This is a genomic window from Bacillus sp. FSL K6-1012, from assembly GCF_037964915.1.
GTDB lineage: Bacteria > Bacillota > Bacilli > Bacillales > Bacillaceae > Bacillus > Bacillus halotolerans.
The window spans coordinates 3,746,981-3,803,403 of sequence record NZ_CP150175.1 but is presented as its reverse complement, the minus strand read 5'-3'; the positions used below and the strand labels follow the sequence as shown (position 1 = coordinate 3,803,403).

Sequence of the window (56,423 nt, the reverse complement as noted above, 5' to 3'; positions counted from 1 at the left end):
AAAGGGCGATATTCTCACATCACGCGCCGGGGTGCCGGGCGCGAGCCTCAAAAAAGATCCGGCTGATATTTCTCTTTTAGAAGTATATCGAGCTGTTCAAAACCAAGAGGAACTATTTGCGGTTCATGAAAACCCGAACCCGAAGTGTCCGGTAGGCAAAAAAATTCAGTGCGCGCTGGATGAGACATTTGATAGTGTGCAAAAAGCGATGGAAAATGAGCTGGCAAGCAAGTCATTAAAAGATGTAATGAATCATCTCTTTTGATCAAAAGGGATGACTTCTCACCACTAACATGTAACTAAAATTGTTACAAATAAGGAGGAAATCAAAAATGAAAATAGGAATTATCGGTGCAAGCGGAAAAGCGGGAAGTCTGATTTTGAAAGAAGCGAAGGAAAGAGGTCACGAGGTAACTGCCATTGTCCGAAATGCATCTAAAGTGCAGGATCAGAATACAGCGATTTTGGAGAAAGATGTTTTTGAACTGACGGCAGAAGATCTCAAGCCTTTCGATGCACTCGTTAACGCTTTTGGAGCTGCGCCTGGCCAGGAACATCTTCATGTTGAAGCAGGCAGAACATTAATCAGCCTGCTAAAGGATGCAAAACATACAAGATTGTTTGTCGTCGGCGGAGCGGGAAGCCTGTTTGTTGATGAAGCCAAAACAACACGTTTAATGGATACACCGGAATTCCCGAAAGAATATCTTCCGACTGCATCAAATCAAGGAGAGAACCTGAAAGACCTGCAAAAGGCAGACTCTATTTCCTGGACGTTCCTCAGCCCGGCGGCGTTTTTTGATCCGGCAGGAAAGCGGACGGGATCTTACCAAAAAGGAAAAGACAATGTGATCGTAAACGCAAAAGGCGACAGTTATATCAGCTATGCCGATTATGCGATTGCTGTTTTGGATGAGCTTGAACATCCGTCACACAAAAATGAACGCTTCACAGTAGTAAGCGAAGCGGAATAACAAGAAAAAACCCGGAGGATGGGGACTGACCCCATAAGATGAGACAAATAAAAAACACCTTCAAGTTTGAAAACGGATCGTTGTTATCCGAAATAAGACTTGGAGGTGTTTTTTGTATGGGAACAAGAGTGAGTTATCCAATTGAAGTCAAACAGAAGGCTGTAGAAATGAGATTGGCAGGCGTGCCTATGAAAGAGATCATGCAGGAATTGAATATCAAGAATAAGACGCAGGTTCAGACATGGGCTAGATGGCATAAGGCTGGGGATACACATCGATTTGAACAGCCTGTTGGTAAGCAATACACTTACGGAAAAGGTCCGGAGTATTCTTCCGAATTAGAGAAACTGCAGGCAGAGAACCGTTATCTGAGACAACAAAATGAAGTTTTAAAAAAGTACAACGAATTGGAAAGGAAGTTGATAGCCAAACGTCAGTCGAACTTGTAGAAGGATTGCACGGCACAATGACCGTACAGAATATCTGTGTTCATTTAGGTATCTCACGAGCGTCTTATTATCGTTGGAAGAAGAACCTGATGAAAGATCATCCCAAGTGCCATTTGGAAAAACAAATCGGCACGTTGTGCCGAGAGCACAAGTATCGATATGGATATCGAAAAATTACAGCTATATTAAAAAAGGAAATGCGTATTAACCATAAAACGGTTCAGCGTATCATGCAGAAAAATCAGTGGCAGTGCCGGGTTAAGGTGAAAAAGCGCAAGAAGAATGGGCAGCCATATGCCGTGGTTGATAATATATTAGATCGGAACTTTCAGTCCGATCATCCTCTTGAAAAACTAGTAACGGATATCACATATTTGCCTTATGGACAGAAACAATTGTACCTTTCCAGTATATTGGATGTATACAATGGAGAAGTAATTGCTTTCACGATTGGAGATAAGCAGGACACAGACTTTGTCTTAAACACACTTGATCAGCTGCCAACACTGCCTCAGAACTGCGTGTTACATAGTGACCAAGGATCTGTGTATACATCTTATGAGTATCAGAAAGCTGTTAAAACAAAAGGCATTACCATGAGCATGTCCCGCAAAGGGACGCCCGCTGATAATGCCTCCATCGAATCGTTTCATTCCTCACTAAAGTCTGAAACGTTCTATCTTAACAGCATTAATCGAACCACGACCGCCATCGTAGAACGCACTGTCAAAGAATACATTTATTATTATAACAACATTCGTATTCAAACGAAACTAAACAGCCAATCACCGATAAGCTATCGGCAATTGGCTGTATAAAAGGTGTTTTGATCCCTGTCTCAAAAACGGGGGTCAGTCCCATGCTCCGGGTTTTTCTAATTAATAGGTGCTGTACGTATTATAATCGCTGAATATGCCGTCGGCAATTCCAAGCATTAGAAAGATGAAGAATGCGATGATCGCCAGAATCGATACAGCGATGCTCACGATTAAATAAATCCCTTGCATCTTTACAAATTTCGCATAGTTCTCCAGCATTAAATCCTCAGATTGCCCGCTATGCTTTTCAGCCATTAAGCCTGCTTCTTTTGCTGACCGCATCAAAAAGATGCCTGAAATGATTTGCAGTACGCCCGGCACTGCGCCGATAAGAAAAAAGAACGCGCCTGAAAGCGCAGTAAAAGCGCCCATAATAATAAATAAAATGCCTGTTGCTTTTCCCCATTTTGAAATACTGATGAGGGTTTTGTTGACCGTTTCCAGATTCATTGACACGGGTCCCCTTTACAAAAAAATACTCACTTTTCTTTTATACACTATTTGTGAGAAGTTTTGTATAAAGAAATAGAAATAATGAATTGATTTTGCCGCGGTGTGAATGGGGTTTGGCCTGACGATCCGGAGGTGCAAGCCGCTGTTGATAAATTCCGTGATCATATTAGTGATTTTTTATTACGGTTGCACGCTATATGAGAAAGGTCACGCGCGTTTTTACGGGGTGCGTGATGATAGATTATGACCATGCTGAAAAGCCCCGGCCATAAAGGCCGGGGGGATTGGCACATCTTATAAAATCGGCGACAGCAGCCGTGACACGGATTCCTTGATGCGGATCCATAATGACCGCTGCTGATATTCCTCGTAGGTGTATTTTCTGGATACGAGCAAATCTTCTTTAAATGTAGAAACCAGTTTTTTGGCAATGTTGATATCATAAATAAATGCATTAACCTCAAAATTCAGCCTGAAGCTTCGGACGTCAATATTCGCTGTACCGACCGATGCAATTTCGTCATCCACCACGATTGTTTTCGCATGGATAAAGCCATTATCGTATATATAGACGGTGGCTCCGGCCTTTAAAAGATCCCCGATATACGAAAGCGTGGCCCAGTATACAAAAGCATGATCAGGCTTGTTCGGTATCATAATGTTGACATCAATGCCTGACAGGCACGCGATTCTCAATGCATCCAGCAGGCTTGCGTCCGGAATAAAATAAGGTGTTTGTATCAAAATGTTCCGCTTGGCGTTTGAAATCATTTTGATGTAGCCATTTTTAATTTGTTCCCATTCGGAATCGGGCCCGCTCGTAACAATCTGCATCCCGACGTTTCCCTTTGGGCTGCAATCGGGAAAGTGGTTCGGGATATAGGTGAGCGTATGATGATGTGAAGCTTGGTTCCAGTCAAGGATGAATCGTGTCTGAATGGCGTGAACGGCCGTTCCCTGCAATCGAATATGGGTATCGCGCCAATAGCCGAACTTCGGATTGAGCCCGAGATATTCATCCCCGACATTAAACCCTCCGACATAACCGGTTATGCCGTCTATGATAACAAGCTTTCGGTGGTTGCGGTAATTCAGCCGAAGGTTAATCGGCCTGAGCTTTGAAGGGAAAAAGACCTCCACATGCCCGCCGGCCTCACGCAGTTCTTTAAAAAACTTTTTGCGCAGCGTTCTGGACCCGAGCTCATCATACAAAACCCTGACCTGAACACCTTCTTTCGCTTTTTGAATGAGGGCGTCCCGCAATTTTTTTCCTAATTCATCACCTTTGTAAATATAATATTGTAGATGGATATGATCCTTTGCCTTTGATATGTCATGTAAAAGCCGCTGAAACTTATCACGTCCGTCTGTTATGACATCAACTGAATTATCCTCTGTAAAGACAGCGTGATTATTCATGATGAGCATATATATTAAATCCTTATTATCAAAGGTTGCCCGGTTGTTGAACTGAAATTGCCTGTTTTCTAATTCTTCAAGCTGATGCTGCAGCAGCTTTTCGATTCCGATTTTCTTTCGATCCTCCCATTGAAACAAATGCTTGCGTCTGAGATTATGACCGAATAATAGGTATAAAATAAAGCCTAAAACGGGAATAAAGAAAAGAACAAGCAGCCAAGCCCATGATGCACTGGCATCGCGCCGTTCTTTGAATATGACAATGATGGCCAAAAGAATATTCAAAATGAAAAAAAGTGACAAAAGGATGGAAGAAATACTCACTTTGTAACCCCGCTAATTCATATTTATCAAGAAGATTGCCATTAGTATTCCATGAATAACAGCAATCTGATTCCCATTACAAATTATAACACTGACTTTTTAAAAGAATAAAGTGTGTTGATCCAGATTCTTCGCGAAAAACACGGGCAGATTTCTTTAAAACCAGCTTGCACCTGCGTTAAAATAAACTCATATGATAACGTTCGTGAAGCCTTGCAAATCAAATAAAGGGGGAGAATTACATGAACTTTTACAGAATTGAACAAATGCCGGGGTTCATTAAAACAGAAATGCAAAAAATTCAAAAGGCTGTACAGCCTTTAATGAAGAAAACTGTCATCTACCGTTTTCTTGCTGTTCCGCTTGCTGCATTCTCTCTCTTTAATTTGGCTGCTTTCCTTTTTCATGCTTCAGCAGACAGAGAGTCTCTGATCAGCGCCGGACTTTTTGCGCTTCTTGCTGCACTTGGATTAGCATTTTTTAAAGAAGCGGGCTATCAGCATAAACAAATTCAAAAGACCGTTCATATTTATATGCTGAACAGAATCAAAAAGAGCGAAATTCTTTCAGAAGAGCGCAAAAACACGTATACGCGCCAGATCAAGGAAGAACCGTTTGCGATGCGGAGCTTTGTTGAGTTTTTGACTGAAGAAGACAGACGCAAGAAAATGCTGTATTAAAAAAGAGCTGACATGGGTCAGCTCTTTTTATTCAAATACGGGCTCATCTTCATAATAATAGGAATCCGGGTCTTCATACGTATCCATATCCTCAAAAGCGGCGATGCCGACAAATACGAGGAAGAAAATAAGCAGTATGATTCCGATAAGGCCTGCGGCGATACTTGATGCAGCGTAGAATAATTGCATTTTAATAAATTTTCCGTAGTTCTCCAGCATGCTTTCACCCGCACTGCCGGTCAGATTTCCGCTCGCCTCTTTGGCTGATTTTGCCGACCGCATCAGAAATACGCCTGAAATAATGAGCAGAACGCCTGGAATAGCGCCTATGACTGTCATTAAAGCCGAGAGGGCAGCCAGCGCGCCCATGACAATCAAAAGAATTCCTGTTATTTTGCCCCACTTTGCAATGTCTGAAAGCGATTTGACGGCAGCAGCGCTCAGTTCTCGTTTTTCGCCCTCTGTGCTGTTGTTCTCCTGCTCGGTCACGCTGTTTTCTTCGTGATGATTTTCAATATGGTTTTCATCTTTATCAAGACTAATCATGATAGCTCTCTCCCTAATATTTTTAAGTCATATCGCTTGCCGTCCATTTCGGCAATGCCGGGGAATAACCCCCATTCCTTGAAACCGTGCTTTTCAAACAGCTTCAGGCTAGGCTTGTTATGTCCGAAAATGAAGGCCATAAGCGAGCGGATGCCAAGCTCCGGCGCGATGCGGAGCGCTTCCTGAAGCAAATGCGTTCCGGCGCCTTTGCCGCGGCATGATTCATGAATGTATATGCTGATCTCGGCTGTTTTATTATAAGCAGGCCTGCCGTAAAATCTTTCGAAGCTGATCCAGGCAGCCACGTCCCCGTTTTCATCCTCAGCAACATACAGCGGCCGTTCGTCTGTATGTCCCAAAAACCATGCCATCCGGTCTTCCGGAGTTACCGGTTCAGTATCGGCTGTTACCATTCGCGAGGCAATCGTAGAGTTATAAATCGCTACAACCGCTTCTATATCCTTTTTTTCAGCAAGACGTAATGTTAAGTTCATACGTATCTTGTTCTCCTCTCAAAAAAATTACATATTTTCTTATCAGCCTGCACAAACTATATCTAAAAAAGTTTTTTATATCGATGTATATATTTTCAGAAAAGTGTTCAGAATGTTGCTGAGGTGATGAAACAATGAGAGAGGAAGAAAAGAAAACTTCTCAAGTCAAAAAACTTCAGCAGTTTTTTCGTAAACGCTGGGTGTTCCCTGCAATTTACTTAGTCAGTGCGGCCGTCATTTTAACAGCTGTCCTTTGGTATCAATCTGTATCAAATGATGAGGTAAAGGATCAGTTAGCTGATAACGGCGGAAGCTCCGCGTATGACAACAACGACGATGCAGTTGAAGTAGGAAAGTCTATGGAAAATGTCGCAATGCCGGTTGTTGATTCTGAAAACGTTTCTGTTGTGAAAAAGTTCTATGAAACTGATGCCGCAAAAGAAGAAAAAGAAGCAGCACTCGTTACCTATAATAACACGTACAGCCTAAGCAAAGGAATTGACTTAGCTGAGAAAGACGGAAAAGATTTCGATGTTTCTGCTTCTCTAAGCGGTACGGTTGTGAAAGCTGAAAAAGATCCAGTGCTGGGATATGTTGTGGAAATCGAACATGCTGATGGGTTATCTACTGTGTATCAATCACTTTCTGAAGTAGGTGTTGAGCAAGGCGACAAGGTGAAGCAAAACCAGGTCATCGGAAAGTCTGGCAAGAACCTTTACAGCGAAGAAAGCGGCAACCACGTACACTTTGAAATCCGTAAAGACGGAGTTGCTATGAACCCGCTGAACTTTATGGACAAGCCGGTTTCTTCTATTGAAAAAGCGGCAGCTGCAGAAGAAAAAGCTGCAACTGAGGAAACAGAAGAATCCATTCAGCAATCATCAGAAAAAAAGGATGGTTCGACTGAAAAAGGAACTGACGAAAAATCCGAGGACAAAACGGATGATTCAACTGACAAATCAGGTTCCAAAGAAAGCAGCACAACAGAAGGCACTGAACAGTCCTAATGAAGAAAACGTCTATCGGTGTGATAGGCGTTTTTTTGTTACTTTTTGTTTCACTGTGCCGTCTATGTATTTACATGCACAAGATGCCGCTGGAAAGGAGGCTGTTTTTATGCATCGTCTATTACTCGCAGGCTGGATCTTCTTCATTTTACTCTCTGTCTGTACAGAAAGCTTCAGTGATATGGTGATGTCGCAGACAGTGGCATTTCACTTTCATCCGCATCCTGATCTATACCAATTTTTAGACATGGATTTTACTCAGCTGACCACGCCTGAAGCTGTAATTCAAAAAATCGGGCACGCGTTTTCTTTCTTCGTGCTGACATATTTGCTCTGGAAGCAATGGAGCTGTATAAAATGGGCCTCGGCCGGAGCATTCGTGTTTGCCGTTTTTACGGAAATCATTCAGCTTTTCTTCAGCAGAAACGGCTGTATCCGGGATGTGCTCATTGACAGTGTTGGGATTGCCCTGTTTCTTGGATTATTTGTTATCGCAAAGCGGAAAAAACATCAGGTGTATGAAAAATATTAAAGCCGGCGCTCTGCATTCAGAGGCCGGCTTTTTTGCTTAGAAATTTTGATCGGTTGGTTTTTTCGTAATCTTGTTGATAATCGCTTCATAGATTCGAACGATGAAATCAACGAACGGGCGAAGAAGATCTGAAAATCTAAAGAACAGGAACCCGATAATGATCGCGACAACAAGACTGCCCAACACATCTACAGGATAGTGATGTCCCACCCAAATTCGTGAAAAACCGGTCAAAAGCCCGAAGATGACGAGCGGCCAGCCGATTTTACGGTTTCTGAAAAGCATTGCAATCGAAATAGCTAGCGCTCCCGTTGTGTGGTCACTCGGAAAAGAAGCATCTGCATCGTGCGGAATCAGCGTATGCACTGTGTGAGCGACGAAAGGGCGTGGTTCAACATAAACTTGTGTAATCAAGAAATTAATCACAAGACCCGCAATTCCTGTAATTCCTGCGTAAAGCACGTTCTTTCTGCTTTGTGTGTTCCCGAACAGCCACATCACCAATAAGATAAGCGCATAGGCAACGATCGCGTATTCCGTTATGAAAACCATAATGGAATCGAGAACAGAATTGTGATGAGATAATCCATGGATAGCTTTAAATATTTCGTAATTCAAATAATCACCTTTTACATTTTTATATTAAGTAGACTCACCTTACTCAGAAAAAGTTTCAAATAAAAATAGAGATTGTCTGAAATCATGGTGCTTGAAGAGGATTCGAATGGGTACCGCCGTTTCTGGGGGTTTTTTCTGTTCGCAAAAAAAGAGATCCGGAGTGTCCGAATCTCTTAACGATATTACAGCGCTTCAGGTCCTTCTTCGCCGGTGCGGATATTAATCGTATTGCCGATTTCATAGACAAAGATTTTACCGTCACCCGGTGATCCCGTTTTCAGAACCCGCTTAGCGGTCTCAGTTACTTGATCAACAGGAACCTTGCTGACCACGATTTCGATTTTTAACCGTTCATATACATTGCTTTCTATTTTTACCCCTCGATAAAGCTCCGTATGTGCTTTTTGAAGCCCGCAGCCGTGAACATTGGAGAAGGTCAGAGAGGTGACTCCGATTTTTCCGAGTTCCTGCTTCAGCTTTTCAAAATTTGCCGGACGCGTTACAATTTCTACCTTGAACATTTGACCGCTCATAGCGTCACTCCTCACATAGAATCTTGATATGCTTTTTCCCCGTGCATTGTTAAATCAAGCCCGAGTGATTCTTCTTCTTCGGTTGCGCGTAGGGGAAGGAAGAGGCCTACAATTTTAATAATAACGAATGTGACAATAAATACAAAAACATAAGTTGCGGCGATCGCTACAATTTGTTTCCAGATTAAACTTGCATCCCCGTAGAATAAACCATCTGCACCAGCGGAGTTGACTGAAGTTGTTGCGAACAATCCTGTCGCGATGCCGCCCCATGTGCCGCCGATGCCGTGCAGGCCAAAGGCGTCAAGTGCGTCATCATATCCGAATTTCTGTTTCAGCGAGAAGACACCCCAGAAACAAACCGCTCCGCCAATGATGCCAATGATAATAGAAGAAAACGGTGTGACAAACCCGGCCGCCGGCGTAATGGCCACAAGTCCTGCGATCGCTCCTGATACCGCGCCGAGCATCGTCGGTTTTTTGTTGATGATCCATTCAACCAATATCCAGCCGGCAATCCCCGCTGCAGCTGCTGTGTTTGTATTAATAAAGGCGTACATGGCCACATCGTTTAATGTCAGGGCGCTGCCGACGTTAAAACCGAACCAGCCGAACCAAATCAGGGCGCCTCCCAAGAAGGTGTAAATGAGGTTATGCGGAGAAGACGCTGTGCCGTCTTTCCGTTTGCCGAGCACGATAGCCAGAACAAGGCCGGCCACCCCGGAAGAAATATGAACAACGTTTCCGCCCGCGAAATCAAGTGCGCCAAGCTGGCCGATCCAGCCTCCGCCCCATACCCAGTGAGCAACCGGCGTGTAAACCAATGAAACCCATAAAACCGAGAATAAAAGAAAAGCGCCGAATCGCATCCGCTCTGCGAAAGCCCCGGAAATGATGGCAGTTGTCAGAACCGCGAACGTCATTTGGAACATCATAAATAATGAATGGGGAATCGTGTCGCTGTAATCACCCGGATCAAATCCGACCCCCTTCAGACCTGCCCACTCCAGTCCGCCAATGATTGAATTGCCTGGTGCGAAGGCAAGTGTATATCCGAACAGCACCCAAACGATGGAAACGATGGCGATGGAAGAGAAACTGTGCATTGCTGTACTCAGCACATTTTTGCTTTTTACCATTCCTCCATAAAATAACGCTAACCCCGGGGTCATCAGCCACACGAGTAAAGCGCAAAAGAACATAAATACTGTATCGCCCATTTGCATGTCTCATTCCTCCGTATCTTTCAGAATAAAAGCAATTATTATATTTCTTCATTATAGAGAAAAAAGAATGATAAAACATTTTCATGTGAGATTTCCTAACATGTTTTTTAGTGTGTGTTATCGATGCGGGCGAAGAAAGAAAAAACGCTATTTGCCATACAAGACTTTATGTCTATAAAATAATTCTGTTTTTATGAGAAAAAAGGGAATTGACAATAAATAGAATTATATATAGTGTATTAAGTGTACTAGTTGATATAATACATTAAGGGGGATGCGATATGAATAAAGGCAGCAGGCTGCTGAGAGCGTTAAGAAAGTCCATTCCGGCGACATTCCGGTTGTTTTTGGCCTTTAATTTTGTTGTGTACGGCCTGGCGAAAGTGGTCATGGGGCAGTTTGGGGGAGCAACACCTGAAATTGCAGCTGCGGTGGGAAAGGGAAAGGGATTTACAATTGCGTGGACATTTTTTGGTTATTCTCATGTCTATGAAGTATTTATAGGCTTTGGAGAAATCATTGCTGCAGTTTTGCTGTTGATTCCAAGAACATCTGCGTTAGGTGCCGTTGTATTTATGCCGATTATTGTGAACATCGTCATGATTAACTATTGTTTTGATATTGGCGTGCAGGATCTCAGTACGATATTAATGATCATGTGTTTGATTCTGCTTTGGATTGACCGCCGCAAATTTATGGGCATGTTTAATCAGCAGCCGATTAACGGCAGGCGGGTGATGAAGCTATGACACCTTTTATGATCGCAGTGCTTGCCGGTATGTTTGTATGCACCACCTTTTATTTTTATATAAAAGAAAAATCGTGAGATAAGCGCTTCTCCTGAGAACTTCACAAGCGTCATGCAAGAATTCATGTGAAGTGAGAGTAAAATATGGGATGTGAGAAACACTAACCAGCATCAGGAGGAAACGCAAAATGAACACACTTACCATTGTTTTTCAAAACACAGCATTGGTTATCATTGATCTGCAAAAAGGAATTGTGCCAATAGACAAAAGCGGACAGGTTGTTCCGAATGCGAAAAAACTTGTTGACGAATTCCGAAAGCATAACGGCTTTATCAGCTTTGTGAATGTAGCCTTCCATGACGGAGTAGATGCGCTAAAGCCGGAAACGGATGAACAGGCGCAGGAAGGTTCAGGTGAAATGCCGGCGGACTGGGCGGAATTTGTTCCGGAAATCGGTGTGCAGGACGGAGATTACACAGTGACCAAACGCCAGTGGGGCGCGTTTTTCGGCACGGACTTAGATTTGCAGCTGAGACGCCGCGGCATTGATACCATTGTACTATGCGGCATTGCCACAAATATCGGAGTGGAAAGTACGGCTCGCGAGGCCTTTCAGCTTGGCTATCAGCAGATTTTTATTACTGACGCGATGTCCACGTTCAGTGAGGAAGAGCATGAAGCGACACTGCGCTTTATTTTTCCGAGAATCGGCAAATCGCGGACAACAGAAGAATTTTTATCACAAGTGAAATGAAAATATCAAAAAAGAGCCGTGCTGTCTTTTTAACAGCGGTAGCTTCAGGAACGATGCTGAATCCGCTGAACTCGTCTATGATTTCTCTGGCGCTTCACAGCATCCAGCATGAGTTTCACCTGTCGTTTACGACGGTTTCCTGGCTGATCTCCTCTTTCTATTTGGCGAGTGCTGTGGCCCAGCCTGTAACGGGAAAGCTTGGCGATTTGATTGGGCGGAAAAGGTTGTTTTTATATGGGCTTATTCTTGTGGCGGTTTCCGCCATCGGGGCGCCGCTTGCGCCAACCTTTATGACATTACTGGTCATGCGGCTGTTTCAATCGGTGGGGAGCAGTGCGATTTATCCGTCGGGAGTCGGGCTGATACGAAATCACATACATGAGCGCCAGGCTTCAGCCATGGCGGTGCTGTCCATATTTGCATCTGCAATGACGGCGCTGGGGCCGACAGTCGGCGGCTTTTTGATTGTCTGGGGCGGCTGGCCGGCGATTTTTATCGTCAATCTGCCGTTTATTATCCTCAGCTTCCTATTCGGGATGTATATGTTCCCGAAGGATCAGAAAAAAGGGGTGGGGATCAGAGCGGTTATCCGGCAGCTAGATGTTCCGGGAATCCTTTTGTTTGCCGGCGGGATCATTTTGCTCCTGTCCTTTTTGCTTTCATTCAGCACATCCCCGCATGCGTCAGAAGGTGTGATTGGTGTCATTCTGCTTGCCGCATTTATCTGGCGTGAGCTGAAAACGGAGAAGCCGTTTATTGATGTCCGTTTGTTTAAAACGCAGCGAAGCCTGTCAGCGGTATACGTTCAGTTTATTTTACTCAATGTATTCTTCTACTGTTTATTTTTCGGCCTGCCGAGTTATTTTCAGGATGAAATGCATCTTTCTGTCCAAACGAGCGGTCTGTTTATGCTGTTCATGTCAGGAATGAGCATCGCTGTATCGCCCATTACAGGCAAGTGGATTGACCGATCGGGAGTCATCAAGCCGATTTTGGCGGGGGCGCTTCTGATGACGGCTGGCGCTGTACTCTTAACGGTCTTTTTTATCAGCGTTCCGGTCATCGGGAAAGGCTTGATCCTGTCGCTTCTCGGCATCGGTTACGGACTTGGAAACGTGGCGCTTCAGGCGGCGATGCTGAAAACGAGCCCTTCAGACATGGTGGGAACCACCTCGGGCCTGTTCCAAACCTGCCGTTACCTCGGCTCAATTTTATCCTCCGTGATTCTGGGCCTTCTGTTCGGTAAAGAGATTACAGCGGCTCATTTTGATATCATGGGAATGATCCTTATTGCTGTAGGCGCATTGAGTCTCTTTATGGCTTTGAGATTCACCGCCTTAATGAAAACAAGAACATGAGAAAAGAGACAGATATGCGAGTCTGTCTCTTTTTCTTGTTTAGGATGCTCAAAAATGAATAAAAGGATTGTGTATCATAGCCAATGTATTTATCTGACTTTTCAGTTATATTACGTAACATATCATGTTAGAAAACAATACATATAACGGAAGATAGACAATGCTGAAAGGGGAGCCGGCTATGGAGTTAAAAGAGAGTCAGCAGCAATCAAACAGGCTGAGCAATGAGGATCTGCTGCCTTTAGGGCAGGAAAAACGCACTTGGAAAGCAATAAACTTTGCCTCGATTTGGATGGGGTGCATACATAATATACCGACCTACGCGACAGTGGGCGGATTAATTGCAATCGGGCTTTCACCGTGGCAGGTGATGGCGATCATTATTACGGCCTCGCTTATTTTGTTTGGCGCACTCGCCTTAAACGGGCATGCAGGGACAAAATACGGGCTGCCGTTTCCTGTGATTATCCGGGCTTCATATGGAATTTACGGCGCAAACATTCCGGCGCTTCTGAGGGCTTTTACAGCCATTATGTGGCTTGGCATTCAAACCTTTGCCGGAAGCACGGCGCTGAATATTTTGCTGTTAAATATGTGGCCCGGCTGGGGAGAGATTGGCGGGGAGTGGAATATTCTGGGCATTCACTTGTCTGGTTTCCTCTCTTTCGTATTCTTTTGGGCTGTGCATTTACTCGTATTGCATCACGGCATGGAATCAATTAAGCGTTTCGAGGTATGGGCAGGTCCTTTAGTATATGTGGTGTTTGGCGGCATGGTATGGTGGGCGGTCGATATAGCCGGAGGACTCGGACCCATCTATTCGCAGCCTGGAAAATTTCATACGTTTTCAGAAACATTTTGGCCGTTTGCTGCCGGAGTCACCGGCATTATCGGCATTTGGGCGACGTTAATTTTAAACATACCTGATTTTACACGGTTTGCTGAAACGCAAAAAGAGCAGATTAAAGGCCAGTTTTACGGCTTGCCGGGAACTTTCGCATTATTTGCGTTTGCCAGTATTACGGTGACCTCCGGTTCGCAGGTTGCTTTCGGCGAGCCGATTTGGGACGTGGTTGATATTTTAGCGAGGTTTGATAATCCTTATGTCATCGTATTATCTGTGATTACACTCTGTATTGCCACCATATCAGTTAATGTCGCAGCAAACATCGTGTCTCCGGCTTATGATATTGCGAATGCTTTGCCGAAATATATTAATTTTAAACGAGGCAGCTTTATTACAGCCCTGCTCGCTTTATTTACGGTTCCGTGGAAGCTCATGGAGAGCGCAACCAGCGTTTATGCGTTTCTCGGTTTAATCGGCGGCATGCTCGGTCCGGTAGCGGGCGTCATGATGGCTGATTACTTTATCATTCGCAAGCGGGAGCTTTCGGTTGATGACCTTTATTCCGAAACCGGACGGTATGTGTATTTTAAAGGGTATAACTACCGGGCATTCGCAGCCACGCTTTTAGGCGCACTGATCTCATTAATCGGAATGTATGTCCCCGCATTAAAAGGCTTATATGACATCTCATGGTTTGTAGGTGTGCTGACATCATTTCTTGTCTATATTGCTCTGATGCGGATTCACCCGCCGATATCATCGGCTATTGGAAAGTATGATTCTGGGCAGGTGCGTCGAGCTGAATAAGAACTTATGCAGGTGAAATTTGAGATGGTTTTCCATAAATGGATAACTTATAATGATATAAGAAAATCCATTCTAAATAGAAATGAGAATCCAATATGAAAATATCATTTTTTATTTCTGCGGCAGCCGTTTTAACTGCTGTTATTATCGCTTTAACCTATGATAAGACGGCAGCAAATGAACAAGACTCAGTGAACTGCTTATATGTTTCTCCTGACGGCAATGATCAAAATGAAGGGACGAAAACAAAGCCATTTCGTACACTTGCGCATGCCGCTAAGGAAGCTGTTGCCGGAACAACCGTAATCATCCGGGAAGGCACGTATGATGAACCGCTTGATGTGAAGCATAGCGGCGCGGATGGAAAGCCTATCACGTTTCGAAACTATCAGGACGAGAAAGCAGTCATTACCGGGAAATCGATGACGAGCGCAGAATATGAAACGCCGTTAATCCGCATAGACAATAAACATTACATCACAATCAGCGGTTTAACGATTGAGAATCTCTCTGTTTCATCTGAAGAAGCAACCGCCATGGGAATTTATGTGACTGGATCCAGCAGCCATATCACGATTAAGGATAATCATGTTCGGAATATAAAAACAACGGCGGACGAGGGCAATGCCCACGGAATTGCGGTTTATGGGACGGGAAGCATGAAAGACATTAAGATTACGGATAATACCGTTGAAAAGCTGACACTCGGAGCGAGTGAAGCGGTTGTGCTGAACGGAAACATTGACGGCTTTACGGTTGCAGGCAATTTGGTCCGTGATAATAACAATATTGGCATCGATCTTATCGGATATGAAGGAACGGCAGATCAAAACGATTATGTTCGAAACGGCGTCGTAGAAAACAATACTGTCTATCATCATTCAACTTTCGGAAATCCCGCTTATGGAGATGAGTACTCAGCGGGCGGAATATATGTCGACGGAGGACGCAATATTGACATAAGGAAAAACACGGTTTACAGAAATGATATCGGTATTGAAGCAACCTCTGAGCACAAAGGAAAATATGCTGAGGATATAAACATTACCGACAACAAAGTGTACCAGAATGCGTACACGGGTATTTCAATCGGCGGATATGACAAAGAGCGTGGCGGCACCGCCGGTTCTGTGATTGCTCACAACATTATTTTCCGCAACGATACAAAAGAGCTGTATGGCGGACAGCTATTGCTGCAGCACGATACAAAAAACAACGTAATAGAAAAGAACATCATGACGGCAAGTGATTCAAGGCTGTTTATTGCCAACGAATTTAAAACCAATGAAGGAAATACAGTCAATCATAACGTTTACCATAAGGAAGCAGGTAAGGACGGCTTATGGATGTGGAAAAAGACTGAATACGACTCGTTTTCATCTTATCAAAAAGCAACGAAAAATGATGTCGGTTCTATTTATGCAGATCCGATGTATCGTGACGAAGAGTCTTTTGATTTTACATTAGATCCGGATTCACCTGCGCGTCCGATTATTGAATCATGAAAGAAGCGGCATTCTATTCCGTTCAACGGAGCAGAATGCCGTTTTTTTATGCAAAAAAAGACTGCCGGCAAACTCCGGCAGTCTGACAAGCTATTCTGCAATCGACACTTTTCCTTCAGGTTCGGCGACAGCCGTTTTTTTCTGGCTCCATGCATAGAGGAGAAGAGAAATCAGAACAAATTGACCCGCTGTTAAGTAAATAGATGAGAAGCCAGCGGAAGCAACGAATAATCCGAACACATACGATCCAGCGGCAATTCCGCTGTCAAAGAACGTAAAGAACGTCGCTGTCGCAAATCCTGAACGGTGTGCCGGTGAATTTTGTATCGCCAGCGTTTGCATGCACGGCACGATTGAGCCGTATCCGAGCCCGATCACCGCTCCGGATAATAGCAGCATCCAGCTGCTGTGCGTAAAGGCAAGCATGCAAAGTCCGACAGAGAAAATCAGGATTGAAGGGTAAATCACAATCCCCGGTCCGACTTTGTCGAACAGTTTGCCTGTAAACGGACGCGCGACCATCATCGTAACGGCAAAGCATACAAAGAAGTAGCCGCTGACATTTAATAGATCAATAGACTTAGCAAAAACGGACAAAAATGCCGTAACTGTTGAATAACAGAATGATATAAACAACCCTACAATCGCAATCTTAAGCGCGCCTTTTTCAAACATATCCGACAGAGAGAAGCGGAATACAGTCGTTCCGCTGCTGATGCTGTTTGGCACTTTAATGAGTAATGTAACAAACAGCCCGACAATCATAAACACTGCAAAAATTGTAAAGAAGACAGAGAAAGGCACAATTTTCACCAGGCTCAATCCGAGAAACGGACCGATAGCCATTGCGAGGTTCATAGACATGGCAAAGTATCCAAGCCCTTCGCCGCGGCGTTTAACTGGAATGATATCCGCTGCGATCGCGCCGGTTACAGTGGTTAAAATACTGAACCAGATTCCTTGGAAGAACCGCAATCCAAGCAGCAGATAGAAGTTATGGATTGGCAGGTAAAGAAAAGACGAAAGGGCAAAAATCGCCATCGATACAATCGCCATTCTCTTTTTCCCAAACCGTTCTATAATAGCTCCTGAAAAAGGACGTGTGAAAATGGCGGATAACAAGAACAGACTGATCAACAGCCCTCCCTGAGATTCAGTACCTCCCAGCTCCTGCATCATATAGATAGGCAGAACAGTTAAAAATGTATAAAAGAACACAAAAACAAACAAGTTCACGAGAACGACCATAATAAAATCTTTGGTCCAAATCGGTTCAGACTTTTTCAAATGTATGTCACTTCCTTAATTCATTGTTGTAAAAACAAACGAAATAAATGAGAAAACGCTTTTTTATCTTCATCACGGAAATCTGCAAGCAGTTCTTCCTCAAATTTAAGCATTTTCACATTGATTTCTTCGTATTTTTTCTCTGCTTCTTTTGTGAGGACAACGAGTTTTTCCCGTTTGTCTTCACCTTGCCGTCTCTGTACCCAGCCGTTTTCTTCAAGGCGTTTGATCGTCCGGGTCACGGTTGGCGCTTCCACATTTAAATAGGACCAAATCTCCTTTTGAGTCATTGGTCCGATCGTACGCAAACAATATAAAATTGACCATTGAGATGAGTAAAGGCCGAATGGCTCCAGCTGTTCATTGGCTTTTTTGGCAATCAGGCGGGCGCTTTGGTTGATTTGATGAATGAGGTGTCTGTTGACGTAGGTCATTTCGGTCTCCTTCTAAAAAAACTTACCTAAGTAACTAATTGCTTTTTTCATTTTACAGGAGCGATGAAAGGATGTAAAGATATAAATTTAGTGACGCGAAATAATTAGCGGAAGTTGAAAAGTTCGTTTCACCCCTTGTCCTTATTGAGTTTTTAGCATATTCCCACAAGAATGCTAATACACTGTTACAAACCTAACAAAGAGAGTGTTTGAGGTGAGGGATCGTGGGCATATTTCACAAACTTACTTTTAAAACCATACAACAAAGAAGCTGCATAATGAATGACTCTTTACAGAATACGGATCTCATTTCACACTTCTCACATCCATTTTAGGGAGGTCGAGTGGTGTGCACGATTACATCAAAGAGCGAACAATCAAGATAGGAAAGTACATCGTGGAGACAAAGAAAACCGTTCGTGTCATTGCGAAGGAATTTGGTGTTTCCAAAAGTACAGTACACAAGGATTTAACAGAGCGTCTGCCTGAAATCAATCCTGACTTGGCAAACGAAGTGAAAGAAATACTCGATTATCATAAATCCATCAGGCATTTAAGAGGAGGAGAAGCAACAAAACTCAAGTATAAAAAGGATGAAATTCTTGAAGGAGAGCCCGTTCGCCAGCCATAATCACTTAGGACAAATCAACTGCATTGTCTTCCGGAAATCGTTTGTAGATCATCCGCAAAAATTTGTAAAGAACTTAATGTGCTTCCAACTTTTTTTCTATATTTTATGATAATATATATAATTAGGGCACAATGTGGATATTTACTGTGAAACAGATTTTCAAGGAGGATATAAATAGATGTTTGCAAGGGATATTGGTATTGACCTCGGTACTGCAAATGTACTGATCCATGTTAAAGGTAAAGGAATTGTTCTGAATGAACCTTCCGTAGTTGCACTTGATAAAAACAGCGGCAAAGTGCTGGCGGTTGGCGAAGAGGCAAGACGAATGGTTGGACGTACACCTGGGAATATTGTTGCGATTCGCCCGCTGAAAGACGGAGTTATTGCTGACTTTGAAGTAACAGAAGCAATGCTGAAACATTTTATTAACAAGCTGAACGTAAAAGGCCTGTTCTCAAAACCGCGCATGCTTATTTGCTGCCCGACGAATATTACATCAGTTGAGCAAAAAGCAATCAAAGAAGCTGCTGAAAAAAGCGGCGGTAAACATGTGTACCTTGAAGAAGAACCGAAAGTTGCCGCTATTGGCGCGGGTATGGAAATATTCCAGCCGAGCGGTAACATGGTTGTAGACATCGGAGGCGGGACGACGGATATCGCAGTCATCTCAATGGGCGATATTGTCACCTCCTCTTCTATTAAAATGGCTGGGGACAAGTTTGACATGGAAATCTTAAATTACATCAAACGCGAGTACAAGCTGCTGATCGGCGAACGTACTGCGGAAGATATTAAGATTAAAGTCGCAACAGTTTTCCCAGACGCACGTCACGAAGAAATTTCCATTCGCGGACGGGACATGGTTTCCGGTCTTCCAAGAACAATTACAGTAAACAGCAAAGAAGTAGAAGAAGCCCTTCGTGAATCTGTAGCTGTTATTGTGCAGGCAGCGAAACAAGTGCTTGAAAGAACACCGCCTGAACTGTCCGCTGATATCATTGACCGCGGCGTTATCATTACCGGCGGAGGCGCGCTCTTAAACGGCCTCGACCAGCTGCTCGCTGAAGAGCTGAAGGTTCCGGTGCTTGTCGCTGAAAATCCAATGGATTGTGTGGCGGTCGGCACAGGTGTTATGCTTGATAATATGGACAAGCTTCCTAAACGCAAACTAAGCTGATCACTCAAACCTCATTCTGAAAAAGAATGGGGTTTTTTTATGAAAACTCTTCACGAATTGATGAGAAATGCCGATAATAGGATAAAATACTTATTTGTATTACAGAACGAATGTTCCCTATATGACAACTGGAAAAAATGCCATTTTAGAGGTGGAAAACTTGTTAAAAGGATTATATACCGCAACATCCGCAATGATTGCCCAGCAGCGCAGAACGGAAATGCTTTCAAATAATATCGCAAACGCAAATACATCCGGATATAAAGCAGAACAAGGCTCGATGCGTGCGTTCCCTGAGATGCTTCTCAGCAGAATTGAAGCAAAATCTCCGGCCGGCACATCGAAAACAGAAATCGGTTCCGTTAACACCGGTGTGTATATGCAGGAGCTTAAGCCTCTTTTCACACAGGGAAGCCTTAAGTCGACGGATCAGCCTACAGACATCACATTGATTGAAAATCAAGTTCCGGTAAATGCAGAAACAAATGAAAATGCGGCCCTTTTTTATCCGGTTCAAACGGCGAATGGGGTCCGTTATTCCAAAAGCAGCACATTTTCTTTAAATGAGAACAATCAGCTGACAATCAACGGAAATACCATTTTATCCACGACAGGCCAGCCGATTACGGTCGATAATGAAAATTTCACTGTGTCTGAAAACGGTACTGTTACTGCGAACGGACGGACAGCCGGACAAATTGATGTCAGAATGGCAGAGGACGTCAGAAATCTAAAAAAAGATGGCAATGATTTGTACAGCACGGCTGACGGAAATGACCTGCCGAGTGCGGCTGGCAATAACCAAGTATCCTATTCATTAAAACAAGGCGTTTCCGAGCTTTCGAATGTTGATGTGACGAGCGCCTATACAGAAATGACTGAAGCGTACAGATCGTTTGAAGCAAACCAGAAGGTCATTCAGGCGTATGACAAAAGTATGGACAAAGCAGCCAATGAAATCGGAAAAATATAAGATAACGGAAGAAAAAACGGGGGACATCAACTATGCTCAGGTCAATGCTAACGGCATCAACAACCTTAAACCAGCTGCAGCAGCAGATTGACACAATCAGCAGCAACCTTTCCAACAGCAACACAACCGGCTATAAGGCTAAGGATACGAATTTCTCTGAGCTCGTCAGACAGCAATTCGATCAGGTTGATGAAAAAAATGAAGAAGTGGCACAATCCCGAAAAACGCCGCCCGGGTTGCGCCTTGGCGTCGGAGCGATGATGAATTCACGGCTTGTATCCGATCAAGGAAGCATTAAGAAGACGGAGCGCGATCTGGATATCGCTTTTACGTCTCCTTACCAATACCTCCAGGTTAACGTGAATGGCAATCGCCAATATACGAGGGACGGAGCGCTTTATTTATCGCCTTCCGCTGATAATGCCAACCAGCTTCAGCTCGTGACAGGCAACGGTCATCCCGTGCTTGATGAAAACGGCAATGCAGTAAACATAGACAGCTCAATGAAAAAAATCATGATCAATGAAAACGGGACCTTAACCGCATCTAACGGGAATACGGTGCAGCGGTTTAATCTCGGGGTTGTCCAAGTGAACAATCCTCAAGAGCTGAAATCCGAAGGAAATAATCTTTTCTCCATTGATAATGCGGCAGCCTTTGAAGAGCTGAATGGCGCAAACAGACAAAACATCGGCATGCAGCAGGGTGCACTTGAGATGTCAAATGTGGATATTTCTAAGCAAATGACAGATTTGATTGCGTCTCAGCGTTCTTATCAGCTGAACAGCAGAACGATCACAATGGGTGATCAGATGCTCGGTTTGATTAATTCTGTCAGATAATCGAAAGATGGGCGTTTTCAATCAGCCGCGCATAATAAAAAAGGCGGCTTTTTCGAAATCGTCCTTTTTTTTGTAGTATTCCGTGATGTCCTCCAAAAGCACCTCTAAATCCACCCAAGCTTCGATTTTTTCTAATTCAAGCACATATTCAAGCAAGGTATCATAAGGATCTTCAGCAGACGTATAGAGCGCTTCAAGTGTTTTTAGTTTCAATTGAATTGTTTGAATGTTTACCTTTTCAGATAATTCTTTCCCTTTTTGCAAAACCGCTTTTCCTTCTGAGATCTTTTCTGTTTTAAAAAGAGCTCTGACGGATTCATACACACAGTGCAGATAGGATACTGGAGAATTGGTTTCAAATTCATGATTCTTCAATACCTTTTTAAAGTAGAGAAGCGCTTCATGGTCCTTCTTTTCGGTTGCTTTTAAAAAGCCCAAATTATAATAAGCGTGGCACAGCAGATTATCGTCATTTACCTGCTGGGTTTTCCTGATGATTTCTTTGAAAAGCTGTTCAGCCTCATCATAGCGCTCTTGATCAATATAGTTTACAGCGAGGAGCAGTTTGCAGCTGATCACCTTTTTGACATAGCCGAATTGATGCAAGTAGATATTTAATGCTTTTTCAACATATTGGATGGAAAGCGGCGGTGATTTCATCAAGTAATAGGCGCCGGCAGTTTGATAATAAAAGTCAGCGGCTTCAAATGCGTTTTGAATCGCGTGCAGGTACTGCTCAGCTTTTTTAAAACCATTCACCGCATGCTTCGGAGCGGTTTTGACCATTTCATATAATCCTGAGAAAAAATGCAGATAATATTTCAATTCATCATCCATTTTGTCTTCCTGTTCATATAACTCATGGAATAATGAATCCATCCCGTCCTGGTTTTCAAAAAGGAGCTGGTGGCGTGCGAAGAACAATTGATAACGCATCCAAAGTTTTGTGTTCTTTTTAAGTTTCGGAAGGTGCTGGTCGATTTTCTCTTTAAGTGCTGCTGCGTCATCCATTTTACGTTTGCCAATAGCGGTATACCACTCGTCTAACATTTTTTGAATTCTTTTTTCAATAAACTTCGAAATCATTTTCCTACCTCTTTGCTAATGGTAAAATCTATAATTATCATATCACAACTTTTGACGGCTCTCATTGACAGTTGGTTACACTTTGGGCGCCGGTTGAAAAAGAGGTTAATTCATAATATACTTTTCAAATGTACAGATTAGATCATAAATGATTGCTATACATACTAACGCAGATGAAGGAGATGTCAAGAGAATGCTTGATACTCAGCAAATTAAAGAAATTATTCCTCACCGCTATCCGTTTTTGCTCGTAGACCGGATTACGGAAGTTGAAGAGGGCAAACGGGCAAAAGGCTATAAAAATGTAACTGCTAATGAAGAGTTCTTTAACGGACATTTTCCACAGTATCCGGTAATGCCCGGCGTATTAATTGTAGAAGCGCTTGCTCAAGTCGGGGCTGTTGCGATGCTGATTAAAGAAGAAAACCGCGGCAGATTGGCGTTTTTTGCAGGCATTGACAATTGCCGGTTTAAAAAACAAGTGAAACCTGGTGACCAGCTTCACCTTGAGGTGGAAATCACTCGTGCGAGAGGCACAATCGGGCGCGGAAAAGGCGTTGCCAAAGTTGACGGCGAAGTGGTTTGCGAAGTTGAACTGACTTTTGCCCTCGGCGAGTAAGTGAAAAGAGACAGATGGGCAGCGGCACATTTGTCTTTTTTTCTTTCAAAACAAAAAAAGCAGGTGATTGTATGTGGAAAGAGTTTAAGACCTTTGCCATGCGCGGGAACATTGTTGACCTTGCGATTGGTGTTGTAATAGGGGGCGCGTTCGGTAAGATCGTCACATCGCTCGTTAATGATATCATTATGCCTTTAGTTGGCTTGCTTCTGGGAGGGCTTGATTTTTCGGGGCTGTCCTTTACATTTGGTGATGCGGTCGTCAAATACGGCAGCTTCATTCAAACCATTGTAAATTTCTTAATCATATCGTTCTCTATTTTTATTGTGATTCGGACTTTGAATCAATTGAAGCGCAAGAAAGAAGCGGAAGAAGAGGCTGAGGCGGAAGCGGCGGATGTGCAAGAAGAGCTGCTGAAAGAAATCAGAGATCTGCTGAAGCAGCAAACAAGGTCACCGGAATAAAAAAGACTGCCGTCTGAGACGGCGGTCTTTTTTATGGCAGAACATATTTCTTCAAAATGTCCATTGTCATGCTTTTCGCTTCTGTGCCGGTACCATCAATGTTCGTCACGAAACTGTACACTCCGTTTTCGGTTTTGACAAAGCCTGCATACCAGCCGATGCCTGAGCCTGAACCGGTTTTTCCATAAAGCGTATAATGATCCTCATCTTCCTGAATCATCATCCGCTTCACTGTCTTCATTACGTTTTTATCAAATGGCAGTTTTTCTTTGTATAAGGCTTCCATAAAGTCCGTTTGTTCCAGAGGAGAAATCTTAAGCGTGCTGCTCAGCCAAAATTGGTCAATGCCGCCGCTGATATCTTGATTGCCGTACGCTATTTTATCAATCCATTCTTTCATTCGCTCTTCTCCGATGTCACGGGCCATCGCTTGATAATACCAAACAACGGAGTATCTCATGGCAGATCCTAGCGTGTGATCCTGATTCCATACATCGAGCTCACGTTTTACACCGTCCCAGTATTTGATGTCATATTCATCTTTAACGGCGCCTGTTTGTAATCCAATGAGCGCGTTTGGGACTTTAAAAGTCGATTGCGGCGCAAATCTTTGTGTCGCGCGTTGATCGCCGTAGACGAATGTTTTTTCATTTTTCAGATCACGTAAGATAAAAGTTCCGTCGTGATCAGTGAAAAACTCATTGACATTCATTTTCTTTAGATTGGGACTCTTCCCGGCAGCAACAGCTTCTCTAGGTGTTTGCAAACTTGATGTCAAAAGGACAGCTGCGCCGATAAGTGATAAAACAACCGCTTGAATTTTTCGCTTATTCATACGTGTCACCTCAGCAAATGTAAAATAAGAGAGGGGGATCTCCACTCTCTTTTATATCTTCTGCTTAAACGCCTCGATCAGCTTCGCTCCTGTATAGCCCTCTTTTACAAGAGATTCCAGAATGGTTTCAGTGCCTTGCTGTTTTCTTGTCACCATTTGTCCGTAAATTAAAACCGAGATGCTTTCTTCCAGTTCAGCAATATTCTTCACAGCTGCAGTCAGCTGGGCAGGGCGGTTGCTTTTTTTCGTAATCGTCACAAACACTTTGACTTCAGCTTGTTTTTTTTGAAGCTGGTCAAAAAAAGACAAGTGCTCCTTCGGAACAAGCGCTTCAATCAGCCAGTGATTTTCGCCGTCTTCTTTATTGATAATCAGTCCGTCAATAAGGGGAAACTGTTCAATTGACTTTTCTCCCTTGTCCACTCGTTCCACGTTCAGATCAACCAGTTTAAAGGTTTTCATTTTTATCTCACCCCATTTACTTACAAAGAATTCTTAAAATGAATTATAACACATATTCATTTTTCCGTGAAAACGCTGTAATGCCGGGGACAATATATTTTGTCCTGGTACAACATTTAATAATTTCTATTTTTTCATTATACTGTAACTGACTATGGATTACGGAGAGGTGTGTATGAATCGATTTCATTTAAAGGAAATTTATATTGACGGCACTCCGGCGGATCAGCGTTTGATTCAAACGAATGAAGCTTATATGTTAAGCCGTAAAGATATTTTTGAGGTTCATCTATATAGGAAAGAGAGGATGATTTTTTTATACGAAACTTATGATGGGATGGAACAGTACAAAATCCAGCTGTCGCTCCCGGAAAAGAAGCTCAGCTTTCAGTGGTTTGCATGGGACGGCTCTTCTTATGTCTGTATGAATACGCAGCATTGGCTGACATCTAAATTGTTTTTCCGGTTTTTAAAAAATACATATTTCTTTAGAGGGAAAAAACAAAAGCTGTTTTTAGCTGAGGGAAAAATGAAAACGAAAGATAAAAACAGAGGCTGAAATGAGATTTTGAGCGTTTTTCTTTTCTCGTTGCATCGTCTACAATACGTGTAACCGCAAGGAGAGGAGGAATCGCAATGTTCAATCAGGTCATGCTTGTCGGACGTTTAACAAAAGACCCTGAGCTTCGGTACACTTCTGCAGGCGCGGCAGTCACACACATTACGATTGCAGTTAACCGCAGCTTCAAAAATGCTTCAGGAGAAATTGAAGCGGATTACGTCAATTGCACGCTTTGGAGAAAAACGGCCGAAAACACGGCGTTATATTGCCAAAAAGGCTCTCTCGTCGGCCTAAGCGGACGGATTCAGACAAGGAGCTATGAAAATGCGGAAGGTGTCAAAGTGTACGTAACTGAAGTGATGGCTGATACTGTTCGTTTTATGGACCCTAAACCTCGGGAAAAAGCTGCCGATTGACATCCCCCTGCTCCTCCCGCTTTAAATCCCATTCACGATTACTTTTCTTCGCATCACCCCCTCTGTATTGACCAGTCGACCAGACTGGTTTTTTCTTTCTGTTTCATATAGGAAAAATTGGTTCTTATGATGCATTTTTACTTAATTTCACTTAATAATATTGATTGTTAATATATAAAAACTTATAATTGCTTAAAGATAACGTCATATGAAAAGGAATGAGGGCGTGTACCAAGAAGAAAGATTAGTAGCAATTGTGGATTATCTAAAGGAGCATAACCGCATTACAACCGAGCAGATCTGTACGCTCCTTCAGGTGTCCAGAGATACAGCACGGCGGGATCTTGTGAAGCTGGAGGAACAGAATGCCATTATTCGCACAAGAGGCGGCGCCATTCTGCCGTCTGTGCACCAGAAAATCCAAGGGTATTCCGGCCGGCTGAAAACAGTGTCCGAGGAAAAAAACAAGATTGGCAAACTCGCCGCATCACTGATCCAAAATGGCGACCGGGTTATTTTAGATGCGTCTACAACCGTTCAGGCGTGCGCTAAACACTTAAATGCAGACGACTGTACGGTTATCACCAACTCCATTAATCTCGCGGAAGTGCTCTCAGACAAAGATGGTATTGAGATCTATCTTCTCGGAGGCAAGCTTGAAAAGGAGCATCGTTTCTTGTACGGCGCCTCTGTGATTGAAAAGCTTTCAAGCTATCACGTCGATAAAGCGCTGATCGGTGTTGTCGGCATTTCTGAACACGGCATTACGATCGCGCATGAAGAAGATGGGCTGGTGAAGCGAAAAATGATTCAGCAGGCGAAGCAGGTGATCGCCCTTGCGGATTATTCGAAGCTGGGAAGCACCGGTTTTTATCAGTACGCTGATCTGAGTGAAATTGATCTCTTGATCACAGACCGGCTGCCGGATCAGGCGTTTTGCGACTTGCTTGACCTTAATGGCGTCGAACTTCTCGTGACAGAGCAGGATGAAAGAAAGGGCTGATAAACGTGAAATTGATTGCGACCGACTTAGACGGAACCTTGCTGAACAGCAAGCATCAAGTAAGCTCAGAAAATGAAAATGCTCTGCGGCAGGCGCAGCGGGACGGGATTGAGGTTGTTGTATCAACGGGACGCGCTTATTTTGATGTCGTGTCCATTTTTGAACCGCTCGGGATCAAAACGTGGGTCATCAGTGCGAACGGCGCTGTCATTCACGACCCTGACGGCAGGCTTTATCATTCGGAAACAATCGATAAAAAACGGGCGTATGACATCCTCTCGTGGCTTCAGTCAGAAAACTATTATTATGAGGTTTTTACAGACTCAGCTATTTATACGCCGCAAAACGGCAGGCAGCTCCTAGATGTTGAGCTTGACCGGGTCAAAAGTGCGAATCCAAAGGCTGACCTTTCTGTTCTGATGCAGGCAGCCGAGGTGCAATACAGTCAATCGGGCTTCGCTTATATCGACACGTTTCAAGAGCTTTTTGAGGAGGATAAGCAGATTGATTTTTACAACATTCTTGGCTTTTCTTTCTTCAAAGAAAAGCTGGAGGCCGGCTGGCAGAGATACCAGGAGGATAAAGATCTGACACTTGTCAGCTCTGCTGATCATAACTTTGAGCTTTCCTCCAAAAAGGCATCCAAGGGGCAGGCGCTGGAAAGGCTGGCAAAGCGGCTTAACATCCCAATGAAGGAAACAGCAGCCGTGGGCGACAGCTTAAATGACAGGTCTATGCTGGAGGCTGCCGGAAAAGGCGTAGCGATGGGCAATGCGCGGGAGGACATCAAAGCGATAGCCGGCGCTGTAACCCTGACCAATGATGAACATGGCGTTGCCCATATGATTCGGCACTTGCTGTAAGGTTTATCTTTTGAAAAAAAGTGCATCCTGTACATAACCGGCGTAACGGATTCTGTGAAATTCGGCGTGACGGCGATGAACGGAAAAAAGCTGGCTCTTTTAAAGAGCCAGCTTTTTTGTGGTTATTGTGCCTGCGCTGAGGCGCTTAATGTAAATAATTCTTCGAGCTCATCTGTGGACAGCTCGGTAATCCAGTTTTCGCTTTGGATAATTTGGTCATTCAGTGTTTGCTTTGTTTCAAGCATCATATCAATTTTTTCTTCAATTGTTCCTGTTGTAATCATTTTATGAACGTGGACAAACCGCTCCTGCCCGATGCGGTATGCCCGGTCAGTGGCTTGGTTTTCAACAGCCGGATTCCACCATCTGTCATAATGAATGACGTGATTGGCGGCTGTCAGATTGAGTCCGGTTCCGCCCGCTTTCAGTGATAGAATCAATGTCGGGTATTCTTTCTTTTGAAATTTCTCAACGAGTGTATCGCGCTCTTGCTTAGAAAGACTCCCGTTCAAAAACTGTACAGGTTCGCCGAAGGTTTTTTCAAGCAATCGCTTCATCATGTTCCCCATTTGAATATATTGCGTAAAAATGAGACAGCTTTCGTTTTGGGCGCGGATCGCTGTCATCAGCTCAAGCAATTTTTCAAGCTTGACCGAACGTCCGGCCAGCAGCTCGGTTTGATCTTCCTTCAAATAAAGCGCGGGATGATCGCATATTTGTTTAAGCCGTCCGAGCATGCTGAGGATCAGTGCTTTTCGCTGCATGCCTGTCAGTGACGTCATATGTTCAAAAGTGTCTTTCACCAGCTGCTCATAGAGAGACGCCTGTTCGGCTGACAGCGGAATAAACTCTTTTTGCTCCAGCTTGTCGGGAAGGTTTAATGCGACGTCCTCATCCCGTTTTGTCCGCCGCAGCAAAAACGGCCGGATTAATTGCTGAAGCTGTCCGATTCTTTTTTCGTCCCGGTCCTTTTCGATCGGCAATACATAGCGTTTATGGAAACCGGTCAGACTGCCAAGGTAGCCTTTATTCATGAAGTCGAAAATCGACCATAGCTCAGTCAAGCGGTTTTCCATCGGAGTTCCGCTCAGCGCGATATGGTGAATGCCCTTCAGCTTTCTGATTGCACGTGATTGCTTCGTATGCGCGTTTTTAATATTTTGTGCTTCGTCAAGACAAATTGTGTTCCATGTCACCGAAGAAAGCTCTTCAGAATCGGCATGCGACAGCCCGTAGGAGGTTAAGACAACATCCGCGTTTTCATAATAGCCGGTGAAGTCTTCACCCTTCGGACGGCGCGGGCCGTAATGGAGAGCGACCGACAGATTGGGCGCGAAGGTTTGAAGCTCCCTCTGCCAGTTGCCGAGTACGGATGTCGGCGCGATGATCAGATTCGGCGTGTTTTGCCGTCCGCTTTCCTTCACATGAAGAAAATATGCGATCATCTGAATAGTTTTCCCAAGCCCCATATCATCGGCCAGGCAGGCGCCAAAACCGCTTTGCCGCAGAAATAGCAGCCAGTTCATGCCGTATTTCTGATACGGGCGGAGCGTGCCTTGAAAGGAGGGGCTGACCTCATGCTCCGGCAGATTTTCCGCTGTTGTCAGCTTTCGAATCAGTGATCTGAGCTGTTTTGACAAGTCGAATTGAATACCGGCAAAAGCGGATGTATCCATGATGTCTGAGTCCTCAAGCCCGCCTTCCTGCTGATCCATCAGCTCACGTGCCAGAATATCAGACATATGGAGCCCTTCTGATTCCGCTTTCTCCATCAGCCGTTTCATCTGTTTGATAAACTGCGGATCTATTTTCACCCATTGCCCGCGAATATTGACGAGGCGCCTGTTGCTCGCGACAAGCTCGTTAAATTCATCCTCTGTCAGCTCAATGCCGTTTGTCGCAAACCGCCAGTTAAAATCAAGCAGCGCATTCATGCCGACAAATGACTCGCCGCGCGGGGCGGAAGACACCTTTGCTTTAAGCATCATGCTGCTGTCTCTGACAATCTGCCACCAGGATGGCAGGAGGATTTCAACGCCCATATCGACAAGCGTCTCACTTGCCTCCGACAGGAAAATCCAGGCTTCTTCCTCTGAAATCAGCGTCGTGCCGGAATCAAATGACAGCCACGGAACCGTTCGATGAAAGCGGTCCTGCTCGCGTGCGATTTTATCGCTGTAGGCCTGCCACGATTTTTTGAGGCTCTTCAGCCCGTCAAAAAATACAACCGCACCGCTCTTTTTATCGCGTAAAAACATTTCGATTTTCCAGTCATCGCCGTCAAAGTCGGGTTCGTTCAAGCGGAGGCCGACCGTAAACGGGGTTTGATCGTCAACCCAGCCGATGCCTTCGAGAAAATCCTCTTCATCCAGAAAATGTCCGCGAAATGTTGTGACCGCAGGTGATTTTTCTTTGATATTTTCCCATTTTTCACGCAGTTCGTCGTCATATTGAATATAATCCTGCACCGCGGCTGAAAACCATTCCGCAGTAAAGCCATCCAGTATGCTGTCCTGATCCTTCCAGCGGAAAGCACCGTTTGTCCATGCTTCGTAGTCAGGCAGGAAATCGCCGTCCGCGATAAATTCGTAAATGGTAGACGCTGCCTCAATCAGCGGTTCCGTTTCTTCTGTGAGCTGCACGGAGCTGAATGAGTTGAACGAGTTTTTGCCGAGAAGCTCTACAGTCATCCATGGAGAAAGCAAAACCGCGGTTGTCCCGATGAAGCTGACATCCTCAAGGAAGGTTCCGTAAAATGAGGATTCGTGCCATTGAAACAAATGCTTTTTCATGTGGCTGTAGGGAAGGGGCTGCTCATTCTCATCAAAGGCTGAGAGCGTGAATGACCCGTCTTCCATTTGTTCGACGTGAATAAGTATTTCTTTAAGACTCGCCATCAATCAACTTTCCTTTCTGCAGTTCTTCTTGAAGGGCGCGCAGGCGCTTGTAATGTGAGCTCAGCTGCTGAATATAGCGTTCCCATACCTTCAGTTTTTTCGCTTTTTTGTAGAGCGTCCGCAGTTTTTTCAAATACCGGGCTGCTTCCTTGTAAGAGCTGCGGTTTTTCTGGTCGATAAAAAAAGCCACTTCTCTGTGGTATGCGGGTATAAGGGCTTCGGGATCGCTCGCCGCGATTTCTTTGAGCATCGTTTTATCCATTTCATAAATTGAAAAGCCAACAAGGCTGTGGATTTCGATCCACTCGGCATAACGCTTTTTCTCATACAAATGATGGCTGTATTCTGTGAAAGTATATGGCAGACAGCCTGCCGCATAGCGTTCAAACAGCGCCTGGTCATTGGTTTGCTTCACATACGCGTTCAGCAGAAGAAACAGCTCGCCAATTACGTCGCGAATTTCTTTAAAAGGCTTATCCAGCTTCGTATAACCAATCGCAATCGATTCAATCCGGAGGTACCATGCTTTGAGCCGTTTCCAATCCTTTTTCCCGGTGATTTCACTCAGCCATTGGAACGTATACGGCAGCGCTTCCGGCGGAAATTGGTCGGTTTCCGCAAAAATCGCGTCATCATGTTTCTGCAAAAATTCTAAATGCAGACGCCCGAATTGCAATTCAGGAGAAAATCGCCGCCCGGCTTCTTTTTGCAGGATCTCTTGCTCACGCGCCACCCATTTCGGCCGCGGCAGCAGCGCACTCCAAATTTCACCGAAAATGCGGATGCGTTCATATTGAAAAATATCTTCCTTCAATAAGAGATCCCGAATGACATCCGGCGTTTTCTCCAGAAAAGGATCGAGTGCAAACGACAGCGCGTACGTTTTTAATTTATCAATTGAGCTGTAGATCGTGTCCATCAGCTGTTCGACATAAGGATTGAGGGAATAAAAATCATGCTCGGGGTCCAGTTTTCCTTCTTCAATCAATGTAAACATGCGAAGCCACACCGCGATCGCTGAATGAATCTGATACAGGCTTTTCAGCTCCGGTTTGTTCGGGGCATGCTTTTTCAAAGCGGACAGATAGCCGTAATAGAGGCCCTGCATGTTTTGGCTGCCTTCAGCCGTGCGTACCTGCCAAAGAGAAAACTCTGAATCGAAAAAAGCAAGCCAGCTTGAAAGCGACTCTTCATTAGGCAGCACCTTCTCCTGAAATTGACGCCGGACGAGCTCTTTGCTTTCTTCAAGCTTTTCCCTCTCCAGCCAGTGCTCTGTAAAAGTTCCCACTCGTTCAAACATTGCATATACATATAAAAAAACAGCCAGCTTATGGCGGCAGATTCTCCCAGACGGACATGAACAGCCGCTTTTGGCTATGACAAATAAGTTCAATGTGACCCGCACAGGCACAACATCCTGCACGTAAGCCGTAACTTCCGTCGGACTCACTGCTTGTAAACGATAGACTGAATCCTGCCGATATAAAATAAGGGCTTTTTTGATCAGCTGAACATTTTCCTCGCTGTAAGGAAGAAGCTCTTTTAATTGTTCAGCCGATGCCAGCACATCGTCTTTAGAAATCATATTCTGAAGCATGATTATCGCTCCTAACCGAGTCACGTAATAAAAAGATCCAATTTCTCTATTATATCGCAACACAGCGGCATGAAAAAGTTTTTCCTAAAATAGGACATAAAAAATGGGATGTGTCGAATGATGTATTAGAGATTGCAAAACGAGAGCCGGCATCATATAATAATCGTGTTTTCAACTTAATGGAAGCTGAAAGGAATAAAATGATGAGTGAAAAGAAATTGAATCAAGAAGAATTTCTGAAAATTTTGATGCATGCACATGATATTGGTGAGCAGTCATCTGAGATGACCACAAAGGAAATGCTTGAAAATTTGATTTCTCATATTAAAAATGGATACGCAACATAAAAATCCCGCAGGTTTTTAGCGGGATTTTTTTCTGAATAATGACCGGAAGGAGAAAAAGATTCAGCTCTGGCAAGACAATAAATAGAGCGCTTACAAGATGGAAGGTGAAAAACTGTTATTGTAAATTTTTGTCGAATATTGTCATGTGAAAAGATGGAGAAATGCTGTTTTAACGTTGTATAATCGTATGGAAAAGGATGTTATAAGCTGATTTGGAGGTATCATGGGAGAATCTACTAGTTTAAAAGACATACTATCAACGTTAAGAAAACGCATACTTTTGATTATGATTGTAACCGCAGCTGCGACTGCTGCCGGCGGATTCATCAGTTTCTTCGCACTTACACCCATCTATGAAAATTCAACTCAGATCTTGGTCAATCAATCGAAAAACGACCAAAAAGAAGTCCAATTTAACGATGTCCAAACCAATCTTCAATTAATCAATACGTACAATGTCATCATTAAGAGCCCTGCTATCTTAGACGAAGTGATTAAAGAGATGGGCTTGTCGATGACATCCCAAGAGCTGAATGAAAAAATTACTGTTTCCAGCGAGCAGGATTCCCAAGTGGTCAATATTTCTGTCAGAGACGGGAGCGCGGAAACAGCGGCTCACATTGCCAACACTGTCGCATCTGTCTTTAAAGACAAAATCACTTCGATTATGAATGTTGATAACGTAAGCATTCTGTCAAAAGCTGAGGTTTCTGGACATCCGTCGCCTGTATCGCCAAAACCGCTGCTGAACATCGCCATCGCGTTTGCGGCAGGATTGGCAGGAAGCATCGGACTGGCCTTCCTGCTTGAGCATTTGGATAATACGATCAAATCGGAAGAGCAGCTCGAAACGCTGCTGGACATACCGGTATTAGGGACGGTTTCCACCATTTCGAATGAACAGAAAACAGCGAAGAGCTTAAAAGGCATTCAATCTGATAAAGCGGGGAGTGGACATTTTGGCGCTTAGAAAAAGCAAGGGCTCATGGAGTCGCAAAAATGTCATTGCGCTGACAGAGCCGAAATCCTTAAATTCAGAACAATATCGAACGATTCGAACAAATATAGAATTTTCTTCAGTGGACCGCCAAATGAAATCTGTGATGATCACTTCTGCGTGCCCTGGAGAAGGGAAGTCTACCACAGCTGCTAACCTTGCTGTCGTATTTGCACAGCAGGGAAAAAAGGTTTTGCTCATCGATGCAGATTTGCGAAAACCTACAGTACATACCACTTTTCAACTAGAAAATATGACAGGCTTAACATCCGTTTTACTGAAAAAATCCTCACTGAAACAGGCTGTGCAAACGTCTCAGGAACAAAATCTTGATGTGCTGACGAGCGGCCCGATCCCGCCGAATCCGGCCGAGCTGCTTTCCTCCAAGTGGATGGAGGAGCTTGCGGATGAAGCGTGTGCGGCCTATGACATGGTGATTTTCGATACGCCGCCTATTCTCCCTGTAGCAGACGCGCAAATTTTAGGGAACGTCGCAGACGGTTCCGTTTTGGTTATTTCAAGCGGAAAGACGGAAAAAGAAAAAGCCGCAAAAGCAAAAGAGGCGCTCGATTCGTGCAACAGCAAGCTCCTCGGAGCCATTATGAACGGCAAGAAACGCTCGAAGCACTCTGATTACGGATACTACGGACATGAAGACAATTTCATACAAAAATAAATAACGTGCATACTGCCCGTTATTTATTTTTGCGAAAAAAGGAGGCTTAGAAATGATTGATATTCACTGCCACATCCTCCCGTCAATGGATGATGGGGCAAGTAACCTGGACGACAGCATCGAAATGGCCAGGGCGGCTGTTCGTGAGGGAATCAGAACCATCATTGCAACCCCGCATCATAAGAATGGTTCATATGAAAACGAGCAAATCGCTGTCAGAGAAGCGGCAGACCTGTTAAACAAACGTTTAATGAAAGAGGAAATCCCGCTCACCGTACTGCCGGGACAGGAAATCAGAATCTACGGGGACTTGAAACGGGATTTGGCTGAAGGGCGGCTGCTGTCACTGAATGACACGAAATATATCCTGATTGAGTTTCCGTTTGATCATGTTCCGCGATATGCCGAGCAGCTTTTTTATGACTTGCAGCTGAAAGGATACGTTCCGGTTGTCGCGCATCCCGAACGCAATAGCGAAATTCGCGAAAATCCGTTCTTGCTGTATCATCTTATAGAAAAAGGAGCGGCATCTCAGTTAACAACCGGAAGCCTCGCAGGAGTTTTCGGGAAACAGATGAAAGCATTTTCGCTGCGGCTGGCTGAAGCCAATCTGATACACTTCTTAGCCTCAGATGCTCATAATCTGAAAACAAGAGACTTTCGCTATCAGGAGGCTCTCCGTGTTCTTGAGAAAGAATTCGGTACGGAATATTCTTATATGCTGACGGAAAATGCTGAGCTTCTTCTGCAAAATCATGCGATTTACAGGCAGGCACCGAAGCCGGTCAAAAGAAGAAAACGATTCGGGCTCTTTTGATCTGCAATTCTCATTTCCCCACTTTCTTTGTGAGAACGATATAATAGTATATTGTATGATTGAATCATATTTCAGAAATCTGTACAGGTTGTTTCCGGGAGATCATCCGCATTCATGTCAGGATATTCTCATACGATAATACGGAAGCTGTAAAGCAGCAATTTAACTGTTGGAGGGAAACAATGAATATAACAGTCATCGGAACAGGCTATGTCGGTCTTGTGACAGGTGTTTCTCTTTCTGAGATTGGCCATCATGTAACTTGCATTGATATTAACGCTCACAAGATTGAAGAAATGAGAAAAGGGATTTCCCCTATATTTGAACCGGGTCTTGAAGAGCTGATGAGAAAAAATATAGCTGATGGGCGGCTGAGCTTTGAAACGAGCTACGAGAAAGGCTTAGACCAGGCAGAGATTATTTTTATAGCGGTCGGCACACCGCAAAAAAACGACGGACATGCGAATCTGGAGCATATTACTGATGTGGCCAAGCGTATTGCCCGGCACGTGACGCGAGATGCGATCGTCGTAACGAAAAGCACAGTGCCTGTTGGAACAAATGATTGGATTTACGAGCTGATTACCAAACATCTTGCGGAGCCTGTCAGTATATCGATCGCATCCAACCCAGAATTTTTACGTGAAGGGTCAGCCATCCATGACACGTTTCATGGAGACAGGATTGTGATCGGAACAGCCGATCAGGACACCGCCAGAAAACTGGAAGAGCTCTTTCTTCCGCTCGATATCCCGGTTTACCAAACGGATATCAGAAGCGCCGAGATGATCAAATATGCTTCAAATGCCTTTCTGGCCACTAAGATCAGTTTTATAAATGAGATTTCGAATATATGTGAAAAGGTCGGCGCTGATATTGAATCTGTCGCATACGGCATGGGACAGGATAAGCGGATCGGGAGCCAGTTTTTAAAAGCGGGCATTGGCTACGGCGGTTCTTGTTTCCCGAAGGATACGAACGCCCTTGTGCAAATTGCGGGCAATGTCGAGCATGATTTTGAGCTGCTGAAATCGGTCATCAGGGTCAACAACAATCAGCAGGCGATGCTGGTTGATAAAGCGCTGAACAGGCTTGGCGGAGTGACGGGAAAAACGATCACCCTTTTGGGGCTGTCATTTAAACCGAACACGGACGATATGAGAGACGCGCCGTCGATTGTCATTGCTAACCGCCTCGCCGCACTAGACGCCCATATCAAAGCCTTCGATCCCATTGCCGTCAGCCATGCGAAGCATATTTTGCCGCAGGCTGTTGAATACAAAAAAACGATTGCGGAAGCCGTTAAGGGGGCAGACGCCGTCATGATTTTAACGGACTGGGATGAGATTAAACAATTTTCATTAGCAGATTATCATGATTTGATGGAGCAGCCGCTGATTTTTGACGGGCGAAATTGCTATTCATTAGAAGAGGCTGCTGCCGCCGGAGTGGAATACTATTCTGTAGGCCGGAAAGCAGTTGTTCCGGCAGGTGCAATGTCATAGATGCGTAAAGGAAGGACTGGCGGGATGCCGGTCTTTTTTTTGTATACGATGGATATATTCGCTAAGGTTTACCTATTGTGAAACTAGAGGGTGCCGCCTACAGATTTTCAGTTTGAGCAATACGCGGGCATAGGGACAGATGAATTCTTTGATTCATTCGGTTGGAATACGCGTATAAAGAACATCCCATCATGCTTTTACAAATTGATTCAGACGATGATATTGATTTGTTGTAGGGAGACGTCGGCATCGCAAATTTTTTCATCACACCTGATGATTTAAGGGGAAAAGACTTTTCAAACGTTCTGTACAATGGGGACTGCAGCTAATACAAGCTTTTGATCCAAAGGGTCACCCCTGCCGCCAATAGGGTCAGAAGCGGAAATGAAATAAGCCAAACAATAAAATCAGGCGCGGCTGAGTCAATACAGAACATAAATATGACCAATAAGCAGAGCACTGTAAGAGGCATTGACCAAAGGCCGTGTTTTCTAAACAATAAAGTGCCTGCCATTCCAAATAAAAAGAAGGACAGAAAAGGAAAAACCACGAAAAATAACATCATCGGACTGAAAAAACTCATTGTCATCCCTCCGTTTCACCTCTTAAACTTTACAAGATTTTACCACATAAGAAAATGAGCAGATCATCAAATCTGCCTCTTTCAAGTGTCTTTTTGACTAAGACTTTAGAATTTCTAACCATATAAAACGCTCGCATTGACCTTATAACGAACAAAAAAGAGACTTTAGACCTCCGTATTCAGAGCGTTATAAGCTTAAATTAAGCCGTTTACCCTATTTAAGCCGCCTACCGGCTATTTTAAAATATAATATATGGAAATAAAGTATGGAAAAGTCTCTCTTCATCAGCCCCTCCATACGACTTTTTGAGTATTAAGAGGTGATTCAGATGGGTTATGAAAGTATGCTAGCGGATATCAAAAGTTCGCTCAACGGAAAAATTTCCGGCGTGGAAGACAAGATCGAAAAGCTGAAAAAAGCAAAAAAGGACATAGACACACTGCAAGAAGAGGCAATTACTGAAATCAAAGAAATCGTAAAACCGGAATTGGGCAAGCACTGGACAGGAACAAAAGCGGATGATTTCGACAAGGGAAGAGAAGAGGCGAAATCGGAAGCATCTAAGATTGTGAATGATAAATATAACGAGTATATGGCTTCGATTAACGGTAAAATTTTTGATCTTGAATGGGATAAAGCTCAATATGCATCGGAATTGTTTGTAGCAAATGGTGCAGCAGATCTTCTTAAAAAGGGAGAAGAGTTCGCGGAAGAAGTCGGAAATACAATTAGTAAACTAAAATGGTGGTGATCTTTTTTTATGTCAGAAATTAAGCTGAAGTACGACACAGTCATCAAAACATTAGAGTCTGTCAAAGATGCGCTGGCTGACGTATCAATCGGCGCCGCGGGGTCCAATGGAAAAAACAAACTCGATTATACGAAAAAATATCATGAGCGTGAGGAGAACATCAAAACCATGCTCGGAGATTACAAAAAAGCGGTACAGAAAAATATCGAGGATACAAAGGATAACGTAGATTCACTGAAAGAGCAGGATGAGGCGATCGCAGTAAAATAGAAGAGAAAGGGCAGTGCGATGAGTAAAGTATTTGAATCACAATCTTTAATCGATGAAGCGAAAAATAGAAAAAAGCAATATGAGACGCTGGAAGAGCAGCTGAACACGCTAAAAAAGGCGTTTCAGGAAGTTGCTGATTTAGGTGACGATTTTAAAGGAAAAGGCGCGGACAATATTAAGGACTTCTTTCAGGGACAGGCGGAAATCGCCGACAGCTGGCTGACGCTTGTTTCTGCTCAAATTGCGTTTTTAAACGGCATTTCCGGTGATATTAAAGATCAAGAACTCAGTGATTCATATGTGGAGACGTCATTTTTGGATCATGAGCTCCCCAATGGAGACTTAAAAGCCTCAGAAATTGTCTCCGCTCATAAAGCAGAAATCGATTCTATTTTGTCAGGCATCAGCGATATTATTGATCTCGACATGTACACGCTTGACAACTATGCAGATAAGATGGGAGATGCCCAAAAAATCAGGCGTGACACGATTACGGCAGTCGATAAGCTTGATGAATCCCTGACCACTGAATATCAAAATTTGGAGTCTCTGGACAACGCAGTGCTCAGCAAATATTCTGTTCTCATGCAGGCCACCAGCAACGGGAAAAGCGCATCCCCTATGTACTATGACAAAAAAGCCTTCCACAGCAATGAAGTCTACAAAAGCGCCATTGAAGTGGAAAAACAGGGAACAACATATATCGATGCAAAAACCGAACAAGCAGAAGCAAGGCGTCTCCAGGAAAAAGCCGAGGAAGAAGCAAACAAACCATGGTACGAAAAAACATGGGATGGAGTTTGCACCTTTACTGGAGAAGTCACTGGCTATTATGATTATAAAAGAGCAACTGAAGGCGTTGACCCGGTTACCGGAGAAAAACTCTCCGCCGCAGAGCGTGTGACAGCAGGAGCGATGGCCGCTGCCGGATTCATACCAGTCGTCGGCTGGGCTGGCCGCGCCTTCAAAGGCGGAAAAGCCATCTACAAAACCGGAAAAGCAGCTATCGCGGCGGAACACGCTTTAGATGCCTACAAAACAGGCAAGTCTTTAGACATTCTAAAAATGTCAGAAATGGGCGCATACGGCCTTGTTGCGTCAAACGGATTCTCTGAAGCTGTCACAGGAAGAGATATGTTTGGTAACAAAGTGTCTGAGGAGAAGCGGAAGCAAGGGGCGCTGGAAGCTGCACTAAGCTTAGTTGGAGCAGGCGCATTGGCGAAACATATTGATAAAGGCATCCCGCTTGCAAAATCGCCACAAGTAGCAAAAGTTGAAAAAGGGAAAAAGATTCTAGATCAAGTAAAAGAATTCAAAGTACCGACGAATGTAAAAATTCGCGTTCATAAGACAGTCACACCGGATGGGACGACTTTCCCGATTGTTCATGCTGATGTGAAAACGAAAGCTGTGAAAGATCTTGGGATTGTGAAGATGGTGAGTAGTGGAAATACAAATATTGTAGACAAGATTAACTATGATTTAATAAAAAGGTATGTAAAAGATGTTGAGGCAAGAACATCTAGAAAAATACCAAAAAATCAGGTTGAAAAACTCAAAGAAGCTTTAAGAAAGAAAGAGTATAAAAAGTTAACTCCATTACAGACAAGAAAACATAGAAGAGCGTTTAATAAAATAAAGGATCAGCTTATTGAAGAGTGGGAGAAAAATACTGGTCAAACATGGCCAACTTACTCTGAAGACGTTATTTCTAAAAAGACTGGCGAACCGGTGAGAAAAAAAGGCGATAAGTATGATGCTCACCATATTATCGAAAACAGTTTTGAGGGAGAACATGAGTGGTGGAATATTCACCCAGCTAAGTTTCCTAATGAGCATCAATCTGGTATTCATGGAACGGGTTCACCTGCTAATGAACTATTCAAAGGAGGTAAATAATTGTGAAATATGATTTTGTTAAAAATTACAAAGAAAATATATTCTATCCAGTAAACGAGAATGAAATTATAGAAGTGGAAAATAAGTTAGGTTTAAGGTTACCTTATGATTTGAGACAATTTCTTCTGGAGGTTGGCTACGGCTTTCTGAAAAAATCAGAATATAATATTAATCGCATTCTTGGACCGGCTTCAATTAGAGACGCAAGATTAAAAGTTAATGACTTTGAATTTTATCCAGATATTGAAGTTTATGAGGAACTTGAAGAAGATAAAGTGATTTTTTTTGAGGCAAATGAAAGTGCTTTGTTACTAATTGAATTAGGCAATGAACAAAACAATTCAATATATTATGATGATATAAAAGTTGCAGATTCATTAGAAGAGTTTTTAAAAGAGCTTATGAAAAATGATAAGTATTATATGGATTTAATAGAGGATTAGACTTATAAGAGAAAATGGTTAGAAGAATAAAAAACCTTGATTGGCTACTGAAGCCTTTCAAGGTTTTTTTATAAATGAATTGTTTTTTCTGTTTTATTATTTCTAATAACTTGTTTGACTTTACTACGACACTGTTACACGAGAAAAACTCTCCAAAGCCGAACGCGTCACAGCCGGGGCCATGGCAGCCGCGGGGTACATCCCAGTCGTCGGCTGGGCAGGCCGGGCCTTCAAAGGCGGAAAAGCAGCTATCGCGGCCGCACACGCTTTAGACGCCTACAAAACAGGCAAATCCTTAAACATTCTCAAAATGTCAGAAATGGGCGCATACGGCCTCGTTGCTTCAAACGGATTCTCTGAAGCTGTCACAGGAAGAGATATGTTTGGAAACAAAGTGTCTGAGGAGAAGCGGAAGCATGGGGCGCTGGAAGCTGCGCTGAGTTTGGTTGGTGCCGGGGCGCTGGCGAAGTCGGTTGACAATACGTTATCGATGGGAAGAAATCTTGACAAGAGTTATTCTTTTTCTAAAATTAAGCAAAGTGGTCATATAAATAAAGAACAGATTGTTACTTCGACTGGCCATAAATTTGACTTAAAGCCAGAGAAGAAACAATTATATACGAAAAAAGTGAATAATGATAAGGTACAATCAAGTAAAAAAGCTGTCGATCCTGTTGAACACTCAGTAAGTTATTACAGAGTTCAAGGAGGAGGAGCAGGAAATAAAAAGTAAATAGTGACGGAAGCATTACTATTCCTATTAAAAATGCTGATTTAAACATAAGTGCTTACAATTTAGAACACGCTAAATATTATCGAGATGTAGCAAGACCAGGCGGAGAAATTGTAGAATTTAAGGTACCTAAAGAGGTTGATGATTTAATCAAGGAGACAGTCATTGATCAGTATGGATATACTAAAAACCCTCGTAACCAGGGGAGGACTGCTCCAAAGCTTGTTGATCCTACGACACCAGGAGTTAGTTATGAACTTCCGGCGGAACCATGGATAGAGTGGTTAGAGGAATATGGGCATTCAGCCAAAAAAATAGAATGAGAAAGTGGTGTTTTCGTTGTTATTAAAACCGGAGTATGCCCAAAATATAATAGTCGGGGTAAAGACTTCTTCTCAATTCTCATGGTATCTAACAGAAAGAGATGTTTGGATACTAGATATCATGAAATATAAAGAAGCCTATGAAAAAAACGGGTTTAGTTTTGATATGGACTTTGCTCTTTCTCTAAGAAATAACATTTCAGTTGTAAATGAAGATAATTATCGTCTTTATTTAAAAGAATATACTGACTATATTATCCCGTCTTCAGAATTAAAGAAGTTAGTTGAACATCAGGATTATGAAAGTACTATTCTAGAATTAAGGCCATCATTATATATAGACTTTAATCAAAAAATGCTTCTTTCGCTGTATCCTGAGTTATTACCTTTTGAGAATTATGTTCCTAATAATTGGACAGGGGTTCGGGAAGACTTTACTAGTTATATTCCTGAAGAGGATAGATACTGGATTTTTGATGATGTAAATTATATAGACAAAGTTTTTAATGAGAAAGAGAGTAAAGGAGAAAATAAAATGTCAAAAGATGATAGCTTGGTAATAATAAATGAAAACTTTAAAAAGGAGGGTAGTGAAGAAGATATAGAAGGATTAACAATAATGATTGATGGGGTTATAAAGCAGGTTTTTAATAAAATTAGAAATGAAAGAAATTATAACAGTAATAATGAAGTAATGAGAGATATTATATTTGAAGGAATTAATAGTATAGTTAAAAAATCTTAAGGCATTATTAAAAACAAATAAACGCTTCGAGTTGGTTTGATTTTCTACCTTGATTGGCACTGAAGCCTTTCAAGGTTTTTTTATTAGATTGTTGTTTTCTGTTTTATATAGCGTAAATAAGTATAGGCTTTGAACGCGTCACAGTCGGCACCATGGCCGCAGCCGGATTCATACCGGTCGTCGGCTGGGCAGGCCGCGCCTTCAAAGGCGGAAAAGCCATCTACGAAACCGGAAAAGCTGCGATCGCGGCAGAGCATGCATTGGATGCCTACAAAACAGGCAAATCCCTAGACATTCTCAAAATGTCAGAAATGGGCGCATACGGCCTCGTTGCTTCAAACGGATTCTCTGAAGCTGTCACAGGAAGAGATATGTTTGGAAACAAAGTGTCTGAAGAGAAGCGGAAGACGGGTGCGCTGGAGGCGGCGTTGAGCTTGGTTGGCGCAGGTGCATTGGCGAAACACATTAATAAAGGCATCCCGCTTGCAAAATCACCACAAGTGATAAAAGCTGAAAAAGGGAATAAGATTCTTGATCAAGTAAAAGAATTCAAAGTGCCAACGAATGTAAAAATTCACGTTCATAAGACAGTCACACCGGATGGGACGACTTTCCCGATTGTTCATGCTGATGTGAAAACGAAAGCTGTGAAAGATCTTGGGATTGTTAAAATGGCGACTAGTACGAAAAATAGGGGTTCAGGTTCAGTCGATAACTCAAGAATAGATCGATCAAAGCTACATAGTACTTATGAAGAAAGACTTGCACAAACACCAGTTAATAATGGAAAATGGACAGGAGAACGTGGTGAATCAACATTTATACATGAAAATGACAAAGTAAATGAAATTCTTATTGAAGTTAAAAAAGATGGTATTGATTATTCGAATGCCATCCCTGATTTCTCACCTGTAAGTAAAGGAAAAGTAGAAATTGAAGGTATGTCAACAGATAGAAATAGGAATTTTAAAAAGGCGGATGAATTGCTTGCTGAAGAGTGGGGGGTAACTACTAAAGAAGTGAAAAAGTTTCGGAAACAGAATAAACTCACATGGCATGAACTTAATGATATGAGATCGATGGAACTTGTGCCTTCTATTATTAATAGTAAGTTCGGCCACTTAGGTGGAGTTTCTGAAGTTGGTAAAGCTGAAAAAAATTATTAGAGGGTGAAATTGATGGATAAAATTAATCATGAAGTTTTTGGTGAATTAAGTTATGACTATGGTTGGAAACGTGAGTTAAAAGTTAATTTGTTTGGACATGAATGGTTGCTAATACTGGATATTGACAGTGATGAGGACGCAGAATTTGAAGATGCTCAAGTAAATGCTTATCAACAATTTTTCAAAAATAAAGATATTCTTTTAAAAAGCGCAGAGGATGCTATTCTAAAGTATTATCTAGATGTAAATGATGATTATAGACAAAGACTAGGTGTTGAATTTGCAGATGAAAAAGCACCTATTTTGACTACGAAAGAAGAATTAGTTAATTTGATTATTCCAACACAATTAATATTCCCTATGGTGTTTGATGAGGATGTAAGACAAGTTGGATTGTTACTTGACTGTTCTTGGGAACCCGAGCACGGTCTTGCTGTGAAATTTGAGAATGAAGAGGTAGTTGAAGTAGGATTCCAAGATATAGTTTTATAAAATTACTTGTAAAGAAGATTAAACAATGTTTTAAACAAGAATAGAGAAATACAAAATTTTAATATAGTAACCTAATTAAATAAAAAAGCAATAATTGTGACAGGTCTATTATGGTTAGATAGCCATTATCATTGACCTGTTCTTTTTGATTTATTACTTGAGACATTCATCATATTAAACTTTCAGGATATGTGGTAATCATAATGTTGGAAAGGAATAAGAAATTACCGGATTAGGTAATCAAATTGCGAATAGGCTAGAAACATTCAGAAATGAATCTTGAAGGTGACAAGATGTTATTACCAGAAGAATTTAATAGAAACTGGGATGCTAATAAAAATGGTCCATTATTAAAGTTTTCATATGATGATCTAATAGAGACTCCTTTTTCGGAGGAATTTAAACGATTTTTATCTTTAGGTGGCTTACCTGAAACACCTCCACCTTATTTAGATTTTACTTCCTCTCAATCATCATTTAAACCAATTACAAGTATCTTTGATATGTCTAAAGCATTTCGAAAATATTGGTTGTTAGGATCCACTGGTTCTGGAGATCCAATATGTATTATTGAAAATAACGAGAGAATCGTTTATCTAAATAATGGTGATGAATATAAAGAAGTATTTATTAACTCTTCAATAAATCAATTTGCAGAATGTATATTACTTTTCTCAGAAATGATTGACAACGCTATACAAATAAATGGTGAGGATGCCTTTATTGATAATGATATTCCAGAATATGTAGTAGAGTGGTTGAAAGAAGAACTCAAAAGAGTAGACTCTAATTGTATAAAAGAAGGAAGCTTTTGGGATATTGAAATAGAAAATTTATATGAATAAGGGAGATATTAACAGCCTGAACTTGCCGTATGTCGGCAAGTTTTTTTAGAATAATGATCTTACAGATAGATTAACAATGTGGAGTACAAGGAGAAGCAGGATGGGCAGAGATCAAATTTTTCAATTGCAGCCCTTAAAATTCTGTGATGGCTTCATTTTAGGGATGAAGAAAAAAACAGGAGATGATGAGGCGCATAACGGTCGACGCTGTTAAGCCAAATGAACAGCAGCCGGAGATCGACCATCATTTGCAGAAAGAAAACTCTCAATCCGGTTACTTGAATTTCGTTCACAGAGGCTGGCGGGACAGCAGAGGGGATGGTTTTTTCAGCTGCGATATGAAGACAGACCCGAACCAAACGATGTATTTGCTTGTCACTTATTTAGGATTCTTTTTATCTTGGAAAATGCCGCGATCTGAGGAATGGATACACGTCAAAACAAACTCGCCTCAAGATAAGCAATTTGCCAGAATGTCAGGAAACACGCTGCAAATCAAAAACGTGATCAAAAATGATGCAGGCAAAGAAACAATTTATATGACAAATTGCTTTTCTGGCCCAAAATAAAAAGCACCCTTTGAGGGTGCTTTTTCTATAAATGAGGAACTACAAGCCCTCCATATAAAAATGCCGCGATAATCAGGAAAGCCGGATGCAGTTTGAATTTTGTCATGCAAAGGAGGGAAATGCCCGCAATCACTAAGGATTGAATCCAGCCGATGGCTTTGATGCCGTCTGCGCCGATTTGCCAAGTGAGAATAAGCATCATGACAGCGATAACAGGCTGAACAGACAGCGTCATGCCTTTGATCACGGGTGATTGGCGAAAGCGCTGAATGATGCGCAGCAGGACGATCAGCGCGAACGCGGACGGCACAACAGTTGCAATCAGCGCAATCAGAAAGCCGGGCCAGCCGCCTGCACTGTAGCCGACATAAGCGGCGATTTTGGTTGCGATCGGGCCCGGCAATGCATTCGCAAGTGCGAGCATGTTAGAGAATTGGTCGTTTGACAGCCAGCCGTATCTGTTTACGACTTCTTCAAACATCAGCGGGATAGAGGCTGGGCCGCCGCCATATCCCAGAACGTTTGCGATAAAAAATGCTGTGAATAAAAACATAATGATCATGAGGCGGACATTCCTTTATCTTTTGAATGTTTATTTGTGATTTTGTCTTTCAGTTTAAAATGAAATGCCCCGTATGCTAAGAATATGATAATGACAATGCCGGGGTTGATCTGTAACAATTGCAGTCCGATAAAAGCGATGATAAAAAACAGGATTCCGGTGACCCAGCCAAATCCTTTGAGCGCTTTTTGCCCAAACTCGTATGCCATGATACCGAGCATTACGGCGATAACCGGCGTTACTGCGCCAATCATGCCGGCAACAACTGCCGAGTGGCTTAAGACGTTTACAGCCGCAAATAAGGCAACCATCGCAAGGCATGTAGGCAAAATGTGGGCAAGAGTAGCGACAATTGCGCCTAGCGTGCCTTTTAGTTTGAATCCCAGATATGCCGCCATCTTGGTGGCGATCGGTCCGGGGAGTGCATTGGCGATGGCTAATATTTCTCCAAATTCATCATCATCTATCCATTTATACTTATTCACCGCTTCATGGCGGATCAGCGGAATCACCGATGGCCCGCCCCCGAAGCCTAAGATTCCGGTGCGCACCATTGCGGCCGTCATATCCCGATAAGGGTGGTTTTTCATTAGTTTCTCTCCTTTACAGCTTCATTCCCATACGGCTTTTGTACCGTTTGATCAGCATTTGGCAATCAACGCTGACGACACCCTGAAGCGGATACAGCCGTTTTGTTAAAAACTCTTCCATTTCCTGATCATTCGCGAAAATTCCGTGCATGTGAAGCTTGCTCGGGCCAGTCATGTGATAAAGGCTGGTGACTGCGGGTTCTTCTTCAAGCTTTAGAGCGACTTCTTCCAGGAATTGCGGCTCTACCTCGACATTAAAAAACACGGATACATGAATGCCGATTTTAGCTGGATTGATCACCGCTGTGAATTTTTCAATAACGCCTGCTTCAATCAGCTGATTAATACGTGATTGAACTGCAACACGTGATAAATCGACTCTTTTGCCAAGATCCGTATAAGAAATCCTTCCTTCCTCATGCAAAATGGTAAGGATCTGTTTGTCTATCTCATCAAGAACAAGGTTGGGGATTTGATATTCATTGCCCATTTGTTCCACCTGCTTTCGTTTGACTTTTAGTCAATATTTTATCATATAAGTTTCATTTCGTAAGAGATAATTTAAATTTATTTTCATAATGAACAATAAAATATTTTTATGTTTACGAAAAGGAGGAAGTTCGTCAGCTTTTCTTCCGGGGCAGTAGATGCGAAAACTCAGGCTCTCTATACTGAAGAAAATCCCTTGCAAAGGAGACTTGTGATGAACAGATCTATTATCGGCACTAAGCAAATGGTCGTCAGTCCGCATTACCTCGCATCACAAGCGGGAAACCGCATTCTGGAGAAGGGAGGAAACGCATTTGACGCCGCTGTCGCCGTGAGCGCTTGTCTGGCGGTTGTCTATCCGCATATGACGGGGCTTGGAGGAGATTCCTTTTGGCTGACCTTTCATCAAAAAACAAAGGCGGTAAGAGTGTACAATGGCAGCGGCCGTTCAGGAAAAAATGTGACGAGAGACGTGTATAAGGGGAAAAATGAGATCCCGCTGCGGGGGATCGACAGCGCAATTACCGTACCGGGAATGGTCGATAGCTGGGAGGCCGTGCTGAAGACATACGGACGGATGTCGCTTTCTGATGTATTGGAGCCTGCACTCCATTATGCTGAAAATGGTTTTCCTGTATCTGCAGATCAGTGCCGGCATACAGCGGCGAATCTTGAATTGCTGGCGTCAACACCTTACACCGCTGATATCTTCACGAAAAACGGCAAAGCACCGGTCCCCGGTGAACGGTTTGTGCAAAAAGAGCTTGGGAACAGTCTGAACATGATTGCTGAAAGAGGAAGAAGCGCATTTTATGAAGGGGATATCGCTCAGCGGATTGTCTCGTATTTACAGCATAATGGCAGCTATATGACGCTTGATGACTTTACAGCACACAGGGGTGAGTGGATGGAGCCTATATCCTGTGATTACCGGGGGTGCACCGTCTATCAGGCGCCCCCAAATTCTCAAGGTTTTACGGGTTTACTGACGCTGAATATTCTGGAAAACTATGATTTCAGCCAAATTGAACATGGTTCATTTACCTATTATCATGTGCTCGTGGAGGCACTGAAAAAGAGTTTTCTGGATCGGAATGCCGTTCTGACTGATCCGGCGTTTGCTGATATTCCGCTGGAAAGCCTCTTGGACAAAAGCTATGCCAAGCAGCTGGCGGAAGAAATCGGTTATATAGCTGAACCGGCGGAAAGCAGACCGATTGGCAGTGATACCGCCTATGCCGCGGTGATGGATTCGGATGGCAACGCGGTGTCATTCATTCAAAGCCTTTACTTTGAATTTGGCTCGGCTGTTACTGCTGGGGATACAGGCATTCTCATACAGAATCGCGGATCATTTTTCTCATTGGATGAAAATCATGTCAACACACTTGAGCCGAGAAAGCGCAGTTTCCATACGCTGATGCCGGCTATGGTCTGTAAGAACGGGAAACCGAAGATTCTGTACGGTACGCAAGGGGGCGAAGGCCAGCCGCAGACTCAGACCGCGATTATCACCCGAATGCTGGACTATGGAATGCATCCTCAGCAGGCAATTAGCGAACCGCGCTGGGTATGGGGCAGAACGTGGGGCGAGGATTATGAAGGTCTCAGAGTTGAGAACAGAATTGCAGAGGAGACGGTCGACATGCTAAAAGAAAGCGGCCATCTCGTGGAGACAGTCAGTGATTATGACCCGCTGATGGGCCATGCCGCAGCAATCGCAGTGGATGAGGAGGGCTTTCTCCAAGGAGGAGCCGACCCAAGGGGGGATGGGGCGGCTGTTGGGATTTAAGATACGAAGAAGAACATACTCATATAAATAAAAATGACCAGAAACAGTGCCGCACCAAATAATGAGTGTACATATTGTTTTTCTTCACGCTCATATTTCCATTCCATAAGAGCACGTAAACAATTAATGACGAAAAGATATAAAATGAGCATATACTCTGGCGGAAAACGCAAAAGAGAAAATCCCAGTAAAATGAGCAGAACGATTTCCAGCACCCCTTGTATACTGTTCACCGGTTTATACCACCAACGGGGTTTGGGAATGCCGCGTTTACTGGCGAAAATATAAAAAGATGTACTGAAAGCAGCTGCGATCAGTATTAAAATTAAGAAATGAGTGCCTGTCATACCAATCCCTCCTAAACTCATCTCTTTATACGTTCGGGGGAGAGAAAATGTTTCATAGAAAAACACCCGGGGATTACTCCGGGTGTTGCATTTTTACAGGATGTGTCTGCTGCTGAAAAATGGTTTTCATTTTATCCCATGCGATTTCTGTGTTTTCATCGAGATCAAAGAGGCCTGAATTGCCGATGATAAAAATGTCATTCCCAGCTTCCGCAAGCATGCGGAAGGTTTTTTCATTACAGGAGCCGTCAACTTCAATGGCATACGTATAATGATTTGTTTCTCTCCACTCTTTAGCCGCGCGGATTTTTCCAGTCATTTCTGCGATAAACGGCTGCCCGGCAAAACCCGGATCAACGGTCATAATCGTCAGTTTATCAATCAAATGCACATAAGGGCTGATCCACTCTAGCGGAGTGGCCGGGTTCAATACAATCCCGACCTTTGCGCCATGATCTTTGATTTTGTGTATCAGCCGAAACGCCGCACGGTTAATGGTTTCGGCATGAACGCTAATGTAATCAGCACCGGCCTCTGCTGTCATATCGATAAAATCCTCCGGCCTTTCAACCATCAGGTGGGCATCAATCGGGAGAGCTGTCATCGTTCTGAGCTGGCTGATGAAAAATGGAGACAGCGTAATGTTTTTGACAAAATGGCCGTCCATGATATCAACATGATACATATTGGCACGGCTGTTTAGAATGGTGATCTGCTCGTTGAATTTTGTTAAATCCATACACATCAGAGAAGGTGAAAATAAATGTTTCATGACGCATACCTCACTTTATTTGAAGAATTGTATGATCCAGCCAAGAAGAATCCCGATAATGCCAAAGTCTGAATCGCCGTAAGTCGTGCCTTCAAATCCGAGCGAGCCAAGAACCGGCAGAAGAAGCGCAGGCAGAAAAGAAATGAGAATGCCATTGGCAAACGCACCGAGTACAGCCCCCCGCACTCCGCCGGTTGCATTTCCGTAAACTCCCGCCGCCGCTCCTGTAAAGAAATGCGGTACAAGTCCCGGGACAATAACACTGAGACCGAAGACTGGAAGAAGAAAAATGGACACAATACCCGCCAGGAAGCTGGATAAAAATCCGATAATCACAGCGTTTGGCGCAAAAGGAAAAACCGTCGGACAGTCAAGAGCGGGTTTGGCGCCTTTCACTAGCTTCTCAGCGATGCCTTTAAAAGCAGGGACAATTTCAGCGATTACCATCCGAACCCCCGCCAAGATGACATATACCCCAGCAGCGAACGTAATGGCCTGCATAAAGGAATAAACGAGGAAATGGCTTCCGCCGCTCAACGATGCTTCAATATAATCCTTTCCGGCGAAAGGAGCGACAATAAAGAAAAGGAGTGCCATCGTTAAAGAAATGGAGACTGACGTATCCCGCAGAAATCCTAATGATTTCGGAACTTTGATATCCTCAGTCGAATGAGATGGATTGCCCGCATGTTTGCCGATGAATCCAGCAATAAAATAGCCTGCAGAACCGAAATGGCCGAGAGCGAGATCATCGCTTCCTGTAATTTTTTTTGTGTGCGGCTGAAGGATGGCGGGTGACAGCACCATCAGCCCTCCAAGAATAATGGCGCCCGCAGCAATGAGAGGAACACCGCTGATGCCGCCGGTAATCAGCACGGCGGAGATCAATGAAGCCATGTAGAGAATATGATGGCCGGTTAAGAAAATATATTTAAATGGCGTGAGACGCGCCAGCAATATGTTAACAATCATTCCGAAGATCATAATGAGTGCCGTTTCCGTCCCAAACGTTTTTTGAGCAATGGCTGAGATTGCATCTGTATTTGGTACGACGCCTTTAATGTGGAATGCTTTTTCGAACATGCTGCCGAACACGGCTAGTGAATCTGAGACAATCGCCGCCCCGGCGCTGAGAATGACGAATCCCATTGCCGTTTTCAGTGTGCCCGATACGGTATCCGCAGCGTTTTTCTTTTGCAGAAGCAGACCGGCTAAGGCAAAAAGTCCAATTAAAATAGCAGGAGTTCCCAGGAAATCGTTAATCAAAAAATCAAGCATCAGATGCACCCCCGTCGTCTATGTTTTTGTGTGTTACAAGTTGGTAAGGATGGCTTCTTTGATTTCTTTCTGGTCCAGCAGGTTTTTGAGTCCGACAACATTACGAGTTCCATCGTCAAGACCTGACACAATATCGGCTGATCCTAGATACAGATCCGCTTGCTCCGTTTTGCTTGAAGTGAGGTCTGTATGTGTAACATCAGCGCTGATGTTCAGTTCATCAATGATTTTTTTCACATTCATTTCAACAATAAAGCTTGATCCAAGTCCGTTTCCGCATACAATTAAGATTTTTTTCATTCGAATCACTCCTAGTTTGAGTATTTTTGAATCATTGGCAGCACATCTTCTGCCGATTGAGCGTTAATCAGCAATTGAATGTTTTCCGGATCACCCAGCATATTCGTGAGCTGGGAGAGGGCTTTCAAATGGGTGTCATTGTCGATTGCCGCGAGCACGATAATCAGCTGGACTGAATGCTCGGGCCGGTCTGAAAAGGAAACGGCTTGGTTCAGTCTCAGAAAGCTCATGCCGATTCGATTCACACCGTCTTCAGGCCTCGCGTGCGGGATGGCTACATTCGGCGTAATAACGATATATGGGCCCAGTGTCTGAATCGTGGCAATCATGGCATCGACGTATTGCGGGGTAACAGACCCGTCATCCAAAAGCGGCTTTGCCGCCATGCGGACGGCATCCGCCCAACAGGGGGCAGAGTCGGCCATCGTTATATGGTTAGGTGTCATTAATTCAGCAAGCATTGGTTTGCGGTTCGCCTCCTTTTCATGTTTGTGCGGCTGTCCTAAATACTCGGTCAGTTCTTGCATCAGCTCTGTTTTATGAATGCCTTCTGCATGTTTTTCGATGATGCCCATGATGTCATGAACACTTGGATGGAAATGGGGAGCGCTGTTTGAGAGCGCATCTACTTTTTTCAGCAGGCTGATCTTTTCCTTGCTGTTCAGTATGGGATTAACGATGAGCACAGGCACCCCTCTGTCTGGGAGCGGAACAGTTGAGATCAGGACATCAGTTTCAAGCGTCATTGTTTCATAGACACGGCTTGATACGGTTTTCAGAATATCGACATTCGGCAGAAGATCTTCTATTTGGCTCTGTAAAATTTTTGAAGTGCCGATGCCGCCCGGGCAGACAATAACCGCTGTTTTTCTAAGTGAGGGCGCGACCCCTTCACGTTTCATCCAGCCTCCGAAATGCATGGCGATAAAAGCTGTTTCTTCACTGCTGACAGGTTTTCTTAATTCTTTTTGAAGGTGATGAACGACTTTTTTCGTTAAGCAGAAAATATCACTGTATTTCGTTTTGATGGAGGCAGCTACATCACTCTCATGAGGGGTGATATTATATTTAATCCTGTAATAAGCTGATTTCAAATGAAGCACCAGATGTTTTTTTAGATTTTCCGGGTCCTGAAAAAGCACGCAGGCGTAACGCTGGAAATCGACAATCATTTTGTCCGCGATATCATGTATCGCATCCAGCTCACCTGCAATGAGACTTGAAGCGGGGAACTGACTGATTTTAGCCCCTAACAGATGGATCGTGAAGTAGCACATCTCTTGATCAGAAATAAAGGCTTTTTCCGGCAGTTCCGCGGCCGCCGCCCGAACGGCCGCTTCATATTCCTTCGTTTGCCTGATGGCGTATTGCTCTTCTTGTTCTAGAGTGATTTCTTTTCCCGCCTTTAATCTGATCAGAAATAACGTAAAGTGCACACTTAAGCCCGCGAGAACATGATCAGCAAATTTCATGTGAAGAAGCTTTTCGAAAGTCAGCAGCATAGACCGCATGGTTTGGATCTGCTGTTCACAAGCAGCCGGATCGGGACATAGATCGGTAACGGCCGCAGTGCTGCTGCTTTTTTGCATGAGCTGATTTGCGTATTCTGCCAGCAGTTTTCGCTTTTGCTGCTCTATTCCTGAAAAGAAATACCCCTTTTCTTTGGTAAAGGAAAGAACGATGCCGAATGTCTTCAGCTTTTCGCGAATATGCTTCATATCCTGAATGGCGGTGTTGCGGCTGACGTGATTTTCGTCAATGAAGTTCTGCAAAAGTAACCGTCTGTTTCTCGTTAAAATGCGCAGGATCACTCTTGCCTGCCTTTCTGAGGGAGAATATTCATAGCTTGAACTTGTCAGCGTTTTCATTTCTGATGTCAGCATTTTTTTCGTTTGGTCTTCTAAATAAAATCCTGCTGAACGCCTTCTTTTGATCGGTGTCAGTCCGGTCTCTTTCAGCCAGCCGTTAATTTTTTCAATGTCATAATACAGTGTTCTCCTTGAAATGTTTAATTGCTCCGTTAATTCTCCGCAAGTAACATAGCTGGTTGTGTTGAGAACCTGATGAAGAATGGCTGATCTTCTTTGGTCTAAAGGCATGCCCATCAGCTCCTTATGTGCAGGTGATATCAGTCTGCTGTCCTTCTCTTCGTGCGGGCTTATTTCAATTGTAATGGGGAGCATCTGAATTTATAAGACCAAATCAGTGCAAACGGTTTGTGCAAATATGATTCCTACAAACAAAAAAAGCCAGACACATGCTGCGCCGGCTTTTTTGAATAACGGTGTCTTTTTGACTAGTTTCTTCTATATAAATAGTCCTTTTATGAACTCGGACGAATCAATGTAAATTCTTCACCGAGCTTTGCATAATGGTTTCCGGCTAATCTGGAAGCCGGCTTTAATTCGTCCGTCAAAATATACCCTTTTTCTGCGTCATACACCTTCTCATCGAGGTGAAAACAGACAACTCTGCCAATAAGCAGATCAGCCGTGGTCACACCATGATCATTGTCGAAGGTGATATGCCGTTCGAGCTTGCATTCAAAACGAATGCGGGCTTCTTGAATGCCGGGCACCGAAACAGCCGTGCTCTCTACACAATGGAGAGAGGTGCGTGTCATTTCACTTTCGTCCGGCCCTAAACTTGCCGCCGTTTCATTGATGTCTTCAATGATGGCTTCATCACTGACATGGACGACAAATTCACCGTTTTTTATCGCGTTTCTGGCTGTGTCTTTTTGCCGGCCTTCTGATCGGTTAACAGAAATACTGAGTAGCGGAGGATCTGAGCTGACCACGTTATAGAAACTGAAAGGTGCCGCATTGATTGCCCCGCCTGAAGAAAGTGTTGTAACAAATGCGATCGGGCGCGGAATAACGGCTCCTGACAGCAGCTTATACGTCTCTTTGGCACTAAGCTCTTCTGCTTGAAATATGTACACAACAACACCGCCTTTATTGTAAGAGTACCATGATTATAACGAAATCCATTCAAGGAAACCAAATGATGCGGGTTGCATATGCTATGTCATGACATATAACTGATATAGGGGAATTAGAAAATAGGCTACCGTACGTATGCCGGAGCCTATGATGACAGTTTCATTATTTATATTTCTTTTTGACTACCCAGCAATTGCCGTCTTTCCAGAACTCTTTTTTGCTGTCGTAATCATCTTTTTTGCGATGATGATCATTTTTCCAGTGTTTTTTGCGAGAGCGGTACGACTTTTTGTAGCTGCGAGATTTTCTGTGTGAACAGAATGATTTTTTGTAGCTGCGAGATTTTCTGTGTGAACAGAATGATTTTTTGTAGCTGCGAGATTTTCTGTGCGAACAGAATGATTTTTTGTAGCTGCGAGATTTTTTGTGTGAGCAGTAGGATTTTTTGTAGCTGCGAGATTTCTTGTGTGAGCAGTAAGATTTTTTATGGCTGCGAGATTTCTTGTGTGAGCAGTAAGATTTTTTATGGCTGCGAGATTTCTTGTGTGAACAGTAAGATTTTTTATGGCTGCGAGATTTTTTGTGAGAGCGGTGCGACTTTTTATGACTGCGTTTTTTTCCACGAGGCTCTTGGTATAAATAAGTTTTTAAACCTTCTTTTTTTGCGGATTTCACCGCTTCTTTGATATCAGAATGGGAATAGTGGCCCAATTGAAATCCTCCTTTTTTTAATTTGTTTAAGGATGAAGATCCTTACTACACACATAGTACGCACGATTGTAAAAAGTGTATAAGTGTTCCGCTGAGATCTCACAAAAATAAAAGCCTAATTTTGAAGGGGGACTACGGATGAAGAATCAATCAAATTTGCCTCTTTATCAGCTGTTTATTCATCCAAAAGACTTACGGGAATTAAAAAAGGATATATGGGACGATGAACCGGTTCCGGCTGTGTTGAAAGTGAATCAGAAAAGATTTGATATCGACATCGCTTATCGCGGATCTCATATTAGAGATTTCAAAAAGAAGTCGTACCATATTTCCTATTATCAGCCGAAAACATTTCGCGGCGCCCGCGAGGTTCACTTGAATGCGGAATATAAAGATCCTTCCATGATAAGAAACAAATTGTCTCTCGATTTTTTCTCAGAGCTGGGGACGCTGTCTCCAAGGGCAGAATTTGTGTTTTTAAAGGTAAATGGAAAGAATGAAGGAGTGTATCTTGAGCTTGAATCCGTGGATGAATATTATTTAAGGAAAAGGAAGCTGGCGGACGGAGCGATTTTTTACGCGGTTGATGATGATGCTAATTTTTCTCTCGTGAGTGATTTGGAGAGGGAAACGAAGAAGTCACTTGAGCATGGGTATGAAAAGAAGACAGGGACTGAGGAAGATGATTTTTATTTACAGGATATGATCTTTAAAATTAATACTGTCCCGAAAGCTCAATTTAAATCAGAAGTGACAAAGCACGTGAATATCGATAAGTATTTGCGCTGGCTGGCCGGCATTGTGTTCACCTCAAACTATGACGGGTTTGTCCACAATTACGCTTTGTACAGAAGCGGGGAAACCGGATTATTTGAAGTGATTCCTTGGGACTATGACGCAACCTGGGGCAGGGATATCCATGGGGGGCGGATGGCTGCAGATTACGTAAGAATTCAAGGGTTTAATACATTAACCGCCCGCATTTTGGATGAACCCGATTTTCGCAGGTCCTACAAGCATCTGTTAGAAAAAACGCTCCGATCTCTCTTTACCATTGAATATATGAAACCAAAAATATTGGCGCTTTATGATCAAATCAGGCCGTTTGTCCTGATGGACCCATATAAAAAGAGTGATATTGAACGTTTTGACCGTGAGCCGGAAGTGATTTTTGAGTATATTAAAAATCGTTCACAATACATCAAAAGCAATTTAAGTATTTTGTGAATCC

General features: G+C 43.3%; 63 protein-coding genes and 4 pseudogenes (1 of these 67 cut by a window edge). 42 read left to right on the top strand and 25 right to left on the bottom strand.

Annotation, left to right across the window (positions count from 1 at the left end; translation table 11 throughout):
* The 3 genes from NSS75_RS19700 to NSS75_RS19690 all read left to right on the top strand — a co-directional run.
* Positions 1-265: the 3' portion of an Rrf2 family transcriptional regulator gene (locus NSS75_RS19700; protein WP_095712824.1), read on the top strand. The gene continues 137 nt to the left of window position 1, outside the view; 265 of the gene's 402 nt are visible here — the last part of the coding sequence; its start codon lies off the left edge, out of view; its stop codon occupies positions 263-265.
* Between the two features lie 67 nt (positions 266-332).
* Positions 333-974: an NAD(P)-dependent oxidoreductase gene (locus NSS75_RS19695; protein WP_095712825.1), complete on the top strand. Its 642-nt coding sequence runs from the start codon at positions 333-335 to the stop codon at positions 972-974.
* A 116-nt stretch (positions 975-1,090) separates the two neighbouring features.
* Positions 1,091-2,241, top strand: a protein-coding gene (locus tag NSS75_RS19690) for an IS3 family transposase (protein WP_213418079.1) whose coding sequence is annotated in 2 segments (ribosomal slippage) — positions 1,091-1,364 and positions 1,364-2,241 — 1,152 coding nt in all. Because the reading frame shifts where the segments join, the coding sequence is not laid out codon by codon here.
* Between the two features lie 60 nt (positions 2,242-2,301).
* On the opposite strand, the gene NSS75_RS19685 is transcribed toward NSS75_RS19690, so the two are convergent.
* Both NSS75_RS19685 and cls read right to left on the bottom strand, forming a co-directional pair.
* The gene (locus tag NSS75_RS19685; RefSeq protein WP_213418078.1) at positions 2,302-2,691 is read right to left on the bottom strand and encodes a DUF5362 family protein; all 390 of its coding nucleotides are present in this window, start codon (positions 2,689-2,691) and stop codon (positions 2,302-2,304) included.
* 297 nt (positions 2,692-2,988) lie between these two features.
* Entirely contained in the window at positions 2,989-4,437 is a 1,449-nt protein-coding gene (gene cls / locus NSS75_RS19680) for a cardiolipin synthase (protein ID WP_024123134.1), read from the bottom strand.
* Between the two features lie 242 nt (positions 4,438-4,679).
* On the opposite strand from cls, the gene NSS75_RS19675 reads away from it, so the two are divergent.
* On the top strand, positions 4,680-5,117 hold the full coding sequence (locus NSS75_RS19675) for a DUF5392 family protein (protein WP_024123133.1): 438 nt from the start codon (positions 4,680-4,682) through the stop codon (positions 5,115-5,117).
* Positions 5,118-5,144: 27 nt separating this feature from the next.
* On the opposite strand, the gene NSS75_RS19670 is transcribed toward NSS75_RS19675, so the two are convergent.
* Positions 5,145-5,663, bottom strand: coding sequence for a DUF5362 family protein (locus NSS75_RS19670; RefSeq protein WP_024123132.1), 519 nt, complete (start codon positions 5,661-5,663; stop codon positions 5,145-5,147).
* The gene (locus NSS75_RS19665; RefSeq protein ID WP_024123131.1) at positions 5,660-6,157 is read right to left on the bottom strand and encodes a GNAT family N-acetyltransferase; all 498 of its coding nucleotides are present in this window, start codon (positions 6,155-6,157) and stop codon (positions 5,660-5,662) included. The genes NSS75_RS19670 and NSS75_RS19665 overlap by 4 nt, the downstream gene beginning before the upstream one ends.
* A gap of 134 nt (positions 6,158-6,291) precedes the next feature.
* Here NSS75_RS19665 and spoIIQ point away from each other — a divergent pair, with 134 nt between their 5' ends.
* Together spoIIQ and NSS75_RS19655 are read left to right on the top strand one after the other, a co-directional pair.
* Positions 6,292-7,164, top strand: a complete 873-nt coding sequence (gene spoIIQ, locus NSS75_RS19660) for a stage II sporulation protein spoIIQ (RefSeq protein WP_024123130.1) — start codon at positions 6,292-6,294, stop codon at positions 7,162-7,164.
* A 109-nt stretch (positions 7,165-7,273) separates the two neighbouring features.
* Positions 7,274-7,696: a VanZ family protein gene (locus NSS75_RS19655; RefSeq protein ID WP_024123129.1), complete on the top strand. Its 423-nt coding sequence runs from the start codon at positions 7,274-7,276 to the stop codon at positions 7,694-7,696.
* A gap of 36 nt (positions 7,697-7,732) precedes the next feature.
* Here NSS75_RS19655 and bcrC read toward each other — a convergent pair whose 3' ends face one another.
* From bcrC to amtB, 3 genes are all read right to left on the bottom strand, one after another.
* Positions 7,733-8,314 (bottom strand): undecaprenyl-diphosphate phosphatase BcrC, encoded by a 582-nt coding sequence (gene bcrC, locus NSS75_RS19650; protein WP_024123128.1) that lies wholly within the window; start codon positions 8,312-8,314, stop codon positions 7,733-7,735.
* A 182-nt stretch (positions 8,315-8,496) separates the two neighbouring features.
* A complete protein-coding gene (locus NSS75_RS19645) occupies positions 8,497-8,847 on the bottom strand; it encodes a P-II family nitrogen regulator (protein ID WP_010332189.1) in 351 nt (116 codons plus the stop codon).
* An 11-nt stretch (positions 8,848-8,858) separates the two neighbouring features.
* Entirely contained in the window at positions 8,859-10,073 is a 1,215-nt protein-coding gene (amtB, locus tag NSS75_RS19640; RefSeq protein WP_024123127.1) for an ammonium transporter AmtB, read from the bottom strand.
* A gap of 281 nt (positions 10,074-10,354) precedes the next feature.
* On the opposite strand from amtB, the gene NSS75_RS19635 reads away from it, so the two are divergent.
* From NSS75_RS19635 to NSS75_RS19615, 5 genes are all read left to right on the top strand, one after another.
* Positions 10,355-10,822 (top strand): hypothetical protein, encoded by a 468-nt coding sequence (locus NSS75_RS19635; RefSeq protein ID WP_213418076.1) that lies wholly within the window; start codon positions 10,355-10,357, stop codon positions 10,820-10,822.
* Positions 10,823-11,009: 187 nt separating this feature from the next.
* The gene (locus NSS75_RS19630) at positions 11,010-11,576 is read left to right on the top strand and encodes an isochorismatase family protein (protein WP_339234581.1); all 567 of its coding nucleotides are present in this window, start codon (positions 11,010-11,012) and stop codon (positions 11,574-11,576) included.
* Positions 11,573-12,934, top strand: a complete 1,362-nt coding sequence (locus NSS75_RS19625; RefSeq protein ID WP_339234579.1) for an MFS transporter — start codon at positions 11,573-11,575, stop codon at positions 12,932-12,934. The genes NSS75_RS19630 and NSS75_RS19625 overlap by 4 nt, the downstream gene beginning before the upstream one ends.
* Before the next feature lie 181 nt (positions 12,935-13,115).
* The gene (gene pucI, locus NSS75_RS19620) at positions 13,116-14,588 is read left to right on the top strand and encodes an allantoin permease (RefSeq protein WP_024123123.1); all 1,473 of its coding nucleotides are present in this window, start codon (positions 13,116-13,118) and stop codon (positions 14,586-14,588) included.
* 95 nt (positions 14,589-14,683) lie between these two features.
* Positions 14,684-16,093: a right-handed parallel beta-helix repeat-containing protein gene (locus tag NSS75_RS19615; protein WP_024123122.1), complete on the top strand. Its 1,410-nt coding sequence runs from the start codon at positions 14,684-14,686 to the stop codon at positions 16,091-16,093.
* A gap of 90 nt (positions 16,094-16,183) precedes the next feature.
* Here NSS75_RS19615 and NSS75_RS19610 read toward each other — a convergent pair whose 3' ends face one another.
* A complete protein-coding gene (locus NSS75_RS19610) occupies positions 16,184-17,380 on the bottom strand; it encodes an MFS transporter (RefSeq protein ID WP_339234574.1) in 1,197 nt (398 codons plus the stop codon).
* A gap of 20 nt (positions 17,381-17,400) precedes the next feature.
* Complete coding sequence (locus tag NSS75_RS19605; RefSeq protein ID WP_103671889.1) at positions 17,401-17,814, bottom strand: MarR family transcriptional regulator; 414 nt, start codon at positions 17,812-17,814, stop codon at positions 17,401-17,403.
* 224 nt (positions 17,815-18,038) lie between these two features.
* On the opposite strand from NSS75_RS19605, the gene NSS75_RS19600 reads away from it, so the two are divergent.
* The 5 genes from NSS75_RS19600 to NSS75_RS19580 all read left to right on the top strand — a co-directional run bounded on the left by NSS75_RS19600 (position 18,039) and on the right by NSS75_RS19580 (position 21,440).
* On the top strand, positions 18,039-18,149 hold the full coding sequence (locus NSS75_RS19600) for a protein usd (protein ID WP_082687840.1): 111 nt from the start codon (positions 18,039-18,041) through the stop codon (positions 18,147-18,149).
* Between the two features lie 14 nt (positions 18,150-18,163).
* Positions 18,164-18,445, top strand: a complete 282-nt coding sequence (spoIIID, locus tag NSS75_RS19595) for a sporulation transcriptional regulator SpoIIID (RefSeq protein ID WP_010332180.1) — start codon at positions 18,164-18,166, stop codon at positions 18,443-18,445.
* A gap of 178 nt (positions 18,446-18,623) precedes the next feature.
* Positions 18,624-19,625: a cell shape-determining protein Mbl gene (gene mbl, locus NSS75_RS19590; protein WP_010332179.1), complete on the top strand. Its 1,002-nt coding sequence runs from the start codon at positions 18,624-18,626 to the stop codon at positions 19,623-19,625.
* Positions 19,626-19,785: 160 nt separating this feature from the next.
* The gene (flhO, locus tag NSS75_RS19585) at positions 19,786-20,598 is read left to right on the top strand and encodes a flagellar hook-basal body complex protein FlhO (RefSeq protein ID WP_024123119.1); all 813 of its coding nucleotides are present in this window, start codon (positions 19,786-19,788) and stop codon (positions 20,596-20,598) included.
* 32 nt (positions 20,599-20,630) lie between these two features.
* Positions 20,631-21,440, top strand: coding sequence for a flagellar hook-basal body protein (locus tag NSS75_RS19580; protein ID WP_198098113.1), 810 nt, complete (start codon positions 20,631-20,633; stop codon positions 21,438-21,440).
* Positions 21,441-21,461: 21 nt separating this feature from the next.
* On the opposite strand, the gene NSS75_RS19575 is transcribed toward NSS75_RS19580, so the two are convergent.
* Positions 21,462-22,526, bottom strand: a complete 1,065-nt coding sequence (locus tag NSS75_RS19575; RefSeq protein WP_213418070.1) for a tetratricopeptide repeat protein — start codon at positions 22,524-22,526, stop codon at positions 21,462-21,464.
* Between the two features lie 193 nt (positions 22,527-22,719).
* Here NSS75_RS19575 and fabZ point away from each other — a divergent pair, with 193 nt between their 5' ends.
* Both fabZ and mscL read left to right on the top strand, forming a co-directional pair.
* Entirely contained in the window at positions 22,720-23,145 is a 426-nt protein-coding gene (gene fabZ / locus NSS75_RS19570) for a 3-hydroxyacyl-ACP dehydratase FabZ (protein WP_024123116.1), read from the top strand.
* Between the two features lie 71 nt (positions 23,146-23,216).
* Positions 23,217-23,609 carry a large conductance mechanosensitive channel protein MscL gene (gene mscL / locus NSS75_RS19565; protein WP_101859854.1) on the top strand — a complete coding sequence of 131 codons (393 nt, stop codon included), beginning with the start codon at positions 23,217-23,219 and terminating at the stop codon, positions 23,607-23,609.
* A gap of 31 nt (positions 23,610-23,640) precedes the next feature.
* On the opposite strand, the gene blaOXA is transcribed toward mscL, so the two are convergent.
* Positions 23,641-24,444 carry a class D beta-lactamase gene (gene blaOXA / locus NSS75_RS19560; RefSeq protein ID WP_024123114.1) on the bottom strand — a complete coding sequence of 268 codons (804 nt, stop codon included), beginning with the start codon at positions 24,442-24,444 and terminating at the stop codon, positions 23,641-23,643.
* A gap of 51 nt (positions 24,445-24,495) precedes the next feature.
* Complete coding sequence (locus NSS75_RS19555) at positions 24,496-24,906, bottom strand: YwpF-like family protein (RefSeq protein ID WP_024123113.1); 411 nt, start codon at positions 24,904-24,906, stop codon at positions 24,496-24,498.
* Between the two features lie 175 nt (positions 24,907-25,081).
* On the opposite strand from NSS75_RS19555, the gene NSS75_RS19550 reads away from it, so the two are divergent.
* From NSS75_RS19550 to NSS75_RS19535, 4 genes are all read left to right on the top strand, one after another.
* Complete coding sequence (locus tag NSS75_RS19550; protein ID WP_024123112.1) at positions 25,082-25,465, top strand: hypothetical protein; 384 nt, start codon at positions 25,082-25,084, stop codon at positions 25,463-25,465.
* Positions 25,466-25,542: 77 nt separating this feature from the next.
* The gene (gene ssbB, locus NSS75_RS19545) at positions 25,543-25,884 is read left to right on the top strand and encodes a single-stranded DNA-binding protein SsbB (RefSeq protein WP_024123111.1); all 342 of its coding nucleotides are present in this window, start codon (positions 25,543-25,545) and stop codon (positions 25,882-25,884) included.
* A 226-nt stretch (positions 25,885-26,110) separates the two neighbouring features.
* Complete coding sequence (locus NSS75_RS19540) at positions 26,111-26,887, top strand: DeoR/GlpR family DNA-binding transcription regulator (RefSeq protein ID WP_103671910.1); 777 nt, start codon at positions 26,111-26,113, stop codon at positions 26,885-26,887.
* Between the two features lie 5 nt (positions 26,888-26,892).
* Positions 26,893-27,750 carry a Cof-type HAD-IIB family hydrolase gene (locus NSS75_RS19535; protein ID WP_268497501.1) on the top strand — a complete coding sequence of 286 codons (858 nt, stop codon included), beginning with the start codon at positions 26,893-26,895 and terminating at the stop codon, positions 27,748-27,750.
* Positions 27,751-27,872: 122 nt separating this feature from the next.
* On the opposite strand, the gene NSS75_RS19530 is transcribed toward NSS75_RS19535, so the two are convergent.
* A complete protein-coding gene (locus NSS75_RS19530; protein WP_339234566.1) occupies positions 27,873-30,647 on the bottom strand; it encodes a DEAD/DEAH box helicase in 2,775 nt (924 codons plus the stop codon).
* Positions 30,634-32,244, bottom strand: a complete 1,611-nt coding sequence (locus NSS75_RS19525) for an SWIM zinc finger family protein (RefSeq protein ID WP_339234564.1) — start codon at positions 32,242-32,244, stop codon at positions 30,634-30,636. The genes NSS75_RS19530 and NSS75_RS19525 overlap by 14 nt, the downstream gene beginning before the upstream one ends.
* Before the next feature lie 203 nt (positions 32,245-32,447).
* On the opposite strand from NSS75_RS19525, the gene NSS75_RS19520 reads away from it, so the two are divergent.
* The 6 genes and pseudogenes from NSS75_RS19520 to NSS75_RS19495 form a co-directional block, all read left to right on the top strand.
* Positions 32,448-32,591 (top strand): hypothetical protein, encoded by a 144-nt coding sequence (locus NSS75_RS19520; protein ID WP_010332161.1) that lies wholly within the window; start codon positions 32,448-32,450, stop codon positions 32,589-32,591.
* 223 nt (positions 32,592-32,814) lie between these two features.
* Positions 32,815-33,561 carry a YveK family protein gene (locus NSS75_RS19515; RefSeq protein ID WP_101859831.1) on the top strand — a complete coding sequence of 249 codons (747 nt, stop codon included), beginning with the start codon at positions 32,815-32,817 and terminating at the stop codon, positions 33,559-33,561.
* Entirely contained in the window at positions 33,551-34,264 is a 714-nt protein-coding gene (locus tag NSS75_RS19510; RefSeq protein WP_044159636.1) for a CpsD/CapB family tyrosine-protein kinase, read from the top strand. The genes NSS75_RS19515 and NSS75_RS19510 overlap by 11 nt, the downstream gene beginning before the upstream one ends.
* Positions 34,265-34,316: 52 nt before the next feature.
* Positions 34,317-35,081 (top strand): tyrosine-protein phosphatase, encoded by a 765-nt coding sequence (locus NSS75_RS19505; protein ID WP_326323715.1) that lies wholly within the window; start codon positions 34,317-34,319, stop codon positions 35,079-35,081.
* Positions 35,082-35,263: 182 nt separating this feature from the next.
* Entirely contained in the window at positions 35,264-36,586 is a 1,323-nt protein-coding gene (locus NSS75_RS19500) for a UDP-glucose/GDP-mannose dehydrogenase family protein (RefSeq protein ID WP_106019688.1), read from the top strand.
* A 96-nt stretch (positions 36,587-36,682) separates the two neighbouring features.
* Positions 36,683-36,915, top strand: a pseudogene (locus NSS75_RS19495) (DUF1963 domain-containing protein); the annotation flags it as partial.
* Here the strand turns inward: NSS75_RS19495 and NSS75_RS19490 are convergent.
* Complete coding sequence (locus NSS75_RS19490) at positions 36,912-37,169, bottom strand: hypothetical protein (protein WP_339234557.1); 258 nt, start codon at positions 37,167-37,169, stop codon at positions 36,912-36,914. The pseudogene NSS75_RS19495 and the gene NSS75_RS19490 overlap by 4 nt on opposite strands.
* A gap of 329 nt (positions 37,170-37,498) precedes the next feature.
* Here NSS75_RS19490 and NSS75_RS19485 point away from each other — a divergent pair, with 329 nt between their 5' ends.
* The 12 genes and pseudogenes from NSS75_RS19485 to NSS75_RS19430 all read left to right on the top strand — a co-directional run bounded on the left by NSS75_RS19485 (position 37,499) and on the right by NSS75_RS19430 (position 45,406).
* On the top strand, positions 37,499-37,921 hold the full coding sequence (locus NSS75_RS19485) for a DUF5082 family protein (RefSeq protein ID WP_339234555.1): 423 nt from the start codon (positions 37,499-37,501) through the stop codon (positions 37,919-37,921).
* 9 nt (positions 37,922-37,930) lie between these two features.
* A complete protein-coding gene (locus NSS75_RS19480; protein ID WP_044159631.1) occupies positions 37,931-38,191 on the top strand; it encodes a YwqI/YxiC family protein in 261 nt (86 codons plus the stop codon).
* A gap of 18 nt (positions 38,192-38,209) precedes the next feature.
* Positions 38,210-40,090, top strand: coding sequence for a T7SS effector LXG polymorphic toxin (locus NSS75_RS19475; protein ID WP_103671899.1), 1,881 nt, complete (start codon positions 38,210-38,212; stop codon positions 40,088-40,090).
* Positions 40,091-40,092: 2 nt separating this feature from the next.
* Positions 40,093-40,533, top strand: a complete 441-nt coding sequence (locus tag NSS75_RS19470; RefSeq protein ID WP_101859839.1) for an SMI1/KNR4 family protein — start codon at positions 40,093-40,095, stop codon at positions 40,531-40,533.
* A gap of 127 nt (positions 40,534-40,660) precedes the next feature.
* Positions 40,661-40,966, top strand: a pseudogene (locus NSS75_RS19465) (pre-toxin TG domain-containing protein); the annotation flags it as partial.
* 639 nt (positions 40,967-41,605) lie between these two features.
* The gene (locus NSS75_RS19460) at positions 41,606-42,334 is read left to right on the top strand and encodes a hypothetical protein (protein WP_326231318.1); all 729 of its coding nucleotides are present in this window, start codon (positions 41,606-41,608) and stop codon (positions 42,332-42,334) included.
* Between the two features lie 131 nt (positions 42,335-42,465).
* A pseudogene (locus NSS75_RS19455) lies at positions 42,466-42,777 on the top strand (transposase); the annotation flags it as partial.
* Between the two features lie 228 nt (positions 42,778-43,005).
* Positions 43,006-43,500, top strand: coding sequence for an HNH endonuclease (locus tag NSS75_RS19450; protein WP_326231331.1), 495 nt, complete (start codon positions 43,006-43,008; stop codon positions 43,498-43,500).
* A 12-nt stretch (positions 43,501-43,512) separates the two neighbouring features.
* A complete protein-coding gene (locus tag NSS75_RS19445; protein ID WP_339234549.1) occupies positions 43,513-43,992 on the top strand; it encodes a hypothetical protein in 480 nt (159 codons plus the stop codon).
* A gap of 293 nt (positions 43,993-44,285) precedes the next feature.
* Positions 44,286-44,837, top strand: coding sequence for an SUKH-4 family immunity protein (locus tag NSS75_RS19440; RefSeq protein ID WP_339234546.1), 552 nt, complete (start codon positions 44,286-44,288; stop codon positions 44,835-44,837).
* A gap of 182 nt (positions 44,838-45,019) precedes the next feature.
* Positions 45,020-45,166, top strand: a pseudogene (locus NSS75_RS19435) (DUF6805 domain-containing protein); the annotation flags it as partial.
* 33 nt (positions 45,167-45,199) lie between these two features.
* Complete coding sequence (locus tag NSS75_RS19430) at positions 45,200-45,406, top strand: hypothetical protein (RefSeq protein WP_339237700.1); 207 nt, start codon at positions 45,200-45,202, stop codon at positions 45,404-45,406.
* A gap of 25 nt (positions 45,407-45,431) precedes the next feature.
* Here the strand turns inward: NSS75_RS19430 and NSS75_RS19425 are convergent, their stop codons facing one another.
* Genes NSS75_RS19425 through chrS form a run of 3 tightly spaced genes read right to left on the bottom strand, consistent with a single transcriptional unit; the run spans position 45,432 to position 47,048 of the window.
* On the bottom strand, positions 45,432-45,968 hold the full coding sequence (locus NSS75_RS19425) for a chromate transporter (protein ID WP_069486818.1): 537 nt from the start codon (positions 45,966-45,968) through the stop codon (positions 45,432-45,434).
* Positions 45,965-46,558, bottom strand: a complete 594-nt coding sequence (chrB, locus tag NSS75_RS19420; RefSeq protein WP_024123093.1) for a chromate efflux transporter subunit ChrB — start codon at positions 46,556-46,558, stop codon at positions 45,965-45,967. The genes NSS75_RS19425 and chrB overlap by 4 nt, the downstream gene beginning before the upstream one ends.
* Positions 46,559-46,571: 13 nt before the next feature.
* Positions 46,572-47,048 (bottom strand): chromate efflux transcriptional regulator ChrS, encoded by a 477-nt coding sequence (gene chrS / locus NSS75_RS19415; protein WP_024123092.1) that lies wholly within the window; start codon positions 47,046-47,048, stop codon positions 46,572-46,574.
* Between the two features lie 213 nt (positions 47,049-47,261).
* Between chrS and ggt the strand changes: the two genes are divergently transcribed.
* The gene (gene ggt / locus NSS75_RS19410) at positions 47,262-48,839 is read left to right on the top strand and encodes a gamma-glutamyltransferase (RefSeq protein WP_339234542.1); all 1,578 of its coding nucleotides are present in this window, start codon (positions 47,262-47,264) and stop codon (positions 48,837-48,839) included.
* Here the strand turns inward: ggt and NSS75_RS19405 are convergent.
* The 7 genes from NSS75_RS19405 to NSS75_RS19375 all read right to left on the bottom strand — a co-directional run bounded on the left by NSS75_RS19405 (position 48,836) and on the right by NSS75_RS19375 (position 55,192).
* Positions 48,836-49,186 carry a DUF4181 domain-containing protein gene (locus tag NSS75_RS19405; protein ID WP_198098095.1) on the bottom strand — a complete coding sequence of 117 codons (351 nt, stop codon included), beginning with the start codon at positions 49,184-49,186 and terminating at the stop codon, positions 48,836-48,838. The two genes, ggt and NSS75_RS19405, sit on opposite strands and share 4 nt — an antisense overlap.
* Before the next feature lie 73 nt (positions 49,187-49,259).
* On the bottom strand, positions 49,260-49,958 hold the full coding sequence (gene alsE, locus NSS75_RS19400; RefSeq protein ID WP_095712859.1) for a D-allulose 6-phosphate 3-epimerase: 699 nt from the start codon (positions 49,956-49,958) through the stop codon (positions 49,260-49,262).
* A gap of 15 nt (positions 49,959-49,973) precedes the next feature.
* A complete protein-coding gene (locus tag NSS75_RS19395) occupies positions 49,974-51,236 on the bottom strand; it encodes a PTS ascorbate transporter subunit IIC (protein WP_339234534.1) in 1,263 nt (420 codons plus the stop codon).
* Positions 51,237-51,269: 33 nt separating this feature from the next.
* The gene (locus NSS75_RS19390; RefSeq protein WP_024123087.1) at positions 51,270-51,536 is read right to left on the bottom strand and encodes a PTS sugar transporter subunit IIB; all 267 of its coding nucleotides are present in this window, start codon (positions 51,534-51,536) and stop codon (positions 51,270-51,272) included.
* An 11-nt stretch (positions 51,537-51,547) separates the two neighbouring features.
* Positions 51,548-53,635 (bottom strand): BglG family transcription antiterminator, encoded by a 2,088-nt coding sequence (locus NSS75_RS19385; protein WP_339234529.1) that lies wholly within the window; start codon positions 53,633-53,635, stop codon positions 51,548-51,550.
* A gap of 224 nt (positions 53,636-53,859) precedes the next feature.
* Positions 53,860-54,480 carry a flavin reductase family protein gene (locus tag NSS75_RS19380; RefSeq protein WP_101859844.1) on the bottom strand — a complete coding sequence of 207 codons (621 nt, stop codon included), beginning with the start codon at positions 54,478-54,480 and terminating at the stop codon, positions 53,860-53,862.
* A 163-nt stretch (positions 54,481-54,643) separates the two neighbouring features.
* Positions 54,644-55,192: a spore gernimation protein GerQ gene (locus tag NSS75_RS19375; protein WP_105990849.1), complete on the bottom strand. Its 549-nt coding sequence runs from the start codon at positions 55,190-55,192 to the stop codon at positions 54,644-54,646.
* 138 nt (positions 55,193-55,330) lie between these two features.
* Between NSS75_RS19375 and cotH the strand changes: the two genes are divergently transcribed.
* Positions 55,331-56,419: a spore coat protein CotH gene (cotH, locus tag NSS75_RS19370; RefSeq protein WP_024123083.1), complete on the top strand. Its 1,089-nt coding sequence runs from the start codon at positions 55,331-55,333 to the stop codon at positions 56,417-56,419.
* The last annotated feature ends 4 nt before the right edge of the window (positions 56,420-56,423 follow it).

Coding starts and splice junctions, on each gene's coding strand:
- cotH (WP_024123083.1), top strand. CDS start 55,331: ATGAAGAATCAATCAAATTTGCCTCTTTATCAGCTGTTTATTCATCCA.
- NSS75_RS19645 (WP_010332189.1), bottom strand. CDS start 8,847: ATGAGCGGTCAAATGTTCAAGGTAGAAATTGTAACGCGTCCGGCAAAT.
- NSS75_RS19475 (WP_103671899.1), top strand. CDS start 38,210: ATGAGTAAAGTATTTGAATCACAATCTTTAATCGATGAAGCGAAAAAT.
- ggt (WP_339234542.1), top strand. CDS start 47,262: ATGAACAGATCTATTATCGGCACTAAGCAAATGGTCGTCAGTCCGCAT.
- NSS75_RS19555 (WP_024123113.1), bottom strand. CDS start 24,906: ATGAAAACCTTTAAACTGGTTGATCTGAACGTGGAACGAGTGGACAAG.
- NSS75_RS19385 (WP_339234529.1), bottom strand. CDS start 53,635: ATGCCTTTAGACCAAAGAAGATCAGCCATTCTTCATCAGGTTCTCAAC.
- blaOXA (WP_024123114.1), bottom strand. CDS start 24,444: ATGAATAAGCGAAAAATTCAAGCGGTTGTTTTATCACTTATCGGCGCA.
- NSS75_RS19580 (WP_198098113.1), top strand. CDS start 20,631: ATGCTCAGGTCAATGCTAACGGCATCAACAACCTTAAACCAGCTGCAG.
- chrS (WP_024123092.1), bottom strand. CDS start 47,048: ATGGGCAATGAATATCAAATCCCCAACCTTGTTCTTGATGAGATAGAC.
- alsE (WP_095712859.1), bottom strand. CDS start 49,958: ATGAAACATTTATTTTCACCTTCTCTGATGTGTATGGATTTAACAAAA.
- NSS75_RS19395 (WP_339234534.1), bottom strand. CDS start 51,236: ATGCTTGATTTTTTGATTAACGATTTCCTGGGAACTCCTGCTATTTTA.
- NSS75_RS19500 (WP_106019688.1), top strand. CDS start 35,264: ATGAATATAACAGTCATCGGAACAGGCTATGTCGGTCTTGTGACAGGT.
- NSS75_RS19530 (WP_339234566.1), bottom strand. CDS start 30,647: ATGGCGAGTCTTAAAGAAATACTTATTCACGTCGAACAAATGGAAGAC.
- NSS75_RS19430 (WP_339237700.1), top strand. CDS start 45,200: ATGTATTTGCTTGTCACTTATTTAGGATTCTTTTTATCTTGGAAAATG.
- NSS75_RS19695 (WP_095712825.1), top strand. CDS start 333: ATGAAAATAGGAATTATCGGTGCAAGCGGAAAAGCGGGAAGTCTGATT.
- NSS75_RS19490 (WP_339234557.1), bottom strand. CDS start 37,169: ATGAGTTTTTTCAGTCCGATGATGTTATTTTTCGTGGTTTTTCCTTTT.
- NSS75_RS19405 (WP_198098095.1), bottom strand. CDS start 49,186: ATGACAGGCACTCATTTCTTAATTTTAATACTGATCGCAGCTGCTTTC.
- spoIIQ (WP_024123130.1), top strand. CDS start 6,292: ATGAGAGAGGAAGAAAAGAAAACTTCTCAAGTCAAAAAACTTCAGCAG.
- NSS75_RS19625 (WP_339234579.1), top strand. CDS start 11,573: ATGAAAATATCAAAAAAGAGCCGTGCTGTCTTTTTAACAGCGGTAGCT.
- NSS75_RS19575 (WP_213418070.1), bottom strand. CDS start 22,526: ATGATTTCGAAGTTTATTGAAAAAAGAATTCAAAAAATGTTAGACGAG.
- fabZ (WP_024123116.1), top strand. CDS start 22,720: ATGCTTGATACTCAGCAAATTAAAGAAATTATTCCTCACCGCTATCCG.
- NSS75_RS19450 (WP_326231331.1), top strand. CDS start 43,006: ATGGCGACTAGTACGAAAAATAGGGGTTCAGGTTCAGTCGATAACTCA.
- NSS75_RS19615 (WP_024123122.1), top strand. CDS start 14,684: ATGAAAATATCATTTTTTATTTCTGCGGCAGCCGTTTTAACTGCTGTT.
- NSS75_RS19520 (WP_010332161.1), top strand. CDS start 32,448: ATGAGTGAAAAGAAATTGAATCAAGAAGAATTTCTGAAAATTTTGATG.
- mscL (WP_101859854.1), top strand. CDS start 23,217: ATGTGGAAAGAGTTTAAGACCTTTGCCATGCGCGGGAACATTGTTGAC.
- ssbB (WP_024123111.1), top strand. CDS start 25,543: ATGTTCAATCAGGTCATGCTTGTCGGACGTTTAACAAAAGACCCTGAG.
- NSS75_RS19685 (WP_213418078.1), bottom strand. CDS start 2,691: ATGAATCTGGAAACGGTCAACAAAACCCTCATCAGTATTTCAAAATGG.
- NSS75_RS19605 (WP_103671889.1), bottom strand. CDS start 17,814: ATGACCTACGTCAACAGACACCTCATTCATCAAATCAACCAAAGCGCC.
- NSS75_RS19515 (WP_101859831.1), top strand. CDS start 32,815: ATGGGAGAATCTACTAGTTTAAAAGACATACTATCAACGTTAAGAAAA.
- NSS75_RS19525 (WP_339234564.1), bottom strand. CDS start 32,244: ATGCTTCAGAATATGATTTCTAAAGACGATGTGCTGGCATCGGCTGAA.
- NSS75_RS19485 (WP_339234555.1), top strand. CDS start 37,499: ATGGGTTATGAAAGTATGCTAGCGGATATCAAAAGTTCGCTCAACGGA.
- NSS75_RS19505 (WP_326323715.1), top strand. CDS start 34,317: ATGATTGATATTCACTGCCACATCCTCCCGTCAATGGATGATGGGGCA.
- NSS75_RS19635 (WP_213418076.1), top strand. CDS start 10,355: ATGAATAAAGGCAGCAGGCTGCTGAGAGCGTTAAGAAAGTCCATTCCG.
- NSS75_RS19425 (WP_069486818.1), bottom strand. CDS start 45,968: ATGATCATTATGTTTTTATTCACAGCATTTTTTATCGCAAACGTTCTG.
- mbl (WP_010332179.1), top strand. CDS start 18,624: ATGTTTGCAAGGGATATTGGTATTGACCTCGGTACTGCAAATGTACTG.
- pucI (WP_024123123.1), top strand. CDS start 13,116: ATGGAGTTAAAAGAGAGTCAGCAGCAATCAAACAGGCTGAGCAATGAG.
- NSS75_RS19630 (WP_339234581.1), top strand. CDS start 11,010: ATGAACACACTTACCATTGTTTTTCAAAACACAGCATTGGTTATCATT.
- NSS75_RS19670 (WP_024123132.1), bottom strand. CDS start 5,663: ATGATTAGTCTTGATAAAGATGAAAACCATATTGAAAATCATCACGAA.
- NSS75_RS19390 (WP_024123087.1), bottom strand. CDS start 51,536: ATGAAAAAAATCTTAATTGTATGCGGAAACGGACTTGGATCAAGCTTT.
- NSS75_RS19655 (WP_024123129.1), top strand. CDS start 7,274: ATGCATCGTCTATTACTCGCAGGCTGGATCTTCTTCATTTTACTCTCT.
- NSS75_RS19440 (WP_339234546.1), top strand. CDS start 44,286: ATGTTATTACCAGAAGAATTTAATAGAAACTGGGATGCTAATAAAAAT.
- NSS75_RS19675 (WP_024123133.1), top strand. CDS start 4,680: ATGAACTTTTACAGAATTGAACAAATGCCGGGGTTCATTAAAACAGAA.
- NSS75_RS19665 (WP_024123131.1), bottom strand. CDS start 6,157: ATGAACTTAACATTACGTCTTGCTGAAAAAAAGGATATAGAAGCGGTT.
- NSS75_RS19480 (WP_044159631.1), top strand. CDS start 37,931: ATGTCAGAAATTAAGCTGAAGTACGACACAGTCATCAAAACATTAGAG.
- NSS75_RS19550 (WP_024123112.1), top strand. CDS start 25,082: ATGAATCGATTTCATTTAAAGGAAATTTATATTGACGGCACTCCGGCG.
- amtB (WP_024123127.1), bottom strand. CDS start 10,073: ATGCAAATGGGCGATACAGTATTTATGTTCTTTTGCGCTTTACTCGTG.
- NSS75_RS19445 (WP_339234549.1), top strand. CDS start 43,513: ATGGATAAAATTAATCATGAAGTTTTTGGTGAATTAAGTTATGACTAT.
- chrB (WP_024123093.1), bottom strand. CDS start 46,558: ATGAAAAACCACCCTTATCGGGATATGACGGCCGCAATGGTGCGCACC.